The organism is Glaciimonas sp. GNP009 (genome assembly GCF_054343755.1).
Genome location: NZ_JBTGUV010000004.1, coordinates 1 through 57,671, shown reverse-complemented (window position 1 = coordinate 57,671; position 57,671 = coordinate 1). Strand labels below are relative to the sequence as shown.

At 49.6% G+C, this 57,671-nt stretch carries 36 protein-coding genes, 2 tRNA genes and 3 rRNA genes (1 of these 41 running past the window's edge); 25 read left to right on the top strand and 16 right to left on the bottom strand.

The features are described 5' to 3' along the window. The 6 genes in view from ACXX82_RS01375 to ACXX82_RS01350 are tightly spaced (at most 51 nt apart) and all read right to left on the bottom strand, a layout consistent with a single transcriptional unit that may run on beyond the window. Positions 1–513, bottom strand: the 5' portion of a protein-coding gene (locus tag ACXX82_RS01375) for a DUF3304 domain-containing protein (RefSeq protein WP_458562232.1). Its footprint begins 33 nt before the window's first position; only the first 513 of its 546 coding nucleotides appear in the window; its start codon is at positions 511–513; its stop codon lies beyond the left edge, outside the window. Beyond that, the gene (locus tag ACXX82_RS01370) at positions 514–1,065 is read right to left on the bottom strand and encodes a DUF3304 domain-containing protein (protein ID WP_458562231.1); all 552 of its coding nucleotides are present in this window, start codon (positions 1,063–1,065) and stop codon (positions 514–516) included. Next, on the bottom strand, positions 1,066–1,608 hold the full coding sequence (locus tag ACXX82_RS01365) for a DUF3304 domain-containing protein (RefSeq protein ID WP_458562230.1): 543 nt from the start codon (positions 1,606–1,608) through the stop codon (positions 1,066–1,068). It abuts the gene before it with no gap. Then, positions 1,609–2,151, bottom strand: a complete 543-nt coding sequence (locus ACXX82_RS01360) for a DUF3304 domain-containing protein (protein ID WP_458562229.1) — start codon at positions 2,149–2,151, stop codon at positions 1,609–1,611. It lies immediately after the preceding gene. A gap of 51 nt (positions 2,152–2,202) precedes the next feature. Next, positions 2,203–3,099 (bottom strand): DUF4123 domain-containing protein, encoded by an 897-nt coding sequence (locus ACXX82_RS01355; protein ID WP_458562228.1) that lies wholly within the window; start codon positions 3,097–3,099, stop codon positions 2,203–2,205. Between the two features lie 19 nt (positions 3,100–3,118). Continuing rightward, positions 3,119–5,689, bottom strand: a complete 2,571-nt coding sequence (locus ACXX82_RS01350; protein WP_458562227.1) for a type VI secretion system Vgr family protein — start codon at positions 5,687–5,689, stop codon at positions 3,119–3,121. Positions 5,690–6,316: 627 nt separating this feature from the next. On the opposite strand from ACXX82_RS01350, the gene ACXX82_RS01345 reads away from it, so the two are divergent. From ACXX82_RS01345 to ACXX82_RS01330, 4 genes are all read left to right on the top strand, one after another. Continuing rightward, positions 6,317–6,571, top strand: coding sequence for an isopentenyl-diphosphate Delta-isomerase (locus ACXX82_RS01345; protein WP_458562226.1), 255 nt, complete (start codon positions 6,317–6,319; stop codon positions 6,569–6,571). Then, positions 6,572–6,856: an NUDIX hydrolase gene (locus tag ACXX82_RS01340; RefSeq protein ID WP_458562225.1), complete on the top strand. Its 285-nt coding sequence runs from the start codon at positions 6,572–6,574 to the stop codon at positions 6,854–6,856. A 294-nt stretch (positions 6,857–7,150) separates the two neighbouring features. After that, positions 7,151–9,175, top strand: a complete 2,025-nt coding sequence (locus ACXX82_RS01335) for a squalene/oxidosqualene cyclase (protein ID WP_458562224.1) — start codon at positions 7,151–7,153, stop codon at positions 9,173–9,175. 10 nt (positions 9,176–9,185) lie between these two features. Next, positions 9,186–10,517: a cytochrome P450 gene (locus tag ACXX82_RS01330; protein WP_458562223.1), complete on the top strand. Its 1,332-nt coding sequence runs from the start codon at positions 9,186–9,188 to the stop codon at positions 10,515–10,517. Positions 10,518–10,734: 217 nt separating this feature from the next. On the opposite strand, the gene ACXX82_RS01325 is transcribed toward ACXX82_RS01330, so the two are convergent. Next, complete coding sequence (locus ACXX82_RS01325; protein ID WP_322239297.1) at positions 10,735–11,646, bottom strand: LysR family transcriptional regulator; 912 nt, start codon at positions 11,644–11,646, stop codon at positions 10,735–10,737. Between the two features lie 145 nt (positions 11,647–11,791). Here ACXX82_RS01325 and ACXX82_RS01320 point away from each other — a divergent pair, with 145 nt between their 5' ends. The 7 genes from ACXX82_RS01320 (at position 11,792) to proA (ending at position 25,963) form a co-directional block, all read left to right on the top strand. Continuing rightward, positions 11,792–12,811 (top strand): zinc-binding alcohol dehydrogenase family protein, encoded by a 1,020-nt coding sequence (locus ACXX82_RS01320; RefSeq protein ID WP_458562222.1) that lies wholly within the window; start codon positions 11,792–11,794, stop codon positions 12,809–12,811. Positions 12,812–13,192: 381 nt separating this feature from the next. Further along, entirely contained in the window at positions 13,193–17,209 is a 4,017-nt protein-coding gene (purL, locus tag ACXX82_RS01315) for a phosphoribosylformylglycinamidine synthase (RefSeq protein ID WP_458562221.1), read from the top strand. Between the two features lie 200 nt (positions 17,210–17,409). Then, a complete protein-coding gene (locus tag ACXX82_RS01310) occupies positions 17,410–17,661 on the top strand; it encodes a hypothetical protein (RefSeq protein WP_416186835.1) in 252 nt (83 codons plus the stop codon). Between the two features lie 245 nt (positions 17,662–17,906). Beyond that, on the top strand, positions 17,907–18,641 hold the full coding sequence (locus ACXX82_RS01305) for an rRNA pseudouridine synthase (RefSeq protein WP_458562220.1): 735 nt from the start codon (positions 17,907–17,909) through the stop codon (positions 18,639–18,641). Positions 18,642–18,907: 266 nt separating this feature from the next. Beyond that, on the top strand, positions 18,908–19,990 hold the full coding sequence (locus ACXX82_RS01300; protein WP_458563943.1) for a methyltransferase: 1,083 nt from the start codon (positions 18,908–18,910) through the stop codon (positions 19,988–19,990). Between the two features lie 153 nt (positions 19,991–20,143). Beyond that, positions 20,144–20,359: a hypothetical protein gene (locus tag ACXX82_RS01295; RefSeq protein WP_322239287.1), complete on the top strand. Its 216-nt coding sequence runs from the start codon at positions 20,144–20,146 to the stop codon at positions 20,357–20,359. Positions 20,360–20,578: 219 nt separating this feature from the next. Then, the gene (proA, locus tag ACXX82_RS01290) at positions 20,579–25,963 is read left to right on the top strand and encodes an anti-phage protein ProA (RefSeq protein ID WP_458562219.1); all 5,385 of its coding nucleotides are present in this window, start codon (positions 20,579–20,581) and stop codon (positions 25,961–25,963) included. Positions 25,964–26,042: 79 nt separating this feature from the next. Here proA and cls read toward each other — a convergent pair whose 3' ends face one another. Beyond that, positions 26,043–27,464 (bottom strand): cardiolipin synthase, encoded by a 1,422-nt coding sequence (gene cls / locus ACXX82_RS01285; RefSeq protein WP_458562218.1) that lies wholly within the window; start codon positions 27,462–27,464, stop codon positions 26,043–26,045. A gap of 423 nt (positions 27,465–27,887) precedes the next feature. On the opposite strand from cls, the gene ACXX82_RS01280 reads away from it, so the two are divergent. The 4 genes from ACXX82_RS01280 to ACXX82_RS01265 all read left to right on the top strand — a co-directional run bounded on the left by ACXX82_RS01280 (position 27,888) and on the right by ACXX82_RS01265 (position 33,062). Next, positions 27,888–29,702 carry a methyl-accepting chemotaxis protein gene (locus ACXX82_RS01280; RefSeq protein ID WP_322239282.1) on the top strand — a complete coding sequence of 605 codons (1,815 nt, stop codon included), beginning with the start codon at positions 27,888–27,890 and terminating at the stop codon, positions 29,700–29,702. Between the two features lie 314 nt (positions 29,703–30,016). Beyond that, positions 30,017–30,958 (top strand): DnaJ C-terminal domain-containing protein, encoded by a 942-nt coding sequence (locus tag ACXX82_RS01275; RefSeq protein WP_322239281.1) that lies wholly within the window; start codon positions 30,017–30,019, stop codon positions 30,956–30,958. A 2-nt stretch (positions 30,959–30,960) separates the two neighbouring features. After that, positions 30,961–31,278, top strand: a complete 318-nt coding sequence (locus ACXX82_RS01270; RefSeq protein ID WP_322239279.1) for a chaperone modulator CbpM — start codon at positions 30,961–30,963, stop codon at positions 31,276–31,278. A 227-nt stretch (positions 31,279–31,505) separates the two neighbouring features. Further along, the gene (locus tag ACXX82_RS01265; RefSeq protein WP_458562217.1) at positions 31,506–33,062 is read left to right on the top strand and encodes a CYTH and CHAD domain-containing protein; all 1,557 of its coding nucleotides are present in this window, start codon (positions 31,506–31,508) and stop codon (positions 33,060–33,062) included. 213 nt (positions 33,063–33,275) lie between these two features. Here the strand turns inward: ACXX82_RS01265 and fnr are convergent, their stop codons facing one another. Next, a complete protein-coding gene (gene fnr / locus ACXX82_RS01260) occupies positions 33,276–33,977 on the bottom strand; it encodes a fumarate/nitrate reduction transcriptional regulator Fnr (protein ID WP_458563942.1) in 702 nt (233 codons plus the stop codon). Positions 33,978–34,650: 673 nt separating this feature from the next. On the opposite strand from fnr, the gene ACXX82_RS01255 reads away from it, so the two are divergent. Continuing rightward, entirely contained in the window at positions 34,651–35,058 is a 408-nt protein-coding gene (locus ACXX82_RS01255) for a sll1863 family stress response protein (protein ID WP_458562216.1), read from the top strand. A gap of 308 nt (positions 35,059–35,366) precedes the next feature. Then, positions 35,367–36,509: an SLC13 family permease gene (locus ACXX82_RS01250; protein ID WP_322239273.1), complete on the top strand. Its 1,143-nt coding sequence runs from the start codon at positions 35,367–35,369 to the stop codon at positions 36,507–36,509. Between the two features lie 98 nt (positions 36,510–36,607). On the opposite strand, the gene ACXX82_RS01245 is transcribed toward ACXX82_RS01250, so the two are convergent. Continuing rightward, a complete protein-coding gene (locus ACXX82_RS01245; protein ID WP_458562215.1) occupies positions 36,608–37,207 on the bottom strand; it encodes a YceI family protein in 600 nt (199 codons plus the stop codon). Between the two features lie 89 nt (positions 37,208–37,296). Here ACXX82_RS01245 and arfB point away from each other — a divergent pair, with 89 nt between their 5' ends. Beyond that, positions 37,297–37,734 (top strand): alternative ribosome rescue aminoacyl-tRNA hydrolase ArfB, encoded by a 438-nt coding sequence (gene arfB, locus ACXX82_RS01240; RefSeq protein WP_322239269.1) that lies wholly within the window; start codon positions 37,297–37,299, stop codon positions 37,732–37,734. Between the two features lie 45 nt (positions 37,735–37,779). On the opposite strand, the gene ACXX82_RS01235 is transcribed toward arfB, so the two are convergent. The 4 genes from ACXX82_RS01235 to ACXX82_RS01220 all read right to left on the bottom strand — a co-directional run bounded on the left by ACXX82_RS01235 (position 37,780) and on the right by ACXX82_RS01220 (position 45,792). After that, entirely contained in the window at positions 37,780–38,424 is a 645-nt protein-coding gene (locus ACXX82_RS01235; protein WP_322239267.1) for a 4'-phosphopantetheinyl transferase family protein, read from the bottom strand. A gap of 23 nt (positions 38,425–38,447) precedes the next feature. Further along, entirely contained in the window at positions 38,448–42,494 is a 4,047-nt protein-coding gene (locus tag ACXX82_RS01230; RefSeq protein WP_458562214.1) for a Pls/PosA family non-ribosomal peptide synthetase, read from the bottom strand. A 275-nt stretch (positions 42,495–42,769) separates the two neighbouring features. Continuing rightward, positions 42,770–44,404, bottom strand: a complete 1,635-nt coding sequence (locus tag ACXX82_RS01225) for an HAL/PAL/TAL family ammonia-lyase (RefSeq protein WP_458562213.1) — start codon at positions 44,402–44,404, stop codon at positions 42,770–42,772. Positions 44,405–44,523: 119 nt separating this feature from the next. Next, entirely contained in the window at positions 44,524–45,792 is a 1,269-nt protein-coding gene (locus tag ACXX82_RS01220) for an allantoate amidohydrolase (protein ID WP_458562212.1), read from the bottom strand. A gap of 172 nt (positions 45,793–45,964) precedes the next feature. On the opposite strand from ACXX82_RS01220, the gene ACXX82_RS01215 reads away from it, so the two are divergent. Both ACXX82_RS01215 and ACXX82_RS01210 read left to right on the top strand, forming a co-directional pair. Continuing rightward, entirely contained in the window at positions 45,965–47,320 is a 1,356-nt protein-coding gene (locus ACXX82_RS01215; RefSeq protein WP_458562211.1) for a C4-dicarboxylate transporter DctA, read from the top strand. Positions 47,321–47,569: 249 nt separating this feature from the next. Next, a complete protein-coding gene (locus ACXX82_RS01210) occupies positions 47,570–48,259 on the top strand; it encodes a GntR family transcriptional regulator (RefSeq protein WP_322240702.1) in 690 nt (229 codons plus the stop codon). Between the two features lie 46 nt (positions 48,260–48,305). Here the strand turns inward: ACXX82_RS01210 and ACXX82_RS01205 are convergent, their stop codons facing one another. Together ACXX82_RS01205 and pgm are read right to left on the bottom strand one after the other, a co-directional pair. Next, on the bottom strand, positions 48,306–49,481 hold the full coding sequence (locus ACXX82_RS01205) for an extracellular catalytic domain type 1 short-chain-length polyhydroxyalkanoate depolymerase (protein WP_458562210.1): 1,176 nt from the start codon (positions 49,479–49,481) through the stop codon (positions 48,306–48,308). 86 nt (positions 49,482–49,567) lie between these two features. Continuing rightward, entirely contained in the window at positions 49,568–51,235 is a 1,668-nt protein-coding gene (pgm, locus tag ACXX82_RS01200; protein ID WP_458562209.1) for a phosphoglucomutase (alpha-D-glucose-1,6-bisphosphate-dependent), read from the bottom strand. A 914-nt stretch (positions 51,236–52,149) separates the two neighbouring features. On the opposite strand from pgm, the gene ACXX82_RS01195 reads away from it, so the two are divergent. The 5 genes from ACXX82_RS01195 to rrf all read left to right on the top strand — a co-directional run bounded on the left by ACXX82_RS01195 (position 52,150) and on the right by rrf (position 57,477). Then, positions 52,150–53,682 (top strand): 16S ribosomal RNA (locus ACXX82_RS01195). An 89-nt stretch (positions 53,683–53,771) separates the two neighbouring features. After that, a tRNA-Ile gene (locus tag ACXX82_RS01190) sits at positions 53,772–53,848 on the top strand. A 21-nt stretch (positions 53,849–53,869) separates the two neighbouring features. Continuing rightward, positions 53,870–53,945 (top strand) — tRNA-Ala (locus ACXX82_RS01185). A 358-nt stretch (positions 53,946–54,303) separates the two neighbouring features. After that, positions 54,304–57,186, top strand: a 23S ribosomal RNA gene (locus ACXX82_RS01180). Between the two features lie 178 nt (positions 57,187–57,364). Beyond that, positions 57,365–57,477, top strand: a 5S ribosomal RNA gene (rrf, locus tag ACXX82_RS01175). Together the 16S, 23S and 5S rRNA genes with 2 tRNA genes alongside form the textbook arrangement of a ribosomal RNA operon. The last annotated feature ends 194 nt before the right edge of the window (positions 57,478–57,671 follow it).

The window sequence follows — 57,671 nt, the reverse complement described above, 5'->3', positions numbered from 1 at the left end:
TCTGAGAATCGGGTATTTCGGACTTCCTGGATAGTAATGAGCAGAAGAAACCAAGCGTACTTCATCATTTTCAAAAAAATGGACGTCAAGGGAACCAACTTCGTCATACTTTCTAATCGTGGTCGTTTTTTCTATCCAGTCGCGTGCATTAGGTTTCCAGCGAACTTTAACTTTCATTCCCGGCTGCCATTGATCCGGTAGTAAGAAGCCAGCCGCAACGATTGAGGTACCCATTTCATTCGGAAAGCAATTGAAGGAGTAGACCATGTCTCTTGCCATTGTGAGCGGCTCCTGAACTGCATATGAGTGTATGTAGCCACTCGTATGATTTGCACAGGACATTGAAACCGGCGTTGAGGGAATCGGCACGAATATGGGCCGTTTGGGCTTTGCTGCTTGCGAGGTCGTGTGCGACGTCGTGCCGCAAGCAGTGAGACCGAGGGTGGTAGTGAGTAATATCGCCCATTTAATGGAGGCGAATGTCCATGGCGCAGATTGGATCATTGCGTGCATTTACTCTACCTCGGGCGGGGCTGTTGTGACATTGCTGAGAATGGGATGAAGGGTACTTCTTGGAAAATAGAACGCTGACACGACACGCACTTCATCGTTTTCAAAAAAATGGACAAAAAGTGTTCCGACTCTGTTGTACCGTGGAATGGTGGTGATTTTTTCTATCCAGTTAGCTTCGCCTTTGATTGGCCGATTCCAGCGAACTTTAACTTTCATTCCCGGCTGCCATTGATCAGGTAGCGTGAAACCAAGTGCTGCGATAGAGGTGCCCATTTCATGAGGCCAGCAATTAAAGGAGTACATCATGTCCCTTGCCATCGTGCGAGGTTCCTGAACTGCATAGGAATCGATATATGTATCAGTATGATTTGCACAGGACATTGACACAGCTGTCGATGGAATCGGTACGAATACGGGCCGTTTGGGCTTTGCTGCTTGCGAGGTCGTGTGCGACGTCGTGCCGCAAGCAGTGAGACCGACTGCGGCCGTGATTAACAGCGACCATTTAATGCAAGCGATGTTCGTTAGTGCAGATTGGACAAATGTGTGCATTTATTCTACCTCGGGCGGGGCTGTTGTGACATTGCTGAGAATGGGATGAAGGGTACTTCTTGGAAAATAGAACGCTGACACCACGCGCACTTCATCGTTGTCAAAAAAGTGGACAAAAAGTGTTCCAACTCTGTCGTATCGTGGAATCGTGGTGGTTTTCTCGATCCAGTCGCGCGCATTAGGTTTCCAGCGAACTTTAACTTTCATTCCTGGCTGCCATTGATCAGGTAGCAAGAAACCAGCCGCAACGATTGAGTTACCCATTTCATTCGGAAAGCAATTGAAGGAGTACTTCATGTCTCTTGCCATCGTGCGGGGCTCCTGGACTGCATACGAGTGAATGTACCCATTCGTGTGATTTGCGCATGACATTGGAGCCGGGGTTGAGGGAATCGGCACGAATACGGGCCGTTTGGGCTTTGCTGCTTGCGAGGTCGTGTGCGACGTCGTGCCGCAAGCAGTGAGACCGAGCGTGGTAGTGAGTAATATCGCCCATTTAATGGAGGCGAATGTCCATGGCGCAGATTGAATGATTGGATGCATTTATTCTTCCTCGGGTGGTGCGATGGTGACATTGCGGAGAATGGGGTGGTGTGTGCTTCTTGGAAATGGGAATGATGACAACACTCGAACTTCATCGTTGTCGAAGAAATGGACGAACAATGTCTCTGGTGTGTCGTACCGCTTAATTGTGGTAATTTTTTCTATCCAGTCGCGTGCATTTGGCTTCCAGCGAACTTTAACTTTCATTCCCGGCTGCCATTGATCCGGCAGCAAGAAACCAGCCGCGACGATCGAGTTACCCATTTCATATGGAAAGCACTTGAAGGAGTACTTCATGTCTCTTGCCATCGTGCGCGGCTCCTGGACTGCATACGAGTGTATGTAACCACTCGTATGATTTGCACAGGACATTGTCACAGCTGTCGATGGAATAGTAACGAATACCGCACGTTTGAGTTTTGCTGCTTGCAAGGTCGTGTGAGACGTCGTGCCGCAAGCAGTGAGAACAAGGGCGGAGGTGATTAATACCGACCACTTAATGAAAGCGACGTTCGTTAGATGAGATTGGATAATTGCGCGCATTTACTCTTCTTCAGGGACAATGTTAAGGTTGATTGGAATAGTCAATCGGGTTTATCCGAGCGTGCGCAGAGAAGCGCGCTTTACCGCAGCTTCGACACCAAGCTTTTGCGCTTCATCCAACATATCCAGAGCGCAAAAATAATCAGGAAGCTGCAGAGATTGTGCAACCAGCACATGTCGCTCGTGATCAACGGTGATATCGCGTTTGTCCATTGCCAGCAATAGCGTGCGGATGCGTGGAAAGAGCATGGAGGGGGGTTGGTCCGGCGGCAGTGCGAACGGTTGCTTAGCAAGTTCGCGCAAAATGTAATCTGCTTCGCCACTATCGATTAACCACGCGTATTGCTTGTCGGTGATATCGATGGCATTAGATTCGCCCACCGCAGAAGGTAGGTACGATGCTGCATCAAAGCATGTTCCGTCGATGGTCGTCAGCGTGCCTTTGCGGTTGATTAAGTGCCATTTGGCAAAGCCGGAACAGAATGCTGTGCGTTGTGCGGTATCGAAGCTGTACAGAATATCTTCACTGCAAATTGTGTCCGAAAACGGGAGCGAAAAACACATCCCGTCAGATGTTGTGCGGATCTGTAAGAATGGCGCGAAGTGGCGTTTTAGCGCATGGATGGTGAGTGGGCTTTGTAGAATACTGAGCATCGGCTTACCTGCACAGCTTTTAAGTACACCGGGTAAATTCATTGCGGTCATGGCGATGAGGAAGGGGGCACATTCTTCCAGTTCGCTCAATACCGTCTTGTCGTATAGAGACATAACTTCACTGTTTTCGCTTCGACTTTTTTTCCACATTTCCATACCGAAGTCGTCATCAAAGGTACCGTCGATCAACACGAAGGTTGATAGCTGAGCGTGTTTGGTGCTGACTTCGGTTAAGGTCGCTTCGATCTTGCTGAGCAATTCTGGATGGTATGGGTCAAGGCCGTAATAGATCATATTTTTCTTTTCAATTTAATTAGATTGGAGGAGAGCCTGCACGTGTAGCCGCGGTGCGCGCCGATTGTTGACATTCTTTGCACGCTGCTTGAGGAAATTGGTGTGATACGATCGGCACGCTGTTGGGGCCAACCGTCGAATGGCTGGCGGCATGCACTTTCCACATTCCTTTTGTACCGCTTTCAATTCCGTTGGCATTCCATTTGGCATAACTGCCGCCGCCATTGATCATGACTTCTTCGGTGGCGTTGATGACGATACGGTTGGCGGTGAGCGTAATGTTGAGTTTGGCAAGTAGATTGATGCTGTCTTTTAGCGCGGTAAGACTAATGTCGCCACTGGCAGCGACAAGTTTCATCCCTGCTTGATAGCTAAATAGTCGGATACCGTTTTTGACACTGGCGATGAGCCGTTGTCCGACCGACAAACTTATATCCAGTCCGCTGGTGAGCGCTACATGCTCCCCGCTGGCAATGTGGGTCGATTGCGGCGTCGTGGTAGCGATCCCCGCTGGACTGGCGAGTATCAGATGCGGTGCAGTTAATTCGGGAAAGCTGCCGTCTTTGGCCTCGCCGCCGGTCCCTTGAATCGCATCGTTCTGATCGGTGAGTGAAGTGGTGACCGCTTTGTGCTCATCGGCTTCAAGCGCACCATGTTGCTGCGCCAGTTCACCAAAGCTTTGCTGTTGACCGTGCGCATCGATCAGGCGCTGTGCCGTCTCGCCCAGATCGGTGATGTGGTGACTGGCATGAGTACGGCTTTCGGTGCTGATCAGCAGACCGTTTTTAGCACGGATTGCGCCATGCCCGTCGGTGCGCAGTTCAAATCCTTGACCGCGGGATTCCTTGCGACCGGCGTGGTCTTCGATGCGTGTAATGTGGCCTAAACTTAATTGGCTATGCTGATGATCGCTTTTGAGCTGGCTCTGGATTTTGCCTGCCGTGTCATCCATGACCAGATGGTTGCTGCGTCCGCTGGCCGCATTGCCACCGTCGGGCGTCAGTTCGCGTGAGCGAAAGCCCGATAACGCGCTTTGACTCGGCAATGCCCACGGTGGCGTATTGAGTTGGTTGTACACCCGTCCGGTACATAGCGGCAAGTCGGGATCGCCACTCAGAAAGTCGACGATGACTTCTTGCCCGATGCGGGGAATATGCATGCCGCCGAGTTGATTGCCAGCCCACGGTGCGACGACGCGGACCCAGCAACTGCTCTGATGATTGTGTTGGCCGAGGCGGTCCCATGGAAACTGGATCTTGATGCGCCCGAGGGTATCGGTCCAGATGTTTTGTCCCTGCGGACCGACCACTGTGGCGGTGGCGGGACCGTGGGTGAACGGTTTGGGTGTAGACCGTTGCGGTCGCACGTTCTGGCTCGTCGGTTGGACGGTAAAGTCGACGTGGACGCGATAACGTTGCCGGTGTGCATTGTCGGACGCCTGCGTTTCTTGCGCGGCTTCGTCGATCCTCAGTGTGGTCGATAGGATCACATACTCGGCATTGGCGGCGGTCTGCGGATGACGCGCCAGCGTAAAGATGCAACCGGGCACCATGCCGCGCAAATGACCTTGGCCTTGCGCTCGTTGGCCGACGCTGTGTAGGGCTTGCATGCGCAAACGGGCGATGAAATCGCCTTCGGCAAACGGATCATTCTGGCTTTCCGGGTTGGTGCTTGCTGAACCGGAACCCGCCTTCGGCTGGCTATAATGCGCGTCGGCATGCCATTCGTAGACCGCTTGCTCACTGTGCGCAGTGGGGCGGGGATCGTAGCGGTTGGCGGTGAGATTGGCCTTGGGCCTTGTGTAGTCATAATCCCGCGTGGTGTACTGGCCGGAGGTAAGTTGATGTACGGGTGAAAAGGCATGAATACACTCTTCATCGATATGTTTGCCTTCCGTATGAAACTGCACCACGTGATAAGCGCTGCTGGGCGAATTCTTATGCGCACCGATGCTGTCGATTAAGACCAGTCGATGGACGCCATTATCATGCTCGAAGAAATAGTTGATTCCCCATTCTTCGCACAATCGACTAAAGAACGTAAAGTCGCTTTCGTTGTATTGGGTCTGATAGTCGCGTTTGGGATAAGTCTCAATGAGACGCTTGTCGACTGGAAAGGCGTAGTCGGCAAACAGCAGATCGATGATCTCGATCACGCTTTGATCCTGAAATATCTTGCAGTCGGTGGTCAGTGTCGCCAGATGCAACCATGGGCGCAAGGTGACTTCGTACAGCGCATGGCGTCCTTCCTGACGCAGCACACGGGCAGCGGTAATCAAGCCGGAGATTTCACGCGTCCCAGCACCGATGTTGCCAAGCAGATTGTCAGCAAATGCGCTGTCGAAAAATCCACCGCTGCCATCCAATGCAATCATGATGGTTAACTCGCGACCAATGAAATCGTCAAGATTGACATTGCCGATATCTTCACTCAGATGGATCAAGGATTCGGGTGTCATCAGCACGACGGTGTAATCGAATAATGCGTTCATGCCTTCCGTGCCAGAGAGACTAATCGGCACCAGCGCAGGTTGATTCAGGCGTGTTGGAATAGCGCTGCTAGATGCGCTGAGAGTGCGACTGCTGGACATGGGGGAAGACCTTCCGCTACGAACGTGAGGACGATTTAATGCAATCTTTATCGCATTTTGCAATCGTGGAGGTGAAAAACTCTGTGGCAATATTAAACGGGAATGATCATCAATAGTGCTAAGAACTTTCTGAAAATGTATGCCATTTTCAAATTTAAGAATAGTCCATAGTTATCTTAAGTACGAGCAAATTCTTTTACTTGGAATGCTGGTTCGTTTTTATTTTTCTACAATATGCGACAGTAACGACCTTGAAAATTCATACAGGCTAAAGCAGTGCTATACCAAAAACCTTTGGATAAATACTTTGTATAAAAAAATGTCTGCGTAATTCAATAAGAGCGTTAATATGGAGAAATTATATTTCCTGAGGGGAATTAAAAGATCGCTGGCAAGTTACTAATTTGCTGCTGCTGCTGCTGCTGCTGCTGCTGCTGCTGCTGCTGCTGCGAAATTTCTTCGTACAAATGGGAGGGTCGTTCGATAAAGTAAGCCATCTGAAGTAAAACAGACAAGATGAGCTGTGTGATTACACGTCATTGAATGACGCTTAAAAAAAATCCTAACAGAGCAATCTATTTGCAGCATGCGTGTTGGTGTTACCTTTTTTATTAAAGATTCCACATCATGGACGAAGTACTCATTCTGGTTGATCAATATGATCACGCCATTGGCGTTGGTAATAAATTACAAGTACATCAAGATGGTGTATTGCATCGTGCATTCTCAATTTTTATCTTTGATAGTGATGGTCGCTTGTTGTTGCAGCAGCGCGCTAAGGATAAATATCACTCTGGTGGTTTATGGACAAATACCTGCTGTGGTCACCCACGACATGGAGAGAACAACGATGATGCGGCACATCGTCGGCTCATGGAGTAAATGGGATTCGATTGCCCCTTGCAAGAAGTCGCCGCCATTACTTATAGGGCATCGGTTTCCAATCATCTTATTGAGCACGAATTCGATCACATTTACGTTGGTAGATTTAACAGCGAACCTGTGCCAAATCCTGATGAAGCCTCGAATTGGTTTTGGATAGCCACGCCTGCTTTGCTGGAATGGATTGCAGTTCAACCCCAGGTCTTTACTGTTTGGTTTATAAAAATTCTGAATGAAGCTGGCGACGGCTGCCTGGAAGTCTGGAAGTCCTATGTGCAAAAATAAGCATATTATTTTGCCCGGTAGATTGTCAGCATGCAGAGAATTGCAATCCTAATATTGTCTTCATTTAATATATAAATAGATGCGAGTGTCTTCGCATAAAACGTCGCTAGTACGTTTGTGCTCACCAGACTGTCTCGCAAATACGACCAAGGTTTGCGCTGGTTGTTTGCAATGGCGGTACACGAACTATCGTTGACTCTATTAGCTAAAAACTCCCTGGCTGACTGAATCGCATCACGCAGTAGTTCACCAAAATCGTTTGATATTAACAAGAAAATATCTAAAAACCAGCATATGAAATCCGGATCAACAATAATCTGCTCGTCTAAAGATGAGTGCAATCAGTCTCAAATTGCCTCAGCACTCAAACGAGCCTGTTCTTACTTTATCCAAAGTCAAAATAAAACGGGGGACTGGGAAGGTGAGATGTGGTGGTGTCCGTTACCCACCGCGCAGGTAGTGTTGACGCATAAAATAATTGGGCATCCGATTGCTGATGAAAAGAAGTCTTCCATATTGCATTATTTTGCGAAAACCCAACGACCTGATGGTGGATGGGGATTCCATGATGAGTCTCATTCCTACCGCTATGTGACTACCCTAGTGTATGTCGCTGCCCGTTTATTAGGTATGTCTGCAGATGACCCTATGTTACGCAGTGCACATAGGTGGCTGGACTCTCAACCGGGTGGAGTAGATAGTGTTCCGACTCATGGCAAATTCTGGTTGGCAATCTTGGGGCTATATGACTGGCATTTTGTAAATATAGGCGGACCAGAAGTTTTTCTTACACCGCGTTGGTTTTTTTTATCACCCACTCGCTTTTATTGCCATACCCGCTCAGTTTACCGAGGCATGGTTTACCTAAAGGGCGTGCGGTTCCAATATGATTTAGGCTTTGTAGCACAGACAATACGCAATGAATTATATGGTTCCGACTCTAAAGCTGCAGATAGTAGTCAGCGCCACGCAAGTCGTCACACAATTGCATTGACCGATGTATTTCACATGCCTGCTCGTGTATTGCGTATTTTGTATGACATCCAACGTTGGAGCGAAGGTGTTCTGCCCTATATATTTGGCACAAAACGAGTGCGCCAGCGTGCCTTGGCGCATTGTCTGGGGCGTATCCTTGCTGAGCAGCGTACAAGCAATTTTCAAGGTCTTTCTAGTCTAAGCAGTAGTCTCAATATATTGGCACTGTGGCACGAAAATCCTAATCATAGTGCTGTATATCGCAGTGTAGAGATGTTGGATAGTTGGTGCTGGACTAGCGCAGCCGAAGGGACTCGTTATGCCGGCGCTCGCTCGCTGACATGGGATACGGCATTCACACTGCAAGCACTGACAGCTTCACATCAAGTAACAGAGCAAGTCATACTAGCTGTGCGTGCTGCCTATCATCGTCTCCACAATATGCAAATTACAAATGAATTACCAATTGAAGAGCGTGACGAACGAGACTCAAATTCGGGAGGTTGGTGCTTTAACGATTCAACACATCAATGGGCAATCTCTGACTGCACTGCTGAAGTAATCAGTGCTTTACTAAGTTGCCATCATCTACCAGAGGTAATCTCACTAGAAAATCGTATTTCCGTCGCTCACTTACAAGCCGCGATTGTTTTTTTGTTGACCCGGCAAAATGCAGACGGTGGCTTTGGTTCTTATGAACGTAGTCGCGGTATGCATTGGATGAATAACGCTAATCCAACCGAAATATATGGCAATTGTATGGCTGAACTGTCCTACATTGAATGTACAGCTTCTGTTTTGCGCGCCTTGTATATTGCCGTTCAGGATTATCCAGAGCTGGGATCTGAAACTGTACGTCATGCCATCAACAGATCAATAAAGTTTTTATGTGCACAGCAACGATCTGATGGCACATGGTTAGCCGCTTGGGGTGTCAACCTGATCTATTCGACTTGGTTTGCGGTAGAAGCACTATGCGCTGCACAGCTTTCTCCTTTTAATTCAACGTTGCAAAAAGCAGCTGCGTGGTTGAAAACCATACAGCACGCCGATGGTGGTTGGGGAGAGCATTTTTCTGGATGTCATACCGGCTCTTATGTAGATCATCCTGCGAGTACTGTCGTCAGTACTAGCTGGGCGAGCCTCGCCCTGTTGGCGATTGAAGGACCCCAATCAGTAGCTGGCAATCGCGGCATCATGTGGCTGGTTCAGCGTCAACAGGCAGATGGCACCTGGTCGGGCGATGCGGTGAATGGTGTTTTTTTTCGTACAGCGCTTTTGAATTATCGACTGTATAGCTGTTATTTTCCTACGTTAGCTCTGGCAAAAGCAAATCCTCATTAGGAGAGTTACTTTGATAGTTCAATCTGCCCCGTGGGTATCCGGCAAAATACCTGTTCTGGGACATCTGCTAGCGTTCCGTGGCAACCCAACGCCATTTATTCAACGTGGCCTAGAGGAGCATGGTAAATTATTTCGCTTTAAATTCCTGAGAAAAACGGTGTATGTTTTGCTGGGATCGCAGAATCATGCGGCGTATTTTCATGCGACGGATGCACAATTGGGCGTACAAGAATTTCATCGTATCCTCACTCCGGTGGTGGGAAAAGGCATTGTCTACGATACTGAACCAGCGCGGATGGATCAACAAATGCGCCTGTTACATGCTGCCATACATGAACAAGCAGCCTCAGGTTATATAGATACCATCGTTAAGGTAGTGGAAGAATTCACCTCTCGCTGTGGCAAAGAGGGAACATTGAATATCTCCATCATTATGGAGACATTACTCGTTAAAATCATGAGTCGTTTTATTCTGGGACAAGACTGTTCTTCATCGGATTCACTGCATATTTCACAGTTGTATCGTGAAATGAAAAATACTATTAGTTTAGTATCGGTTGTATGGACTAATGCCCCTTTACTGTCTCATTGGCGACGTGATCATGCGCGGCGTGAGGTGGAAAATCATTTTTTGCAGATTATTAGACAAAGACGCTTGCAAAAGATAAAAAATCAAGATCTTTTAGGATCCCTTATGTCTTCGCGCTATCCCGACGGATCTGCTTTGTCCGATGATGAAGTAATTGGATTAGCCATCATGACATTTTTTGCAGCGCAAACTAACACACCGATATTGGCCACTTGGACCGGTTTATTATTGGCGCATTATCCCGATTGGTCAGCCAAAATTCGCGAGGAAACTGAGCATCCATTGAAACAGTATCCGATATTACCAACAGCTATTCAGTCTCAATATCAGATGAGAAACTTCATCAAAGAAGTCGAACGCTTATACCCCACGGTCAATCTGATACCGCGCCAGGTATTGTATGATTTCGAAGTAGGTAATATGGTCGTGCCAGCTGGCAGTTTCGTTGCAGTTTGTCCGCCAGTGAGCCATCGATTGGCTGAGGTATTTTCTAATCCACTTAACTTTGATCCAGATCGTTTCTCTCCCGGACGTGAAGAAGATAAACGACAAGCCTTTTCATTGATTGGATTTGGGGGCGGCAGACATTTCTGCTTGGGTCAAACAATGGCGCAACAATTTATAAAACTGGTTTGGGGTCTTTTGTTGCAAAAATTTGCATTTACAGTTGATGATGCAGACTTACAAATTAATCTAAAGAAACCGCTAACTGAACCATTACGACCCTTAATGCGATATCGCCGTTATCGGTGACTATTTGACGCAGTATTACGTATGAATCATTCTGTTCTTTTTTTATCTGGAGCTATACCTGGAATAGGAGATTAACTGAATTTCGTTACCATCCCTCAATAGTGGGGACGAAAAATGTTAAGGTAATAAGCGGGAATGGTCGTCAATAGTCCTAAGAACTTTCTGAAAAACGACCACCGATTTTAAAGTTAAGAATAATCCGCAGTCTTCATATGGATTAATAAGCTCTCTCACTAGGAATACCCAAAGCATGAAATTTCTCACGCAAAAATAAGAGTAATGTGCGTAGCACGGGTGAAGCGCTGCTGCGATCCGGATAGACCATGTTGAGCGGGGTTTCTTCTCCGACGTATTGATCCAGCAATGTTACTAATCTTCCTTCCGCTAAATCCAGTCTCACATCCAGCCATGATTTGTAAGCAATCCCCAATCCGGCAATTGCCCATTCCCGCGCAATCGCGGCATCGTCCGTCATGCGGTCACCGCGCACCTTGATAACGATTGCATGTTTTCCAGAGTGAAAGCGCCAGTTGTTAAACAAACCGCGCTCGAGATAAAACAGTAGGCAGTTATGTTCGGCCAACTCTTTTGGCGTGGTCGGTGTGCCATGTTGCGCTAAATAAGCGGGTGATGCGACCGCTACGCGCCGACTCGCGGCCAGCGGTTGTGAAATCAATGTGGAGTCATCTAGTTTGCCATACCGAAAGGCAACATCAATCGGTGCACTGAAGAGATCGATAATGCGGTCGGAGAATTGCAAGGCCAGAGTTACTTTTGGATAGGATTGCTGAAAATCATTCAGCCAGGGAAGTAAGACGTTTCTACCTACGTCTGCGGGCATGGATAAGCGCAAATGCCCTTTGATTTCGCCGTCGCTACGTAAATGGGCTTCACCTTGATTGAGAAGCGTCAAAGCTTGACGCCCATATTCTAAAAATAAGGTGCCTTCCGGCGTTAAGCGCAGGCTTCGCGTGGAGCGAACAAATAATCGTGTGTTTAGGTGAAGTTCCAGGCGTTTTAGACTCGCGCTCGCGGTTGCTGGCACCAGATCAAGTTGGCGCGCAGCTTTGGATAAGTTGCCTAAATCTGCGGTGAGAACAAAAAGCTGGATGTCTGTGATTGAGTACATTGGCAAATTATTTTTGAAAGTGAATCAAATAATAGACTCTTTATAAAATAATTCAAACAGGGATAATAGTTTTCATTCGCTGAGCAGCGCCTCAATCAAAATTGATTGGTATTTGTCACTACTTTTACACCTATCAGGAGCACACATGAAAGCCATTGCATTAACGCGCTATTTGCCAATCGATCATCCAGAGTCCTTAATGGATGTGACGCTGAGTAAGCCGACGCCGCAAGGTCGTGATTTGCTTGTTGAAATAAAAGCAATCGCCGTTAATCCGGTCGACACGAAAGTGCGCGCACCAAAAGCCAAAGTTGAAGAAGCGCTGCGCGTCTTGGGATGGGATGCCGCTGGAATAGTGCAGGCGGTCGGTCCTGACGTTAGCCTTTTTAAGGTCGGTGATAAAGTTTTTTATGCCGGTGACATCACGCGGCCTGGTACCAACAGCGAATTTCAATTGATCGACGAACGCATCGCCGGCCATATGCCGAAATCGCACGATTTTGAGCAATCTGCAGCCTTGCCGCTCACCGCCATTACTGCTTGGGAAGCGTTATTTGAGCGTTTGCAAGTCACAACGCCACCACACGCCATCCCGCGCAAATCCATTCTGATCATCGGTGGCGCTGGTGGAGTCGGTTCAATTGCGATTCAATTAGCGGCAAAAGTTGCTGGATTGACGGTGATTGCTACTGCCTCGCGTCCGGAGTCGGAGAAATGGGTTCGTGAGCTGGGCGCGCAGCACGTCATTAACCATTTTGGTGATTTACAGGCGCAACTGAAGGAGAAGGGCTTTCTAACGGTGGATCATGTCTTGATTTTGAATGACACTGATCAACATTTTCCAGCGGCGGCGGCAGTGATCGCGCCTCAAGGGATGATTTGCAGCATTGTAGAAAATGCCGCGCCTTTGGATCTTAGCTTGCTCAAGTCAAAAAGTGCCGGTTTTGTCTGGGAATTCATGTTTACGCGTTCAATGTATCAGACCCCCGATATGCAAGAGCAGGGCAATTTGTTGAATGAAATTGCACGTTTGATTGATAGCAAAATCCTGGTAACGACAGTAGGGCAAGTCCTTTCGCCAATCAATGCGGCTAATTTACGGCTAGCGCATGCAACGTTGGAAGCGGGCCATGTGATTGGTAAAATCGTATTGAAGGATTTTTAACTTTTATTTTTGCCAACTTCCTGCGTGGAAAATAGTGGCAAATAATGATGGTAAAAAATCTATACTCATTCGATTCTTAGGATTCGGGCGGGCGCAAAATCCGCCAAGGTAGTATTGCTGCAACCATGGACGTTACCGCGCTTTTATGGCTAACAAAGCGCTATGGCGGTGAGAGAGATTACGTACCAATCTACCTTTAGCATGGATGTGACAACCAGTTGCGGAATCCCTCATTCATCCAAGGATTCCGCATTGTGGAAAAATTAGCACCGAAACAAGGATTTTACGGGAACGAATAGAGCGCCTTCCGAGGCATGGTTGTATAATGGCGGCTTCTGATTTAACCCGCGGCTTATAGCTGCACAACCCCTCCATATCGCCATGTTGATTTTGCCGGGTTCTAATGCCCTTCCTGCTTTTCGCTCCCAACGTCTTTTATCTCAATTACAGCTGATTGACGCCAATATAATCGGCGTTACCGGTCGTTATGATCATTTTGTCGATGCTTTAACAGTAGTGGGGCAAGATGATCTCGGTCGTTTGCAAGCGCTCCTGACTTACGGTGATCTTTTCGAGGGAACCAGCGGCGGCGAAGAATTTATCGTTATCCCACGGTTTGGAACGATTTCGCCATGGGCAAGTAAGGCGACCGATATTGCGCGCAATTGCGGGATGTCGAACATTAAGCGTATTGAACGCGGTATTTCGTATCAGGTGCACCTTAAATCTGGCCTGCTCGGCGGGGTTAAAAAACTCAGCGAAGCTAGTATTTTAGCGATTGCGGATGTATTGCATGACCGGATGACGGAAACGGTGTTACGCAGTCCCGAAGCGGCCAGCGACTTGTTCCGTGAACTAGAAGCTACTCCACTGGCTTCTATTGATATTTTGGCTGGCGGTAAAGCGGCGCTTGAGACAGCCAATAGCACACTCGGCCTTGCCTTATCCGACGACGAAATCGATTACCTTATGGCAGCGTTCACCCGTGCTGAACGCAATCCGACTGATGTCGAATTAATGATGTTTGCGCAGGCTAATAGTGAGCATTGCCGACATAAGATTTTCAATGCGGACTGGACGATCGATGGCCAGACGCAGGACAAGTCATTGTTTGCGATGATCAAAAATACCCATGAATTGCATCCGCAAGGCACAGTCGTCGCCTATAGCGACAACTCGTCGATCATTGAAGGCGCGACCGTGTCACGCTTTTATCCACGCGGCGCGGCCAACGGCAACGTCTATGAGGCGACAGATGAGTTGACGCACATCCTGATGAAAGTCGAAACGCATAATCATCCGACTGCGATTTCACCTTTTCCCGGTGCATCCACCGGTGCGGGTGGTGAAATTCGTGACGAAGGTGCAACTGGTCGCGGTGCCAAGCCCAAGGCCGGTTTGACGGGTTTTACCGTATCCAATTTGATGCTCCCGGACGCTAATCAGGCATGGGAAAACGCGGGCGATGTGACGGTTTCTGCTGATTCTGTGAGTGCCTCCGGCACCGCGATCTACGGCAAACCGGATCGTATCGCCTCGCCATTGCAAATTATGATTGACGGTCCTTTGGGCGGCGCGGCTTTCAATAATGAATTCGGTCGTCCTATATTAGGCGGTTACTTCCGTACCTACGAACAAAACGTTGCTGGCAACGTGCACGGGTATCACAAGCCGATCATGATCGCTGGTGGTATCGGCAGCATCTCAGATAAACACACGTTTAAAAATGAACTGCCGGTCGGTAGCTTGCTGATTCAACTGGGCGGTCCCGGCATGCGTATCGGCATGGGCGGCAGCGCGGCATCATCGATGGCGACCGGTACCAATACGGCAGATCTCGATTTTGACTCCGTGCAACGTGGCAATCCCGAGATGGAACGGCGCGCGCAAGAAGTGATCAACGCTTGCTGGTCGATGGGCGATACCAATCCAATTCTGTCAATTCATGACGTCGGCGCTGGTGGTTTGTCGAATGCATTCCCTGAGATTACCAACGATGCCAAGCGCGGTGCGATCTTTGATTTGCGTAAAGTGCCACTGGAAGAAAGCGGCATGGCACCGAAGGAAATCTGGAGCAACGAATCGCAAGAGCGTTACGTGATGGCGATTGCACCAGAAAGCTTGCCGCTATTTGAATACTTTTGCCAGCGTGAACGCTGTTTGTTTGCGGTAGTCGGCACCGCCACAGAAGAACGTCAATTGAAGGTCATTGATCCGCAGCACAATAACAATCCGGTCGATATGCCGATGGATGTGTTGCTCGGCAAACCACCTAAAATGCACCGGGATGTCCAGCGTCTGGCTCACAATTTGCCAGCCGCGGATCTGACCGGCATGGATTTGCTGGAAGTGTCGCAGCGCATATTAAAATTGCCGACGGTAGCGGATAAGTCGTTTTTGATCACGATTGGCGATCGTACTGTGGGCGCGACTTCAGTGCGCGATCAGATGGTTGGCCCATGGCAAATTCCGGTAGCGGATTGCGCCGTGACCAGCATGAGTTTTGAGGGTTATTTGGGCGAAGCGATGTCGATGGGTGAACGTACCCCGTTGGCGGTGATCAATGCTGCTGCGTCGGGCCGTATGGCGGTCGGCGAGGCGTTGACCAACATTGCTGCTGCGCCAATTGCTCATATTTCAGATATCAAATTGTCGGCCAACTGGATGGCCGCGTGTGGTCAGCCCGGTCAAGATGCCGCATTATTTGATACAGTCAAAGCAGTGGGTATGGAATTGTGTCCGGCGCTTGGCATCAGTATTCCGGTTGGCAAGGATTCTTTGTCCATGCGCACGACCTGGAGGGATAACGCCGAGGATAAGGCAGTGACGTCGCCGGTGTCATTGATCGTCTCTGCATTTGCGCCGGTCACCGATGTGCGTCGCGTCCTCACGCCGCAGTTGCGAACCGATGCAGGCAATACTGTTCTTATCTTCATTGACCTTGGACGTGGTAAAAACCGTATGGGCGCATCGGCGCTGACGCAGGTAATGCAGCAGATCGGTAATGAAACGCCAGATGTCGACAGCGCAGAAGATCTGAAAGCTTTCTTCAGCGCTATCCAGCAACTCAATAGCGAAGATAAATTGCTGGCCTATCATGATCGTTCGGATGGCGGCTTATTTACCACGTTGTGCGAAATGGCATTTGCCGGTCATGCCGGTTTTTCAGTCAATCTCGATATTTTGGCTATGGAAAGTGAACACGCTGCTGATTGGGGCGATTCGAAAAACTGGGCTGGTCAAGTGTCTGAACGTCGCAATGAAATGACATTACGCGCTTTGTTCAGCGAAGAACTAGGTGCTGTGATTCAAGTCCGCGCCGAGCAAAAGTCGGATGTCATGAACGTGTTGCGTACTTATAATCTTGGCGCATGCAGTCACATTATCGGCAAACCCGATGCCCGCGATGTGATCGAATTTACCCGTGATGCAAAAGTTATTTACAGCCAGACGCGGATTGCATTACAACGCTTGTGGAGTGAAACCAGCTGGCGTATCGCCCGTCTGCGCGATAATCCAGCCAGTGCCGATGCCGAATATGATCGTATTCTGGACGTGAACGATCCCGGTATCACACCAAAAATCACTTTTGATTTACAGCAAGATGTAGCAGCACCGTTTATCAATGTCGGCGCTAAACCACGTGTGGCAATTTTGCGTGAGCAGGGTGTCAACTCACACATCGAAACCGCCTATGTGATGCACAAGTCGGGCTTCACTGCGGTCGATGTGCACATGAGCGACCTGATTGCCGGACGCGCCAAACTCGACGATTTCAAAGCCTTTATCGCCGTCGGTGGCTTCTCTTACGGCGACGTGCTCGGTGCTGGTGAGGGTTGGGCCAAGACCATTTTGTTCAATAATGCGCTGGCTGATCAGTTCTCTACGTTCTTTAACCGCACCGATACGTTTGCACTGGGTATTTGCAACGGTTGCCAGATGATTGCTAATTTAAAAGGCATCATTCCCGGCGCGCAAGCGTGGCCAAAATTCACGCGCAATAAGTCGGAAAAATTCGAAGGCCGGTTTTCGATGGTACAAATCGAAGAATCGCCATCGATTTTCCTGCAAGGCATGGCCGGTACGCAAACTGCGATTGCGGTTGCGCATGGTGAAGGCTTTGCAGATTTCTCGCAAACTGGCGATATTAATCAGGCGTTGGTGGGTATGCGCTTCGTTGATAATAAAGGGCAAGTGAGTGAAGCTTATCCATACAATCCTAACGGTTCGCCGCAGGGCATTACCGCGGTCACCACTGCAGATGGTCGCTTTAATGCCATCATGCCGCACGCTGAACGTGTGTTCCGTAGCGTGCAGCAATCGTGGCATCCTGATAGTTGGGGTGAGGATTCTCCATGGATGCGCATGTTCCGCAATGCGCGGACCTGGGTCGGATAAAAAAAATGGATCTTTGATCGTTTTAAAGATGATCTAAAGTTCATATTAAAATAAGAATACAGTAGGGCGGAAGGCAGATTGCTTATCCGCCCTATTTGGTCCAGAAGTCTGTCGAATTTGGCTCGTCGCCCCACGGTTAGCGGGCTGCAAAATGATTGATCGACAGCCTCTTGGCGTTAAGAATAAATTGGAGTAACACCATGACAATGACCTACGAAGAATATCTGGATGAAGTCACCACGGTATTGACTGAAAAGTATGACCTGATTGATGCTGCGGCGATCAAGCACGTGATGCGCGCGCAAGCTGCTGATTTTTTTACTTTGCACGATGATCATGCTGAACTGCGCACCAAAGAGAATGCGGCGCTGGATGCGGTAAAGATTTTTGAGCAGAGAAACAAGTCGCGCCCTGAGGCATTTCATGGACGGTCTAAAACACCCGTTAAATGAAGACGTTAAATCAGGATGTATGAGGACGTACAAACACGCACAATTACGTATAAATACGGCAAGGGAAATGCGAAATCACGCCGTAAATTACGCCGTAAAAATGATGCTGACAATCATTGCTTTTTAGATACCTCGTTACGTTTGTCATTGCTGGCTAAGGCCAGCATCGATGTCGGACCCCGTTCAGCATTCTCCCTAACACCTGCGCTGATTACAGAAGCGCCTATTCAATTTCGACCTTTGCCATGACAGAATCCGTCCGCCTCGCCAAACACCTCTCCGAGCTAGTCTCTTGCTCTCGTACCGAGGCTGAACAATATATTCAGGGCGGATGGGTCACCGTGGACGGCGAAATCGTCGAGGAGGCCGGTTTTAGGGTGCTACCGCAACATAGTGTTGCATTGCTGCCCGATGCTGTTTTGCAACCGGTTGATCCGGTCACTATTCTGCTGCATCTGCCGCCTGGTATTGATCTGGCATTCGATCCTTCCGACTTATCGCCGATTATTCAATTCTTAAGTGCAGCAAACCTTACGGCAGATGATCGATCGGGATTGCGGTTTTTAAAACATCATTTGGTCGGTCTGTCCGTGGTCAATCCTATTGAAGCCAAGGCAAGCGGTTTGGTCGTATTAACGCAAGACTGGAAAATTACCCGGAAGTTAGTCGATGACACGGCCAAGATAGAGCAGGAATACATCGTAGAGGTACGCGGCGATATTATTCCGGATGGATTGCAATTGCTTAGTTACGGGTTGAAATTCAGTGGCAAGCCTTTGGCACCGATCAAGGTCAGCTGGCAAAATGAAACGCGCTTGCGTTTTCCGCTGAAAGCCCCGCCACGCGGTTTGATCGCGCATATGTGTGAAAAGGTCGGGCTGGAAGTGGTGTCGATGAAGCGCATTCGCCTTGGTCGCGTGCCGATGGCTGGTTTGCCAGCAGGACAATGGCGCTATTTGTTGGGATATGAACGGTTCTGATTGACGTGATTTAACCCATTGCCATGACGGTTTTGCCTCAGTTGTCTTTGAATACTGGTCGAGCCAAAGCGTCAAATCTTCGGTACTTTCAGGTTTTGTGATTTCAGGCTTGCGGAGAGGATGCCCGTTTAAGCCGACTTTAATTAAGGTAGCACCATGTTTGCTCATTTCGTAGTATTCCCGATGCAATCATTCCAGATTCCGTTCGGTCTATCGGAGGCGTCGTTGTGAGTCAACCATCGCTGATTAGCTGGACCGAAAATGATATGTTGCAGTCGATGCGCTGGCATTCCGAAAGTGGCGCGCCCACACCTAAACGCGTGGTGATAGCGGATGACCGCATGACCGCAGATGCTGCTTTTCGTCTGGCATCTGAAGGCACGGCGATGTTGTGGCGCGGTGACTTTCAAAATGCGCGCCAATTGTTGCAGGCTTTAGCGCGGCGTACTGACCGAAAACCGCCAAAGCTAGCAACAACGCCTGGCGATGTGTTCAATTTTCATCGTCAGGCGCAATCGCAGCGTGGTCGTACTTTAGCCATGATATTGCTGCCGTTTGATGAAGATTATAGTATTCCGCTGAGGCGTGCGCCAGATGTCCAACAGGCTTGCCTGGAAGCTTACGGCGTCGCAAACGGTCCTTTTGTTGCCTCGTTGCGTGAGTTGCTTGGGGTGGTCGGCGCGCATGAGTGGCGCAAGAAAGGCGTGGAGATTCCTGCGCTTGGCGAGCGTATTCATCCGCATTACGGGGTGTTTTCTCCGGTGCGTGGCGAGTATATCGGCTTAGTAGCGGAAGCGCCGCTGCCAATGACAAACCTGGCATTCGATATCGGCACAGGAACCGGCGTGCTGGCGGCAGTGTTGGCGCGTCGCGGTATTGCCCACATAGTGGCGACCGATCAGGACCCGCGTGCCTTGGCATGTGCTAAAGAAAACCTGACCCGACTTGCGCTCACCCAACAAGTTGAGCTGATGCAGGCTGATCTTTTTCCGCCCGGACGGGCAGCGCTCATTGTGTGTAATCCACCGTGGCTTCCGGCGCGCCCAAGTTCACCTATTGAACACGCGGTATATGATCCCGATAATCGTATGCTGCGCGGTTTTCTTAACGGTTTAGTTGAACACCTTGCGCCGGGTGGCGAAGGCTGGTTAATACTGTCCGACCTGGCTGAGCATTTAGCCTTACGTTCACGGGCAGCATTGTTGGCGTTCATTGATGAGGCTGGCTTAATCGTCGTAGGCCGAATGGATGTTAAGCCACATCATCCGAAAGTCGCTGATGCGTCCGATCCGTTGCACGCGGCACGGGCATCAGAAGTCACGTCGCTGTGGCGTCTGGCGGCGCGTTAATCCCCCATTCTGGGCACTTTCAAAGTTAAAGAAAGTGTAAAAAAGTAAAGTATGCAAAAGTAAAGTGTAAAACGTTTAAGAAATTTGAAAAACGGTATAGTTAATAACGTCACAATTATCGCCGCCAATAACGGCAGAAAGCAGCTTCAAAATATGTCTATTAAACCTTCGCGGACGCTGACATTTAAATGTGAAAAGTGCACTAAGCCTGTGCAGGTTTTTTTGCAAAAAGTGTCGGCATGTTCCCATATTCAGCCTTATCAGGGACTCTGCAAGTGCGGCGAATTGAAGCGCCATGCCACCGGACAAAAGGCGGCGGTAGATTCTTATCTGGCATCCCCAACCGGCGACTGGTCGCATCACCATTAAGTGTGCACATTAGCGCTAGTATTGAACTTTATTGTTTAAGACTAATTCTTGCAGGGAATATCAGAGAGTCTGATTTCCTTTTCACCTTCCGATAACTTCAAATCCGTCATTAACGAGCAGTTTTAACATCGATAGAGCCTGCAATTTTGCATACGGGTTGGTATGATGTTGACCTTGGCGACTGAACGTCGCGCTGGATGATAAAAAGAAGAGGACGCAGTGTCGGAGAAGTTAGAGCAACCACAACAGTCACCACAGTCACCACAGTCACGTCAGTTACATGTAGACGTGCCGCCGCTAGCGCTAGCAGAGATCACCATCGCAGCGCTGGTAGATGCCACGGTGAACTATGCGTCCTATCAAAATAATGTTCCGTTGATTCGTAGTCTTTCGGTCCAGAATCATAGCGATGCGCCGCTCCTTGATGTCGAGATTGTCATTCGTTGCGAGCCTGCTTTTGCTGATCCGGTTCGATTGCGATTTGCACAACTTGATGCGCACCAGACACGCCGCATCGACCCTATCGATTTGAAAATTTCCCATCGTTACCTGGCTGAGTTGAACGAGGCTGAGCGTGGTCGCATTATCTTTCAGGTCATGGCGAATAATCATGAGGTTGCCTTCGCAGAGCATGCAGTGGATGTGCTGGCCTATGATCAATGGGCCGGAACGCGGGCCTTGCCAGAATTATTGGCGGCATTCTCGTTGCCCAATCATCCGGCTATTGATCGCCTGATGGCGCAGTCCGGTGAGCTATTGCATAAAGCCGGTGCAGGACAAAGCATGAACGGTTATCAATCTAAAAACCGTGACGATGCATGGGCCCAGATTTCGGCTATTTATAGCGTTATCGGTGCGCTCAAGTTAAATTACATTAATCCAGCGGCGTCATTTGGAAACGATGGTCAAAAAATTCGTACGCCCGACCGGATTCTCAGTAGCGGTCTGGTCACCTGTCTCGACTCTTCGATGTTGTTGGTGTCGTGCATGGAGCAAGCTGGATTAAATCCCCTTGTCATCATTAAAAAAGGTCATGCGTTGGTCGGTTGCTGGTTGATCAACACGACGCTACCGAATGCCGTATTTGATGATGGACAAGCGGTTCGCAAACGCGTCGCCAGTGGTGAGTTGTTGCTATTTGAAACCACCATGCTGACGCACCGACCCGCAGCCTCGCTTCGGCTGGCCTGTGAAAATGGTCAGGAGCAACTACACGATGAGGATGCATTTCTTTTCGCTATCGATATAAAACGCGCTCGCATGGAGCAAATCCGTCCGCTGCCATTCCGTGTGCCAGCGAACGAGAGCGACGACATTCCGCAAGTGACTGAGGAACCACGCATCGAGCCGCCGCCGCTGTTGCCACCGCTCGATGGGATCAGCCTGATCGATGACGATGCACCCGTTGAAACTGCGGATGGACGTCTGGCACGCTGGAAATCAAAGTTGCTGGATTTAACACTGCGCAACCGACTGATTAATTTTAAGCCGACCAAGGTGATGTTGCCGCTGTGCGTGCCAAATCCCAGCCATCTCGAAGATGAGCTATCAGATGGGAAGGAGTGGAAGTTTCGGCATCAGTCATTATTAATGGACGCTACCAATCCAGACGATCCGCGTGTCACGGCGATTGCCGTGCGTCGCAATGGTGAAGATCCGTTGATCGCTGCTGCATTGCAAGCGTTGGCAATGCACGAGTTGTTGGCAACTGTTGACGCTAAAAAGTTGGATGCGCATTTGTACGAAATCTACAGCGTTGCGCGTTTGGGTTTGGAGGAGGGAGGCGCAAATACGCTCTATCTTGCGTTAGGATTTCTACGCTGGACTGAGGACGATCGCGCTGAGAAAACTTTGCTTGCGCCGATATTATTGGTGCCGGTGACGCTGACGCGACAATCGGTCCGGGCCGGTTACTCGATCAAACGCCACGATGATGAAACCATCATCAATCCAACGTTGATTCAGTTGCTGCGAGAAAGATTTCAACTGACGATCAAAGGATTTGATCCACTTCCGGTGGATGGCAATGGCGTTGATGTGGCAAAGATCTGGCAAATTTTGCGTCTGGCGATCAATCACGTACCTCGGTGGGAAGTCTTGGAGGATGTCTATCTGGGGATATTTTCTTTCACAAAATATTTGATGTGGAAAGATTTGCAGGATCGCAGTGATCAGTTGAGACAGAATCGGGTAGTCAATCATTTGATCGAAAGGCCAACCGAATCGATGAGCCGCGGCGAAGATATCGGCATGCGCGCAGACATGGATCAGCGCCATACGCCGGAAAGTTTGTTGACGCCGTTATTAGCCGATTCTTCCCAGTTAAATGCTGTGAGTCGCGCGGGCGCTGGACATGATTTTGCGCTTGAAGGTCCGCCGGGAACAGGGAAGTCTCAGACCATTACCAATCTGATTGCGCATTTTTTGGGGCAAGGTAAAACCGTCCTTTTTGTCTCAGAAAAAATGGCCGCACTGGACGTTGTCCAACGCCGCTTGAATGCGATTGGACTTGGCCCATTTTGCTTACAGTTGCATTCTGCCAAAGCCAAGAAGTCCGAAGTTCTGGAGCAATTGCGCACTGCGATGAATATTTCTCAGCAATTTGCGGCGGGCGACTGGCAGCGCGAAGCTGATCGCCTGGCAACATTGCGCGAGGATCTGAATGCGTTGGTGCAAGCGCTGCATCGCACTTATCCGCATGGCCAGACCGTGCGCGGGGCGACTGACAGCGCAATATTGCATCAACAGCGTTGGACTGCTGCGCCCATGCCGTGGACCAATCCAGATACGCATGACCGCGCTGGTCTTGATAGCTTGCGTGAACTGGTGCGCACGATCCAGGTAGTAGTTGAGGAACTGGGCCCGATTCAACAACATCCTTTACGCCTCATCCGTCATAGCGCGTGGTCGAATGCCTGGGAAGATCAGTTACTCAACGCAATGGCCGAGTTGGACAGTGCCTCTGAGCAAGTACAAATTGCCGCATTGGCACTCGAACCGATGATGGCGATCAGTGCTGAGGCGCCATCGCTTGCATTGCTGGAGTTTTTTGATGCGCTAGCGGACGTTTTGCTGCAAGCGCCTCAAATACCGACCGGGATCGCCGCTCTCGGCGATGATCCAACTAAGCTTAATGCATTACAAAAGTTAAGACAGCATGGCGAGCGGCGTCACCTGTTTGCGCAGCAATTGGCGTCTTTAGGTTTTAAGCCGGAAATCGCGCAAGCCAACGGTGCCGAGTTGGCGGCGCTGTGGACAGCCGCTTCGCAAACCTGGTGGCCTAAGAGTTGGTTTGCGTCACGTGATCTGATGGCGCGTTTGATGCCGCACACGCAACAACAACAGCAACCATCGGCTTCCGATATCGTGGCGATGCTGGACGCCTTGCGTGGATTGAATCAAGAAGATCAGGCCTTGAATCTGGCGCAGGCGCAAGCCACGCAGTGGTTGGGGGCCGAGTATCAGGGGCCGCAAACTGATTGGGCAGCCGTCGCGCGTTACGAGCAATGGGGCCAGCAATTTGAGTTGGTCCTTGCACGTTTTGCGACCATCACTGACGGCGTTATGGCTGCAACTTTGGCGGAACGATTGCGCCAACTTGTTCATGATCATCGTGCCGATCTGGGGCCACAAGATAGGTTATCGCTACACTTGGTTGCGTTCAAAAATGCATTCCGCGAATTCACGCTCAAACTGGCATTGGTGACCGAATATTCCGATGCCGGAGTTGATCTGGCTGGCGCTAGCCACGCGGCGGGTTTGCCGACTCGGGTGCGCGGTGTATTGGCAGGATGGCGCGCACAGCAACGCGGATTGCGTAGTTGGTGTAAGTGGCGCGGATTGCGCAAGCAGGCGGTGGATGCTGGTATTTCCAGCGTAGTGCAGGCGATCGAACAGGACCGTATTGCGTTGCCGGAGTTGATTGATTACGTTGAATATTCCTATCAGGTATGGTGGCTGAAAATCATTACTGATCAGGAGTTGGTTCTGCGTAATTTTTCCAGCGCGGACCATGATCGGAAGATTCGAGAGTTCCGTGCAACCGATGCGCGATTTCAGCAACTGACTGAGCAATACCTTCACGCGGTGCTGGCGGGTAAAGTACCGCGGATTGACGCAGGTCAAAAGCCGGATGCCGAAATGGGCTTGGTACTGCGCGAGTTAGCTAAGCAAAAAGCGCATTTGCCGGTACGGAAATTGGTTCGCGGAATTCCTACTTTATTACCGAAGTTAAAGCCTTGTTTGCTGATGTCTCCGCTCTCCGTCGCGCAATACCTTGACGCGGCGCATTCCAGTTTTGATTTGGTGGTGTTTGATGAAGCCTCGCAAATTTTGGTGTGGGATGCGGTCGGTGCTATTGCCCGCGGCAAACAATTGGTGGTGGTCGGCGATCCGAAACAACTGCCGCCTACTAGTTTCTTTGCACGTGCCGATGATGAAGACGATCAAACCGCTGGGGACGGTGAAGATACTGTGGTCCATGATCTTGAAAGCATATTGGATGAATGTCTGGGCGCGGGTATGCCGACGCTCAGACTGGAGTGGCATTATCGTAGCCGTCATGAAAGCCTGATTACGTTCTCCAATCATCGCTATTATGACGCACGGCTGATTACTTTTCCCTCGCCTGTGACACAAGATCAGGCGGTGCGGCTGGAGTTGGTATCAGGCGTCTATGATCGCGGCGGCAGCCGTACCAATCGCGCTGAAGCCAACGCCATTGTTGCTGCTATCGTGGTTCACTTTTCAGATGAAAAACGACGCCAGTTAACGATGGGTGTGGTGACATTTAATCAGACTCAGCGACGCCTGATTGAAACATTGCTGGATGAAGAGCTACGCAAAGCGCCAGAGTTGGAACGGCATATTGCTGAACACGGTCCAGAAAAATTATTCATCAAAAATCTTGAGAATGTGCAGGGCGATGAGCGCGATCTGATTTTGTTTTCGATTGCTTATGGTAAAGATGCTGCCGGTCGCATGCCAATGAACTTCGGACCGCTGAACAAAGAGGGCGGTCATCGCCGCCTTAACGTCGCGATCACACGGGCGCGCGTCGGCGTGACGATTTATAGTTCGATACGGCCCGAAGATATCGACGTTTCACGGACACGTGCGACCGGTGTCATTGATCTGAAAAATTATCTGGAATTTGCGCAGAAGGGACCGCGAGCGCTGGTTGAGCAATCCATTCCGACCGGACGCGAACCCGACAGCCCATTTGAAGTCGAGGTAATTCGCGCATTGCGCAATCGTGGCTGGATTGTCCATCCGCAAGTTGGATGTTCAGGATATCGACTCGATATCGGCGTCGTTCATCCCGACCATCCAGGCACGTTTTTGCTTGGTGTTGAGTGTGACGGTGCTACTTATCACTCACTACCAACCGCGAGAGATCGCGATCGATTGCGGCAGTTTGTGCTGGAAGGATTGGGATGGACCTTGCACCGTATCTGGTCGACTGACTGGTGGACCGACTCTGAACGGGAAATGGCAAAACTGGAGAAGGTGCTGAACAAAAAACTCACCGAATCGAGAGTAGATATGGCGGCCGTGACGGAGGCGACGCCATCCCTTGTCGTAAATAGCGAGATGGCGCGATAGTTATCATTCAGTCTCTATGATTGATTCGCTACGGATAAGTTGAAGGCCCGAATTAATGCTCACTAACGGATAAACAGGTTTACAGCACGGGACCAAACAAGCGGGCAACATGCATCGCCACACGGTGTAAATAAGAGGAGCGGGCATATTCCTCTGTGCCGATTTCTATTGCTTGTTTAAAATCCTCTTGCAGCATTGTTTCAACTTCACTGGCGAAAGCGACGTCGATATTCAGGGCGGCGATTTCGAAGTTAAGCCGAAGTGACCGGTTATCCATGTTCATGCTGCCGATGGCGGCAGTATTGTCGTCGATCAACATCACTTTTTGGTGGGTGAAACCGGGCTGATAGCGAAACACGCGGATTCCGGCGCGGACCACTTCATGCGCATAAAGTGTTGACGCCAGGAATACGGTACGGTGATCTGGGCGCGAAGGCAGCATAATGCGAACGTCGACGCCACGGAAGACCGCTAGTTGCAACGCGGCGATCAGCGCTGAATCCGGCACTAAATAGGGCGTGGTCAGCCAGATGCGCTTTTGTGCAGCATGAATCAACTGGACAAAGAACAGCGAACAAGTCTCTTGCGCATCCGCGGGACCGGTAGCGGCGATGAGGCTGGTGGCTGAGCCATCGGTTGGGCGGGGCGGTAACAACGTGAGTTGCTGGCCGGTGATCCAATGCCAATTCTCGTCAAACGCCAGTTGCAGGTCGCCGACTGCGGGGCCTTGCAATTCCATATGCGTATCGCGCCACGGTGCCAACGGCGGTTTACGTCCAAGATACTCCTCGCCGACATTGAGTCCACCGACAAAGCCCCTAGACCCATCGACCACGACTATTTTGCGATGATTGCGGAAATTTAGCTGGAAGCGGTTGCGCCATCGTCGCGTGGCGAATGGATGTACCTTTACGCCTCCATCGCGCAGGACGCTTCCATAGCTACTCGGCAAATCATGGCTGCCCACACCATCGTAAAGCAAATAGACGCTGACGCCAGCGGCAGCGCGTTCTAGTAGTGCCGCCTGAAGTCGGCGACCAAGTGCGTCGTCCTTGATGATAAAAAATTGCACCAAAACATAGTATTCGGCAGCAGCGATGGCAGAAAAAATGGCTGCAAATGTCGCTTCTCCGTCTATCAGTAAGCGCAAACGATGTCCGCTGAGAAAGGGTACGCCAAGCATGGCGCTGATTGCAGTGTAACGTTGTGCGGCGGGGTCGGGAGGGTATTGTCTGACCAAATCCAGTTGATCAGAGTCATCCAGTTTGCGCTTGCGGGCCACGCGTGAGTGATGCAGTTCTACGTATCCGGTGAAGTGTTTACTTCCTAAAAATAGATACGGTAATAGTGAAAAATAGGGCAGAAGTACGAGTCCAAATACCCATGCTACCGCGCCTTGTGAAGTACGGGTATGCATTAAGGCGTGTGCGGCGGCGATGACGCCAGCGACGTGTAAAAGAAAGACAGCGGCAGAAATCAGCCCAAGTGGCACAGCGTGCATTCAATTAGCTCCGATTTTGTAAATCTTACATTTTAAATAACAAAATAATACGATTTCTTAAATGCCGCGCTTGATGGGGCGAAAGACTTGTTCCCTGCGACTTTACCTCATTTAAATTCTTACTTCATTATCACTATTGGCAAGTGGGTTGGTTTGATGAAGCTGACCTTGTTTTTGGCGTTCCTGCAAATCCTGCGAAGACTTTGCAGGAATATATTCGGAGCATCGGTCAGTGCGACGAATCAGCGCAACAAGACCACGGATAGAGAATAAATCACCGATGGAAGCCGCAAAGCTTCATTTTTATCGGGTAACTGCCGTTAATGCAAAGGCAGCAAGAATGTTACCCGGGAATCATGCACAGCCCTCCCGCAGACATATTTCCTTGTTGGCAAACAACGAAATATTATAGGAGACCTCGCTGTGAATAAGCTTACTTTTACCCAAAAACTCTGGTTGCCGCTAGTTATTAGCCTGATTGCGCTGCTGGCTGTATCCGTTTTCGGTGCATATCAATCCCGTGAAATTCGTATCGAAGAGAGAAAAAATGATCTTAGACATATTTCGGAAGCAGCAATCGGCGTGATCGCGCAGTACGGTGCGCTTGTCGATAGCGGCGCGCTGAGCAAAACCGACGCACAAAAACAAGCGCTAGAGCGCGTCAGAGCAATGCGGTACGGCAAAGATGGCTATTTTACGATCTCATCCTTTTCACAAGTAGTGATTATGCATTCCATCAAGCCAGAAACGAACGGGCGCGATTTGACCGATTTTAAGGACCCGGAAGGTAATTACGTCTATCGCTTGATATCTAAAGCAGCGGCGCAATCTGGAGGCGGTTTTGTACACTATGTCTGGCCAAAGGTAGGAACAACAGAGTCGTTTTCCAAGATTTCCTTTTCAATAGCTTATCAGCCGTGGGACTGGATAGCCACTACGGGCGTGTATGTGGATGATATTGACAGCGCTTTCATGGTGTCGTTGTACCAGGCTGGTTTATTACTGATGGGGATCGCGATCTTAGTCATCATATTTGCCACTTTTACTAATCGTAGTATTTTGCGCGCCATCGGTGGCGAGCCGGAATACGCGGCTGATATCGCAAACCGGATCGCAGCAGGTGATTTGACCTTGCGTATAAATACGCGTCCTGGTGATGATCGCAGTCTGATGTATGCCATGAAATGCATGCGGGAGTCTTTGGAAAAAACAATTAATACAATCAAGAGGTCGGCCGATACAATTGCCACTGCGTCCGGGCAGATCGCCGCTGGCAATATGGACTTGTCGAGTCGGACTGAACAGCAAGCCAGTTCGCTGGAGGAAACAGCGGCCGCGATGGAGCAACTGACATCGACTGTCAGGCAAAATGCAGACAATGCTAATCAGGCAAATCAACTGGCGGTCAGTGCCTCCGACGTGGCGACCCACAGTAGCGTGGTGGTGGCGCAAGTGGTTGACACCATGGGCGCTATCCGGACTTCATCAAAGAAGATTGCTGACATCATTAGTGTTATTGACGGGATTGCTTTTCAGACCAACATTCTAGCTCTGAATGCGGCGGTCGAGGCGGCCCGAGCGGGTGAGCAAGGGCGCGGTTTCGCGGTAGTGGCGGCAGAAGTGCGGAATCTTGCGCAACGGTCTGCAGGCGCAGCCAAGGAAATCAAAGCCCTGATTGACGACTCTGTCGCCCAGGTCGGCAGCGGGAGCAAATTGGTCGAACAGGCAGGAGTGACCATGAGCGAGGTCGTCAGTAGCGTCAAACGCGTGACCAATATCATTGGTGAAATCGCCACCGCAAGTAAAGAGCAAAGCGATGGTATTGAACAAGTCAATCACGCCATTAGTCAAATGGATCAAGTCACGCAACAAAATGCGGCACTAGTGGAGGAGGCAGCGGCAGCGGCGGGTTCTTTGCAGGATCAAGCGACGCATTTGACGGAGAGTGTGAGTATTTTTAGATTGGACAATAGCCAGGAGGTGCGCGCCGCACAAGCGTTTGCGGCTACTTTATCGGGCCATTCAAAGGGGTTAACTGCATCGGAATCAGAATCGTCGAGGCGAATAGTCCAGCCGCATGTCAATGCAGCGATGAAGAAGGGCGCGACCAAAGCGACCGCTCAGGCTGTCGTTCGACCGGCTACACGATTGCCGCAGATGAACAAAACTCTGGCGCGCGAATCAACGTGGAAGGCGCCTGTAAAAAATATTAATAGTGACGATTGGACGCAGTTTTGAATGTTTCACTACGAAAATAATAAGCGTTATGCCAATGTTCTGAGTAATCAAAAAAAGCGGATGTATCCCAAAATTGTGTGGCAGTAATAGGTAAATTGGATTTTTCGGGATGGAAGTCTGTAAGCGATGCTTAATACGCGATAACCCGTGATTGGTCGGCGATTACGCAGTTATCTTGTTTTAGGCATTTTTCCTTTGTGTCTGCATACACTCCTCTTCATATACAGTAAGATTAAAGCTTGGAAGCAAATCGATGGCCATTCTTTGCGACTAGTCGACCTGTCCATCGATCAAAATTTATTCTGGGCGCGAATATGAAATTCAAAGACTATTACAGTGCCCTTGGTGTCGAAAGAGATGCCACCACTGCGGAAATAAAACAGGCATACCGTAAGCTGGCGCATAAATATCACCCCGATGTCTCCAAAGATCCAGACGGTGAGGAAAAATTCAAAGAAGTCGCCGAAGCTTACGCCACGCTGAAAGACCAGGAAAAGCGCGATGCTTATAACGCGCTAGGTCGCCATCAGCAGGGAGAAAACGTTCAGCCGCCCAAAGATTGGCAGCAAACCTTTAACGATTCTGATGCTGGCTTCGGCGACGTCGATATGGCCGACATCCTGGCTGCCTTTGCGGCTTCCCGCCATGAGGGTGGACAACCGCGTCAACGTCGCCCTTCCCACGGGCAAGATTATGAAGTCAAGGCCCCGATCACACTTGAGCAGGTTTATGTCGGCGGCGAAATCGATGTGAATTTGAGTTTGCCGGAATATGATAAACAAGGTTTGATTCATCGCGTACCGCGGACCTTCAGAGTCAAGGTGCCAAAAGGAGCCGAAGACGGTCAGCGGTTACGCTTGCCAGGCAAAGGTGGGCAAGGGAGTAATGGTGGCAAAAACGGCGACCTTTATGTCGTCATGGTGGTTATTCCCCACCCGTTTTATCGCGTCAGCGAAAAAGATCTTTATATCGATCTGCCGCTATCTCCATGGGAAGCAGTGCTGGGTGCAACCGTCCAGGTTCCCACTTTGGGCGGTACTGTTGAGTTGACGATCCCACCCGCTACGGCGGCTAATCGACAATTTCGTCTGGCTCGGCGGGGTCTCCCTTCCGCCAACGGCGAAAATGGCAATTTGTTTGCAGTTGTTCGGATTGAGGTACCAAAGTCGGCGACGCCGGGTGAGCAAGCCTTGTTTGTAAAACTTGCCGCCGAATCAACTTTTAATCCTCGTGCACACTTCAATACAGGAGGTTAGTGATGCGTACGCATATTGTGGAAGCGGTATGGCTCAATGATGCAGGCCTTTGTTCGCTAGATCAGTTGGCAGATTATTCCGGATTGACGCTGGCCGAATTGCAGGATTTGGTCGAGATGGGCGAAATTGCACCGACCAGTGTTGATGCGGAAAATGATCTTTATCAGACACATTACATCGTGATTGCCAGAACGGCGCGACGTTTGCGGGATGATTTTGAGCTGGATGGTCACGGCCTGGCAGTAGCGCTTAATCTCTTAAGACGCATTCGTGAGCTTGAGGCACAGCTGACGCACGCGCAGGCAAAATTGCCGCAATGACTGTTTCGTGGTGGGTGTAATATGTTGGTGATGGCAGATCAATAAGTTTTCTACGGCTTGAACGCTGACTGCGCAGCATTTCATCATTAAATTATTGCGAAAACGAAGAGCCGTCGATTCTACTTTTATGCTTTTGTGCCGTTGAATTTGATTAGATTGATATTCGGTAAGCCAACACTCCGCATGGCCATTAATAAAACAAAGCGGCGCCACATCCAGAGATTGTGATGGAAATAGAATTAAAACTCCTTATTGCCCCAAGTGCGGTTAGCGCTTTTAGACGGCATCCTTTGTTAAAGCAACTGGCGATCGCCAAACCTTACCAACAACAACTTGTCAGCACCTACTTCGATGCGCCGGATTGTTATCTAATGCGCCATCGGGCAGGATTTCGGGTGAGGGAAGTTGATGGCAAATTAATCCAGACATTGAAAGCGGGCGGTCAGGTCGACAGTGGCTTGCATCAGCGCAACGAATGGGAGTCCGAAGTCACGGATCTCAGGCCTGACCTGCCGGCAATTCAGGCACTGTTGAAACCCCGATCCAGATGGTTCAAGCTGTTGGGTCGACCACAGTTGATGCAGCAACTCGCCCCTGTATTCACTACGCGGTTTCAGCGGCGTATCTGGATGTTGCGTTTGCCCGAAGGTGACGAAGTAGAGTTGGCTCTCGATCAGGGCCAGATTGTCTCTAGTCATGGCGACGGCGTTATTAGTATCCCGATTAGTGAAATTGAACTGGAACTTAAATCGGGGAAGGCAGGAAATTTATTTGCCTTAGCATTAGCGCTGCAAGAGACGATAGCACTAAGCGTCGGTAATATTAGTAAGGCTGAGCGTGGTTACGGATTGTATGCACCGCAACCACCGGCGATAACAACGGCAAGCGCTCTTGCATTATCAGCTAAAAAGACGATAGGAGAGGGTTTTCAGATAATTCTTGCCCATTGTCTGGAGCAAATTCAAGGTAACGAAGCTGGCATTAAATACGGGACCGATGCCGAGAGCGTACATCAAATGCGGGTTGGCGTGCGCCGCCTGCGCTCAGCGCTCGTGATTTTTAGAGACCAGTTAGCAGAACCGGAGTTTTTACTGGAGGAGTGCAAGTGGTTGGGTAGACACTTAGGAAGTGCACGTGACTGGGAAGTGTTTGCTGGTCCTACACTGGCCGCCGCGACATTCGGTTTCAACGGACCGCGGACCGTTATGCCGTTACAGAAAAAAGCCGCTGACTTTGCGAAGAAGAGCAGAAGTAATGCTGTCAAAGTTCTCAACTCTAGCCGGTATGCACGTCTTATATTGATCTTGGGCGCATGTATCCATGATGCAAATCAGCAGTTAGGGAAAAAGTCGGACACTGCCACCTCGCTACTGGAACGTGCTAATGCACCGTTGCGCCCTTTCGCCACTGCGCAGTTGCGTAGATATCAAAAGAAACTACGTCAGCGCGGAAAGGGGCTAAGTGCCATCGATGCGACAGAGCGTCACAAATTACGGATTGCGGCAAAAAAAATGCGCTATGGATTAGCGTTCTTTTCTTCGTTATATTCTGCAAAAAAAATCAAAACGTATCTTGCCGCCCTTAGCGTGCTGCAAGATACGTTAGGCGAATTAAACGATGCGCGTGTAGCTGATGGTTTATTACAGCAATGTACAGCGGGTAAGCCAAGACTGGCCGATGTTTCTGGATACGTGCGCGATTATGTCTCAGCGCATAACGAAATCAATCTTAAAAAACTCAATAAGCAATGGAAAAAAATTAAGCAGGTAAAGTCGCCTTTTTAAACGTAACAAATTGGTAGGCCCGATTTGATGTTGTGATCCATTAATGTTGCAGGAATAGCGAAAAGGTTAAGAGACAGCGACAGTAACGGCAGATGTTTCACAGCTTGGTTGACGTAAGGCATTACTACCGCCTGATATTTTTATCTGCTGAGTAGATTGGCGCTACTCTTTTTTGGACTTTCGCTCTTGGGTGGTGACTTTTTCACAGCTTGGTTACTTTCCCTCTACTAACATCAGCAAAGCGGGAACGTCTAATAATGTAATTTCGCGGTTGTTGACCTTCAACCATCCCATTTTTTTAAAATGAGAAAGCAACCGACTAATAGTTTCGTTAGTCAGTCCTAAGTAGTTGGCAATTTCTTCTCGAGACATCCGTAATTGAAAATTCGTAGCTGAATAGCCGCGATTTTTATATCGGGTCGAAAGATTGAGCAAAAAAGCCCCAAACCGTTGCTCTGCGCGAAGATTCCCTAATTGCAGCATGGCGTTATGATCTTGTGCAATCTCATGGCTCATCATGCGATGAAAATAATGCAGCATGATCGGGACATCTTTCAAGAGATTTTCCAAGTCCGAAAACGGCACTTCACAGACTTCACTATCCTCCAGCGCCACTGCGTTACATTGATGCCGATATGAGCTGATGGCCTCCATCCCTAGTAATTCACCGGTCATTTGAAATCCGGAAATATGGTGAGCTCCGTTGGCATTAACTTGATATGTCTTGAAATGCCCGACACGAATAGCATACAGATTGACGAATGGTTCGTTCATCCGATAGAGCGCACTATCGCGCGTAATGCGCCGTCTATGTTTAACAATTTGATCCAATCGATCAAGTTCGGCCTCGGTGAGTCCGATTGGAAGGCATAGGTCGCGCAAATTGCAGTTCCCGCAATGCGTCTTTACGTTCATGACGTGTGTCGGATGTGGGGAGAGAAATGGGACTGTATTAACCATCGTGACTGATCCCTTTAAAAATAAAAAGACGCGGACGGGATGCGATATTTCTAAACCAGAATCGCCACTAAGGCGTTGATTTTCTGATTTGTTGACGATAAATTTTGATGTGGATCAGTTATTAATGTTGTCTTTATGATTACAATTGTAATCGCAATTAACTGTTCTGCAAGTCAATTTTGGAGCTTATTGCAGTCATGGGGATCACAGATTTTTAGGTGTGTTAATTTTTTGTTGATCGTATCGCTTTTTAGCCAGTATTGATCTTCCAAGGATATTTCAACAATTCGTCCAATTATGTAAGCCGTTCTCGATATTGTGGGCCAGTCAGCAGATATGCCACTTGTTGAGGTTTGAGCTCAATAGACACAGGTACAACCCGTGGCTTCGATACTGAATAGAATTTTCTTGAAAGTACGAAAATAGAGGATAGGCTGAATGGAGAGCTTTCGTTAACAAGTGAAATTGCAGGACTTATCTGGCGTCAACTATTCCTGCTATTTATTGACGTGTCATACCGGTTTTATTTATTAACCTGTTATCACGGCTCCCTTATAGGATCACTGATAAGACGTTCCAATAAGACGCTCAAATCACGCCCATGTGATGGGCCTACCGGGGAATGTACATGAAACGCACCATCAAAGTAGCTAAATCGAATATTGGTGTTTTATTGCTCTGGGCTTTATTACCTTTGTGTTTTTACGAAAACACGTTCGCAGAGTCGCCCGATACGCGACAAAAAATATATGGTGTAGAAGTACAACGGGATACCTATTTAAAAGCGGTGCGCCAGCAAATTGCCGACTTAAAAATCAAAATTGATAGTCTTAATGCTAAGGCCAAGAAGTCAGGTCGAGTTGCGAGACTGCGTATGGAGCCGACTATTCAAGGCTTTCAAAGAGATCTGAATGATCTTGATAAAAAAAGCATGGATTTGAAAAATAGTGGACTGAATGCCTGGGAAGAATTAAAAACCGACCTGGATGCTTCCATAAATAAATTGCGCTCAGCAGTTGATGGAATGTCGCGTTAATACAAATCTATCTTCCCGCCGTCAAGCGATCCAATCTGCAATTACGCACTTACAGCGTGGAAATGATTGTTTCCACTAGTACTGCTGCGCTTTTCAAATACACTAAAGCAAAGATCTACGTGCGGTGCTCCTGCTTTTTCACGCTCACTGAGCGTGTATCGATATAATTGCGTTGAAGCAGTATTCTGTGTAGGCACAACGATTAGAGGGCGTTGATGAAAACGCCTTAAACGGTTCGTTCACCGTCGGCTAGTCGCCCGGAATTCGCAAACTTTACACCGATTTACAAAGTGTTTACTCGACCAACAATGACAAATATTATTAAACTATCGACAACTTCATCCTTATTTGCAACTTTATTTGAAACACTACGTAAAGATTATTTTTTTCTAATTTTATTCGTCATTTTGCTGATTTTGTCGGCTATTGCTCCCGAAAAAATTCAGCAGTATCCGCATTTGGTCGATTGGCCCACGATTGCGACATTGACCGGTTTGCTGGCGTTAACCAAGGGTGTTGAATTAAGCGGCTATCTGTCGCGCTTGGGCAGGCATTTAACGGTATTGATGCCAACTGAGCGCGCCCTTGCTGTTTTTCTGGTGCTCGCCACCGCATTTTTGTCGATGCTGTTGACCAACGACGTAGGACTGTTCGTCATGGTCCCGTTGACACTCAGTTTGCGCACCACGATCAAATTGCCGATAACCCGCCTGATTATTTTTGAAGCGCTGGCGGCCAATGCGGGTTCTGCGCTGACACCCATTGGAAATCCACAAAATCTTTTCCTCTGGCAGCTTTCACATCTCTCTTTTCAGGATTATGTGATCGCGATGTTACCGATGGTATGCATTTTTATGATTCCGCTGGTTTTATTGACCGTAGTTGCATTTCCCGGTTTAAAACTGATGGTTGAGGAGGATGCTGCGATGACCCCGATCAATAAAAAATTGCTTCTCATATCGCTGGCTATGTATGTGCCGTTTTTAATCATGACGGACAGGCATTATGCCGCCCCCGCTTTGTTAATGGTATTGGCGATCTTTTTATTTGCGCAGCGCAACGTGGTGGCGCGGATCGACTGGGCATTGCTGTTGGTATTCATTTTAATGTTTGTCGATTTACGACTGGTAGCGCAGTTGCCGATAGTTCATGCGTTGGTGGAGAGTGTCGGTCTTGCCGAATCGCAACGACTCTATCTTGCCGGTATCGTGGCGTCGCAATTCATCAGTAATGTCCCCGCTGCGATTTTGCTTGCGGAATATAGTGGCGACTGGCGATTGATCGCTTTCGGCGTTAACGTCGGCGGATTTGGTTTTATGTTGGGTTCACTCGCTAATATTATTGCGCTGCGTATGACACCGGACAAAAAGGCGTGGATCACCTTTCATGTTTACTCGATTCCGTTTCTTTTAGTTGTTGCTGCGTTGGTGTATGTCTGGTTATTTCTTTAGAAGAGAGTATTTTTTTTTACCCAAATAGCTGTAACGCGGATTTACTTGGATGACTTCTTGTTTGATTACTCGATCATGAGAATGAAGCGTGGCAAGCATCAATAATCCTTGATCGCTTCCACTACGATATGCAGCGTGACCGCATCGCTGACAAAAGGTACAAAACGTCCCAAGTGGTAATTACTTCGGAGAATTTTGACGAAGCCATTCGCACCGCAAGCCCGCTTTCCGTACAGCAACATAAAGCGACAATTGAAATTGGTTATTTCCAGCGTCACGTTATGGGTGACATCTTTAATAGTTAGATCGCCCTGGACCTGCTTGAGATTGTCTCCGTCAAATAGTAACTGCGAAGAGGTAAATAGTATTTTTGGATATTTTTCGGCATCAAAAAATTCGCTGGCACGTAGTGCTTTATTAAATAACTCGGTACCGGTATTAACAGATGCTGCTTCAATCTCGATCATGATTTCACCGGTTCCTGCAGCCTGATCAAACGCAATGTAGCCGCTGGTACGATCAAACCGATTGCGCTGCATCGATAAGCCCCAATGGCTATATTCGAATGACGAAAACGTATGGTCGGAATCAATTGTGAAGCGCTCCGTCGCACCCGAGCTTGAACCAGCACTTGCGCTAAAAGCGAGGGCGATCAGAATGATTAACCCATTTTTTACTTTGATAACTTTGGCGCGCATCAGGACTTCCCTCTAGGTTAACGGCCTTCAACCTTGGTGTTTTCTGGTGGTATTAGGTTCTTCGAAATTGCCGCTTTATAATAGGCCAAATGTTCCCTCCTAACGATCAAAATTTGCTGGTTATCGCCGAAGGCCTTAGCATTCCTCTTGCAGAAGTTGAGATGACCGGCGTGCGCGCACAAGGGCCGGGAGGTCAAAACGTGAATAAGGTGTCGTCCGCTATCCATTTGCGTTTTGATATAAACGCATCGTCACTTCCTGTTATTTATAAAGAAAAACTGCTGGCGCTGCAAGATCAGCGCATTACCAAGGATGGCGTGGTGATTCTGAAGGCGCAACAATCACGCAGTCAGGAACAGAATAAGGTGGATGCGCTAGAGCGACTACGTGCGCTGGTATTAGGTGTGACCGTGGTACAGAAGCGTCGTCGCCCTACGAAACCGAGTTATTCTTCGCAGCTTAAACGTGTTGAAGGAAAAACCCGGCGGGGCAAAGACAAGGCGATGCGCGGCAAAGTGATTTTGTAGGGTTTGAGCCGAACGTCAAGCCAAGCTAAAATGAGACAACAAAAATTAAGGTTTGGCGGGCAATGTGGCGATAGTGCCGACCATGCCATTTGGCAACATCAGCGAATTTACGGCGCATTGGCGTAATGCTTTATCTAACCTTAAATCCCACTCTGTAATACCTAAACAGAGACATTTAAGACTCGCTTCATATCGCGTCCACTGTTCCGCAAATGCAATCGCACGCTGGTTTTCGGGCTTGCTCAAAATACGGTTATAAATAGTGCTTCCGAGATAGTCTTGGGCTACCTGTTGCCAATCAGAAATGCTGTCGGTTCGCATCGTATCGATACCGATTTTGCCATACAAGTTGATGGCTGCGAGTGAAAAACCAGCTTCATGGGTTATCGACAGTCCAATCTGCTGATGAGGTAAAGCTAATCGGATGGGGTGACCGGGTTCAGAAATCAAGGGCACCGATTGCGGTGACATATCAAGCAAAATACCGAGTGTTTCACGCAGCGCCGCACGGACTAGCTTCCGGGCGCTATCACGGTTTGTTGTTTGCGGTGTAATGATACTGATGGCGAGAATCAACGGTTTTAGCTCGCCACCACCGACAGCCCTCATAGCGCGCACTTGCTGGATATGAGGAGCCGCTAGCGGCCAGGGAGTGACGGAGATTGGTTGCCCTGATTGATACGCTAGCATGATTCAGAGCGCGCAAATGACGTTCATTTCGATCCCTTTAACTCCGGTGCGGCAGGACAACCACGCCAACTGGTGCCAGCAGGTATTTGCTCGCCCTTCATAACAAGTGTCAGCGCGCCCAGCTTGGCGTTATCACCGACCACCGCGCTGTACAGAACTGCGCTCCGAGGCCCCATATAGACGCGGTTTCCGATGGTGACGTGATCGATCTTCATGACGCGGTCTTCGAACAAATGGGTTTGTGGACAAGCCAAAGCGTTGAGTTCGCTGTAGTCACCAATGGTGACGCAGTCAAATTCGGTAATGTCAGTGGTGTTGAGATACACGCCGCGTCCAATTTTACATCCCAGCAGGTTGAACGCCAGCGGTAGCCAAGGGGTTCCGCGCAGGTAATTGAGTAAGTTCGGGACAGCGATTCCCTCATACAGATTGGTTACGCCTTCAGATAGCCATACAAAAGGGGTCCACATTGGGACGCTGCATTTATGATAACGCTTTAATAATAACCATTTGATACAGACGATCCAAATAAACGTCCCGACGCCGTACATCAGCCCTGATAACGTCAGTAACCAGATTACTTCGCCCCAAAGTCCTGCACCGGCTAGCGGCATCAGGTTTAATACCAATGTATAACCGACGGCAATCACGATTGCGTGTGGTGAGACGATACGGAAGGCTTCTACTAAACCGCGACCAAGGCGGCGGCGCTTGGATGGTCGGAATGTTAAATGCTCAGGAAATCCGCTGACTTGCTCACGCGCTGGAAGGTTAATCGGCGGCGATCCTAACCAGACGTCGCCGTTGTGCATTTTGTCGTTGGCGGGTGCGCGCGAGTGAACGCCAATCAGGACGTTTTCTGGCAAAGTGGTGCCGTCGGGAATATAGGCACCATTACCGACAAAACTACGGCGTGAAATGACAGTTGGCTGCATCCGCATCCAGCCGCCGTCGATTTGCTCATCTCCAAGCAGAACGGCGTCGGCAATAAACGTTTCTTCGCCCAAAGTCAGCATATCCGGCACAACGCCCAGCGCAGTCGAAATTTCAGCGCCACGACCGACCTTGGCACCGAGCAGACGATACCAGAACGGTGCGTAAATGGTCGCGTATACGCCGTGCAGAACACTCAGGCTGGACTCCTGAATCTGGTTCACCAGCCATTTGCTGCAATATTTATTGCTCCGCACCGGCCAGCTACCGGCTTTGAGTCGCGGCAAAATACTCCAGCGAATGCCAGCCGAAAGTAACGCCGTACAGATAATCAACACCGCTGTCGCAGGGAAGGCCATCACAAAATATTTTGTTAGCTGGAAGGTTAACTGATTACTTTGTAACCATGGGAAGCGGTCATAGTTATCAAGCCAGTCGATCAGAATAAAACTAGGAAAAACCGGCATGAAGAACAGCGTGGTGATCAGTAATGCGCCTAATAAAAAGAATATCGATTCGCCAACTTGACGCTTACGGGTTACGGGTGGTCGTGGTGAGTTAGAGCGTTTGTCGAAAGCGCCCATATCTCGCGCCGGTGAACCACCCCAAATCCGGTTCGCCGGGACGGACTGACCATCGCTTAGCGCGGACTGTCCTTCCAGATGGCCGAATTCTCCAATAGTCGTGTTTCCCTCCATGACGACGTAAGAACCAACGTTGGCTTCTCGACCAATCGCAATCTGCCCTATGCGCAATTCACCGTGCTCTACACGTGCATTTTCAAAATTGACAGCATTGCCTATCGTTGCGCCGTCTTCAATGATGAGCAAATCATGTACGCGTAACATAATTGAACCAATTAACACCTCCGAGCCAATCCGCGCGCCGAGTGCGCGCAACCACCATGTGTAAATCGATGAGCCGCTAAGCAAATAGGTCGGCGCTGCCTCAATCAGACGATCAGTCAGCCACCAGCGATAATAGGTTAATCCCCACAGCGGGTAGCGCCCGGGTTTAAGGCGTCCTAGAATTAACCACTTGGCAGCAATAGCTATGCCGAATTCAAAAAACGTTGCCAGTAAAAATACGCCGACCGACATGACAATTGCACGTGGAATTGAATCTCCAGGATCACCGGTAAAGAAGTGATACGTAAAAAATGGTGCGAGCCATTGCATCATCCGCATTGCCACTAACCATGGCACAGCTGCGGCTTGGGCGGCTCCACAGAACCAACGTTTCAACGACGATGGAGCGATCCAGGTGGTATCGACTGCAACTGGGATTTCGGGCACTTCTGATAAAGCTGCGGCGATGCGACCAATCACGCGATTCATGTAGATGTCGCGTACGGTGACGTGGGCAAAGCGAGGATCGGTTCGCAATGCGGAAGCAAGTCGCGCGGCAAAGAGTGAATGACCACCAAGATCGCTAAAGAAGTCGGCATCACGACGAATAGGTTGACCGGGGAATAATTTGATCAATGCGGCGAATAACGCTTCTTCGGCTACTGTTTCTGCTGTGTCCGAGCCAACGCTTGCTGTCCCGACGGGGCTGACCGTAAGTGGACGTATTTTGAGGGCTTTTCGGTCAATTTTGCCCGATGTCAGTCGTGGCATCTCGCTCATCAACTCAAAAAATCCCGGCACCATGTACGGCGGCAGAAGTTTCCCGAGCGCTGCGCGCAGTGTGCCAGTAGCAATCGTTGCACCATTTTCTGGAACAATGAAAGCGATCAGTTGATCGATACCGTCATCATTGCGCAATATGACCGCGACTGTCCCGACGCCGGGTTGTCGCGCCAATACTTCTTCGATTTCGCCTAATTCGACGCGAAAGCCGCGAATCTTCACTTGATCGTCGGTGCGGCCCAAACATTGAACGCGTCCGTCAGTGTCGATCCGTGCCAGATCGCCGGTACGATACAGGCGGCCATCATGTGCGCCGGATGACCACGGATTGACTAAGAATTTTTCTGCGGTCAGGTCAGGGCGGCCGAGATAACCAGCGGCGACGCCAGGGCCGGTGATACACAGTTCGCCGGTATCGCCACGCGGCATCAACGTCAGACCATTTTCAGTCGCGGGATGAATGATTAGCATGCCGTAGTTTGGCAAAGGTGAACCAATTGTCACCGGTTCGTTGGCACGTAATGCCGCTAAACTGGCAGAGACGGTTGCCTCGGTCGGTCCATAGGTATTAAATATTTGTAGTCCTGGTTTAGCCCATCGATTGACCAAAGCCTCCGGACACATTTCTCCACCCAGATTGATCAGGCGCAGGCTTGGGATATCTTGATTAAACAATGCCAGCAAAGTGGGCACAGCGTGCAATACGGTCACGCCGTTTGCGGCCAATGCCAGCGGTAATGCCTCTGGATCGGAGGCGAGTTCTTTTGGCGCGATCCATAGCGTCGCACCAACCAGATAGCTGATCCAGATTTCTTCAAAAGACATGTCGAAAGCGACAGAAAATCCTTGGTAAACGCGATCTGACCCGCGCACGCCCAGTACCGCATTTTCGCTACGCAGAAAGTGGCAGATGCCGCCTTGGGTGATTTCGATACCCTTGGGCTTGCCGGTTGATCCGGATGTATAAATGACATAAGCCGGATGGGTGCTTAACAAGCCAGTACGACTTTGAAGCGGCGTTTCCAGCGGCGTAAGCAGATTTTCTATCGTCCAGAGGTGGCGACCAAGGTTCTCAAGCCGTGATGAAAACAAAGCGCAGGTAACTATACCCGGTGCGCTGGCATCTTCGAGGCAGACTGCAATACGTTCAACTGGGGTGTCAGCATCTAATGGTAGCCATGCTGCACCGGCTTTGGCTATGGCGGCTTGCATGATGAGCAAATCAATTCCACGTGGAAGCCATAAGCCTACGATTTGGCCCGGTTTTACACCTGCGTCAATGAGTGCGGAAGCGGCGCGGTCGGCGGCCTGATTGAGTTCTTTATAAGTGACGCATCGGTCTGCAAAAATTAACGCGATCTGGTCAGGCGACCGCCGTGCGGTGTCCTCCAGAAGATCTGCGAGAACTTCGTTGCGTATGAGTTCTGGCTGAATGGGGCCAAGTAGAATGTCAGGATGAACAACGGCTACTATTTCAACGATGCGAGCGAGCGAGGATGAGGTCATGAAGGGTGGTGCGGATCAAAGCAAAGATGTTAACACGGGCGCAATCTCGTAACATCGTCGCTTAAGAAATATCGCAGCCTTTTCATCAATTCAGCAACAACAATTGATAAACAACGGTTAAATCAGACTGAGTGCGACCTATCAGAAGTTGACGCCTGTATGGGGTGGTGGCGATAACTCCGGTCGGTTGGCGTAATTTGTCGCAAAATAATACCCACGTGGCCATTGCTGGCCGAGTGGGTATGCATGTTGAATAGATCCATTTTTAAAAATATTTACACAAACGCCCCAATTTTCTCCACCACGGCATTACGTACCGATCCGGTGACCACAAACGACTGCGCCATCAGAATATCGTCATGGAACCAGCGGTCACCGTCCAGGCAGGCCGGAATCTGGCGGCGGATTTCCTCGTAGGCGGCTTGCGTGCCTTGGCCCAATACAAAGTCTGGAAGCAACGTTTCGGTCATCGTCAGGGCTTGTGCGGCTAACAACATTTCAACGCCGATAATATATTGCGTGTTTGCCACGACTGTCGCGGCCTTGCGGGCGCACCAGGTCGAGTTGGAAACGTGGTCTTCGCTGTTGCCTTTGGCCGGAATACTATCAACGCTGCCGGGCATACACAAGGTGCGGTTTTCCATCACCAACGAACTCAACGAGCATTGCACCACCGGATAGCCGGTATTAACGCCACGCACGCCGCTCATCAGATTGCGCGGCAAGCCCCATGACAAGGTCGGATCGATCAGGCGGGCGACGCGACGTTCGCAAATACTACCCAAATCCGTCATCACCATCGCCATCAAATCCATCGCCTGCGCCAGATATTGGCCATGGAAATTGCCGCCGGAAATGATTTCAAAGCCGCCACCTTCTTTGCCGAATATCAAGGGATTATCGGTGGCCGAATTGATTTCCTTGTCGACGATGTTATCGATGTAATCGAGCGCATCGAACACCGGTCCGTACACTTGCGGTGCACAACGCAGTGAGTAGACATCCTGAATCCGCGCCGTGTACGGAATGTCAGTGCGGCGGGATTCTTCGGGAAACTGTACGGCGCGGGCTTCATGCGTGGTGCGGGTTGAACCTTTGAGTAATTTGCGCACGACCGCTGCCGTTTTGATTTGACCGGCATGGGGACGTGCCTGCTGAATGCGTGGATCAAAGGCGGCCATTTCGGCCCGCATTGCTTCCAATGTCAGGCCTAATGACAGGCAGGCATCGGTTAAGAGATGACGGGCATCGTGGGCCACCAATACGGCAACAGCCAGCGAAGCGGTGCAACCATTAATGAGCGCCGACGCATCCTTGGCTTGCAAATCAAATTTGACCGGCGCGATACCCGCTGCGGTAATGGCTTGCGGTGCGCGCATGCGCAGGCCCTGATACATGACTTCGGCTTCATCGAAACCGGCAATGGCCGCCGCCAGATACGATAGCGGTGCCAGATCGCCGGACGCGCCGACCGATCCTTTTTGCGGCATGATCGGGTGAATACCGGCGTTCAGAAAAGCCAGCAGACGATCCACCACTTCAACCCGCGGGGCCGAATAATTACTCGCAAAAGCGTTGGCGCGCAGCAACATCGTGGCGCGGCTGACTTCTTCCGAGAACGGTTCGCCGATCCCGGCGCAATGGGCCTTGATCAACTGGGTCTGAAACAAGGCGATATGTTCCACCTTGATACGGGTGTCTTTGAGCAAACCGACGCCGGTGTTGAAGCTATACATCATGGGCGCATCATCGTGCATCCAGGTCGCCTCAATAAAGTCGCGACTTTCTTTTAATGCCGTGCGGGAAGACTGCGCCAGCGTCACAGGCAGATGCGGCGCACGCGCCACGCTGACGACTTGCGCCGCGGTGAGGGTGAAACCGTCGATGGTGAGAGTGGTGGTGTTCGTCATTTTTCTTTCCAATTCCTGGGTTAAATTTTTTGTCTTGGAGATGTCTTAACTTTTGCCGTGCTTTAATAAGCCGGAAGCTTGACTGATCACAGATCCGTGTTGCGGCGTCAGATTCATCGTTATTTTTTAAATTGTTCGACAAAATGTGTGAATACTTGCGCTGCCAGTGCAGCATCTTCAGCAGTCATGATTTCATCAGGGTGATGGCTAATGCCACCGTTACCACAGCGGACAAACAACATCGCGACATCAGTAATTGCAGCCATCGCCATGGCGTCATGACCGGCACCAGAGGGAAGGTGGCGCACTGGCAAATTGCTGGACGCAATAGCCTTTGCCAATTGTTGTTGTAACCACGGCGCGCAGGGAACACTGACGGCGTCATGGGTTTGGCGGGTCTTGATGGTAACGTTGCGACGATGCCCGATCCGTTCAATCTCAGCGCGTACATCTGCAACGGCAGCTTGCCGGATCGTATCGTCACCGGCACGAATATCAATGGAAAAGAGTGCCTTGCCGGGAACGACGTTAGCAGCGCCGTTTGGTACATTAAACATACCAACCGTGCCAACCAATCCCGGCGTGCCCTGACACCTTCGTTCTATCAATAACCCTATTTCGGCCGCAGCCATCGCTGCATCGCGGCGCATTTCCATCGGCACGGTCCCGGCATGCCCAGCTAGTCCGTCGATTTCCACCATGAAACGAGAAGCACCGGAAATGGCGGTGACGACGCCAACCGGCAATTGCTCGTTAAGCAATATCGGTCCTTGCTCAATGTGGACTTCGACAAAGGCCAGCACTGATTCCGGGGCATAAGCCGCTTTGGCCAAACCGACCGCATGAAAACCGGAGGCCGCCATGACTTCGCGCATGCTTAGTCCAGCATCATCGAGATTATCGAGTACCGCCATATCGAAGGTGCCAGCTGCTGCACGACTGCCGAGCAAGGTGGCCTTAAAGCGGACGCCTTCCTCTTCAGCGAATCCGATGACTTCAAGCGCGAACGGGAAGCGTTTTCCTGCTTTATGCCATTGCTGAATGCAGGCAATGGGTAACAAAATCCCGAGATTACCGTCATATTTGCCGCCGTTTCTGACCGAGTCAAAATGTGATCCTGTGACGAGAGCGGGTGCATCCGCGGTGATGGCTTCATAGCGGCCAATGACATTACCCGCCATATCGCGCCGGACCTGCATTCCTGCCGCGCACATCCATTCGGCTAATTGCGCAGCTGCGGAGTGATGCGCTGACGTCAGGTAGGTGCGGGTCAACATGCCTTCTACTTCGGTGTGCCGCGCTAAGTCCTCAGACCATTGCATTATTTGATTGCCGCAATTTTCATCCATCGAATGGGCCACTTGATTTGGTGTTGGATTTAATTCCATGCCTGTCTCCTTTTGGTATTTTTGGATATTACTCTTGAATTCATTTATTGCATACAAAAAAAGTATGCACTATATTGCGTGTAGGGCAGTCACCATCTCAGCACTTTTAGTTTTGCGATTGTGGCAAGATCTTGATGTCAAAATTAATATTTCTAGTTACTAGGAGACAAACATGCAGCGCTTGTATAAATCACTTTTTGGACAGGTCGTTATCGGCTTGATTTTGGGCATTATCGTGGGAGTGTTGTATCCCAAGTTTGGCGAAAGTATGAAACCGCTTGGGGATGGTTTCATCAAGCTGGTCAAGATGATCATTCCTATGATTGTGTTCTGTGTCGTGGTGCAAGGCATTTATGGCGCAGGCGAGCTGAAAAAAGTTGGTCGGGTTGGTTTAAAGGCACTGATTTATTTTGAGGTGGTGACAGCCATTGCCTTGGCTTTGGGATTGTTGCTAGCGTTCGTGTTTCACCCAGGCGCTGGAATGAATATCGATGTTGGCGCTCTGGATGCCAGTTCGCTGTCGAATTATGTGGCAACGGCCAACAAGGTGAGGGGAACCGGCTTCGGTAATTTTGCGATGAAAATTATCCCTGATACGGTTGTCAGCGCTTTTACATCAGGTGATGTGTTGCAAGTTTTGCTTTTCTCTATCATTTTTGGTTGCGCGTTATCGTTGATCGGCGAGAAAGCCGCACCGATCGTGACGATCGTCCACAGTATGTCGGCGGCATTTTTTAAATGCATGTCATTCATCATCAAGCTCGCGCCTTTGGGAGTATTTGGTGCGATTGCTTTTACTGTCGGCAAATACGGCGTCAGCTCTCTTCAGCAATTAGGTTATTTGGTGGCGCTATTTTATGCGTCGGTCGTTTTATTCGTATTTGCCATTTTAGGGTCGATCCTGCGACTTACCGGATTCAGTATTTTTAAACTTATTAAATATTTGCGCGAAGAGTTGATGGTAGTGTTGGCAACGGCATCGTCGGATGCCGTGTTGCCACAGATCATGAAAAAGCTTGAATATATGGGCATTAAAGATTCGACCGTGGGCTTGGTGATTCCGACTGGCTATTCATTTAATTTAGATGCGTTCTCGATTTATCTGACGCTTGCTGCTGTTTTTATTGCTCAGGCGACCAACACTCCCTTAGCGACTACCGACTTATTAGCGATTCTGGCGGTTGCGTTGATCACCTCGAAAGGTGCGCATGGCGTTCCCGGCTCGGCGATTGTGATTCTGGCGGCGACATTGTCTGCGATTCCTGCTATTCCGGTGGTTGGTTTGGTGCTGGTACTGTCGGTTGACTGGTTCATGGGTATCGCTCGCGCGCTTGGCAATTTACTTGGCAACTGTGTGGCAACCGTGGTCGTGGCGGTATGGGAGAAAGATATTGATAGAACACGTGCGCATGCTGTGTTGAATGGTGACGTTGCCGCGATTAAGGCATATGACGAGCAAAAAAATCGCGAAAATTTGCGTCAGGATGTGCGGCCGGCCACTGATTTGAATTTGCAGGCCGGGCATTAAACAATCCGCTGCTCATTTTTGTAGGGCTTAAGTAGAGCTGCAAAAAAGGGCGTTAATCATTGATGCCGGCATCAATGTAAATGGTGTTTTGCTCTTGTGATTAAATATGCGTGTCCGTCGAATGGTTGTGGTGCGATCTCGACGGACAGTATTTCTCATTTAGAATAGAAGTTTTAAAAATAGGTTTTCCAAGTACAATTTCTGCCTTTAGATAACTTTAGCGCTTTTAAGGTCAGTAATAATATGAACATGCCCTTGAGCCCAGTCATTTCCGATAGTTCGGACGACATCGCGGCCGACATTGCAATGGCGATCGCGGAGCAGCGACTGCCGCCAGGAACTAAATTGCGTGAAGAAGCACTTGCGCGTCTGTATTCAGTCAGCCGCACCAAGATTCGTGCGGCCTTGGTGATGCTGGCAAAAGATAAATTAATTGATTTGATACCGGACAAGGGGGCATTTGTCAGCCAACCCACCGAAGAAGAGGCGCGCCAACTATTTTTTGTGCGGCGAATTCTGGAGGAAGCGCTGGTACGAGAATTTGTGGCGAAGGCGGGAATCGATGATTATTTAGAAATCGATCGCCATCTGGAGTTGGAACGCGATGCATTATCAAAAGAGAATCCGCAAACGCGTTCCAAGCTATTGAGTGACTTTCACATATTGTTGGCGAAGACGGTAGGCAATCAGGTATTGACCGATATTCTGGTGAAGTTGGCAGGCCGGAGTTCGTTGATAACGATGCTATACCAATCAACACGGGACGCCGTCTGTTCATCGGATGAGCATCTGGCTTTTATAGCTGCCGCAAAAGCGGGAGACACGGAAAAAGCGGTCCTATTGATGCGGCATCATCTCCACCATGTTGAGTCTGCGCTCCAGTTTGAAAGGCAACCGGCAAGCGATAAAAAGGATTTTGTGAAGGCGCTCCTGGCTTAAGGTATTCGTAAAGAGCAATGTTGATATCAATTGTTTGTCTAAATGGTTAGACCTCAACAGGTTTTTGGACGGCAATTCGACGTTGTTTTTTAAAAAAATCCCATAACAGTTGGGTAGCGTCCGGGCCTTCGCATGCGTTGTATCGTAGTGAGCAGTCTCCACCGCTCCACGCATGGCCGAGAGTAGAAATCTCATAGACTTGGATCAGACATTTGCCTGCTTGGTAGTATTCTTGGATGGTGTAGGGTTTGTGTGGATTTCGGCTGTTGGCAGCGCTTCCCGTCTTGGCAGTGACGACGACTTTACTGTCTTCTGCTATCTTATTCAACGCTTTAAATTGTTGGGTTAATTGCAATGCGTTAATGGGGCGGACAACATTGTCTTGCAGGCCGTGAATTAACATGACCGGCATCGTCGGGAATAAAAGGTATTTTTGACTAATAGTGTCGATAATGTCAGTCGCGCTTTTGAGTGCCCCCCGTTGCATCACGCCATAGGCACCGATAATAGAGTGCCCTACGCCAAAAACGGTTCCCGAGTGTATGCCCACGGCGGTAATCAAATGTGGATAATTAAGCGCCACAATAGAAGCCATCGTAGCGCCGGCTGATAAACCCGCTATATAGATGCGCGTTGTGTCAATTGGGTGTTTGTCTGCGACAATATTAATGATCGCAGCAATACGTTTGGCATCGCCGCCTCCTGCCTGCGTCTCTCTGTTATACCAATTCCAGCAGCGTTTCATGTGTGAACTATAGGATTGCTGTGGATATAAGACAGCAAATCCTTGCTTCTCGGCCAATTCGTTCATTCTTGTGCCGCGTACGAAGTCGTCTACATTTTGATTGCAGCCGTGGAGCATGACAACTAGAGGAAGTTCGGCCCCAATAGCGCTGGCGCTGGCCGGTAAATAAAGCCAATATTGCATGCGGCGGCGCGTTATCGCAGCACTGTCTTTCGTTGATAAATAATAAAAAGGCAGCCAGCGCCCGGGCAGTGCCGGGCTTGTGGGCGCTTTAGAGGTGGATTTACCAGCGGACGTCGATCTTATGGATCGCTTGGCAAGTGGGGTGGCCTTCTTAGCCGTTGATTTAGTCGATTTACGTTTTGCCGGCGCGGGAGGCGCGAGGAACGTTTTAACCAATTTTTTATGTTGGCTTTGTTGCGATTTGCTAATTTTTTTAATGCTTCGCAACCACAATCGACTAAGGGCTTTTAGCATATGAGCTTGACCAAATAAAAGAGCTTTTAGTGTAATGGGATTTACTAAGCCTCTGCAATTCCTATGTAATTATGGTCTGCTGATAGTTAGCTAGCCGTTGTTTTTCCTGATTCGGTACGCAGGGCCGTATCGACAATAGTCTGTGCTTCTTCGACGATTTGCTGCAAATGTGCATCGCCTCGAAAACTTTCCGCGTAAATTTTGTAAATCTCCTCAGTGCCCGAAGGGCGTGCTGCAAACCAGCCATTTTCTGTACAAACTTTTAGGCCGCCTATGGAGGCATTATTTCCTGGCGCTTGGGTAAGAATGCTGGTGATTTTCTCACCAGCCAATTCTGTCGAGTGTATTTGTTGTGGAGAAAGTGCCGCAAGCGTGGCTTTCTGAGGGGTTGTTGCAGGCGCTTCGACCCTGTCGGAAACGGGCGTTCCTAATTCTTCGGTAAGCTTTTGATAAACTTGTGCCGGGTTTTTGCCGTTGCGTGCTGTCATTTCGGCTGCTAATAATGCAGGTGTGAGACCATCCTTATCCGTTGTCCAAACAGTACCGTCGCGGCGCAAGAAGGAAGCGCCAGCGCTTTCCTCGCCTCCAAAACCGAGAGAGCCATCGAAAAGGCCATCGACAAACCATTTAAACCCGACCGGTACCTCGTACAGATTTCTCCCTAATCTATTGCATACACGATCAATCATTTGGCTACTAACAACCGTTTTCCCCACACCGGTGTCTTGCCGCCATTGAGGGCGATGGCGGAACAGGTAGTCTATTGAGACAGTAAGATAGTGATTTGGCGGCATCAAACCATGCGTGCGTGTAACAATTCCATGGCGATCATGGTCAGTGTCGCAGGCAAATGCGACGTCAAACTGATCCTTGATATCTATTAGACGCTGCATTGCATAGGGAGACGATGGGTCCATACGGATTTTGCCATCCCAATCGCGGGTCATAAAACTGAAGGTAGGATCAACCGTTGCACTAATCACCGTCAAATTGATGTGGTAATGTTCAGCAATTCTGGCCCAATAATGGACGCCAGCGCCCCCGAGGGGGTCGACACCCAGCCGAATGTCAGCACCACGTATTACTTCCATATCGATGACATTGCCCAAGTCGGCAATATAGTTACCCAGGTAATCGTGGCGATGGGTAGTGGGCGCGAGCAACGCTTTTTCAAAAGACAACCGCCTTACGCTCAGCAGACCATCTTTCATAAAGTCATTCGCGAGCGCCTGTATCCCCTTAGTAATGTTGGTATCCGCCGGTCCACCATTCGGTGGATTGTATTTGAAGCCACCGTTATCAGGAGGATTGTGGGACGGAGTGACGACTATGCCATCAGCCAGGCCTGCTGTGCGACCTCGGTTATAAGTCAGGATCGCGTGAGAAATTGCCGGCGTTGGCGTGTACTCGTCGTTTTCGGCAAGCATGACATTCACGCCGTTTGCCGCCAATACCTCGAGTGCGCTAGCCGCAGCGGGAGCAGAAAGCGCATGGGTATCTACTCCAAGAAATAGCGGGCCGGTAATATTGTGTTGTTTGCGATACTGACAAATGGCTTGCGTGATGGCGAGTACATGCCACTCATTAAATGTATTTTGAAGCGATGAACCCCGGTGTCCGGAAGTGCCGAATGTGACCTGTTGTGTAACATCATGCGGATCGGGGCGATTGCTGTAGTACGCAGTGATGAGTCTTGGAATATTAACGAGCGTGTCGGGCGAGGCTAGTTTGCCAGCCATTGGGCTTATATTCATGGCGCTCTCCTGTAGAAGTTGGGTACTTTTACGATTTTCGTTGCTGTTGCTGGTTGCCAATTAGCTACTATAAGACGGTGTGCTTTCCCAGCCGACTCTGCATACGGAATCTTAGTCAGCTGTTGATGGTGTTTTGATAATGCGCTCGTTTTCGCCGTTAAATATGAATTTGCGGGCTTTATCCGATCTGTTCGGACAAATAGGGCTTAGGAAGTAGACCACTTCATATCAGGTACAGTTCAAGAGGGAAGCTGGAGGCTAGTTCTAGCGATTGCCGCCACGCCACGATTTTCTTGATCTAAGTGGTCGAAAAGAGTCAAGCCTGCTGAGTGCCTTATTTTGATTAATTAACAATTTATTTGATGACTTAAAAAATGTTTAAAATTGTTTATAAAATTGCTTGCCAGTGTTGAGATGTGTTGCTATAGTTCGGCCTCTGTTGAAAACGACGCGAAATACTGAGTACGGCGCAAGCGGTGCGAAGGGCGAAATTGGAGGCGGAAACGAGGTTGTAAAGTGGGGTGTTTTGAGCGGTAGTTGTGAGTTGATTTGGTTTTAAATTGTTTCTAAAATGATTTAAAAAGAAGTTGACGAAAAGTTCGAAGTGCCACATAATCTCATCTCTCTGCTGCTGACAAACAAAACGCTTTGTCAGCGCTGCGAACACCGAGCGTAAGGTTGGGTGTGACGCCAAACAGAGACAGTTCTTTAACAATTAACAGCCGATAAGTGTGGGCGTTTAATGAAAGTGCAGCGTGAACTACTTCGGTGGTTTGCGTATAACTTAAAACATTAAATGTTCACAAAAGAAGAAAATAGGATATTTGCCTGAGTCAAATTGGGGAGATAGCCTGTCAGTATTTTGAGTGAGCGATAGCAGCGATGCTAGGCAGCAATGCCACAAAACAGAGATTAAACTGAAGAGTTTGATCCTGGCTCAGATTGAACGCTGGCGGCATGCCTTACACATGCAAGTCGAACGGTAACAGGGAGCTTGCTCCGCTGACGAGTGGCGAACGGGTGAGTAATATATCGGAACGTGCCTGGTAATGGGGGACAACTAGTCGAAAGATTAGCTAATACCGCATACGCCCTACGGGGGAAAGAGGGGGCTTCGCAAGAACCTCTCGTTATCAGAGCGGCCGATATCTGATTAGCTAGTTGGTGAGGTAAAGGCTCACCAAGGCTTCGATCAGTAGCTGGTCTGAGAGGACGACCAGCCACACTGGGACTGAGACACGGCCCAGACTCCTACGGGAGGCAGCAGTGGGGAATTTTGGACAATGGGCGCAAGCCTGATCCAGCAATGCCGCGTGAGTGAAGAAGGCCTTCGGGTTGTAAAGCTCTTTTGTCAGGGAAGAAACGGTCTTGGTTAATACCTGGGGCTAATGACGGTACCTGAAGAATAAGCACCGGCTAACTACGTGCCAGCAGCCGCGGTAATACGTAGGGTGCAAGCGTTAATCGGAATTACTGGGCGTAAAGCGTGCGCAGGCGGTTTTTTAAGACAGGTGTGAAATCCCCGGGCTTAACCTGGGAATGGCATTTGTGACTGGAAGGCTAGAGTGTGTCAGAGGGGGGTAGAATTCCACGTGTAGCAGTGAAATGCGTAGAGATGTGGAGGAATACCGATGGCGAAGGCAGCCCCCTGGGATAACACTGACGCTCATGCACGAAAGCGTGGGGAGCAAACAGGATTAGATACCCTGGTAGTCCACGCCCTAAACGATGTCTACTAGTTGTCGGGTCTTAATTGACTTGGTAACGCAGCTAACGCGTGAAGTAGACCGCCTGGGGAGTACGGTCGCAAGATTAAAACTCAAAGGAATTGACGGGGACCCGCACAAGCGGTGGATGATGTGGATTAATTCGATGCAACGCGAAAAACCTTACCTACCCTTGACATGGCTGGAATCCTTGAGAGATCAGGGAGTGCTTGAAAGAGAACCAGTACACAGGTGCTGCATGGCTGTCGTCAGCTCGTGTCGTGAGATGTTGGGTTAAGTCCCGCAACGAGCGCAACCCTTGTCATTAGTTGCTACGAAAGGGCACTCTAATGAGACTGCCGGTGACAAACCGGAGGAAGGTGGGGATGACGTCAAGTCCTCATGGCCCTTATGGGTAGGGCTTCACACGTCATACAATGGTACATACAGAGGGCCGCCAACCCGCGAGGGGGAGCTAATCCCAGAAAGTGTATCGTAGTCCGGATTGTAGTCTGCAACTCGACTACATGAAGTTGGAATCGCTAGTAATCGCGGATCAGCATGTCGCGGTGAATACGTTCCCGGGTCTTGTACACACCGCCCGTCACACCATGGGAGCGGGTTTCACCAGAAGTAGGTAGCCTAACCGCAAGGAGGGCGCTTACCACGGTGGGATTCGTGACTGGGGTGAAGTCGTAACAAGGTAGCCGTATCGGAAGGTGCGGCTGGATCACCTCCTTTCTAGAGTTTGCCCGGACATTAAGCGTCCACACTTATCGGTGTGTTAGTTAGAAGAAGAACAGTCATATTAGGAACGTGCTAATCAGGACGGGTCTGTAGCTCAGTTGGTTAGAGCACCGTGTTGATAACGCGGGGGTCGTTGGTTCGAGCCCAACCAGACCCACCAGTTATAGAGGTACGATTTAAGGGGGGCTTAGCTCAGCTGGGAGAGCACCTGCTTTGCAAGCAGGGGGTCATCGGTTCGATCCCGTTAGCCTCCACCATTTACTTTGCTGGGCACACCGCCTGGTGCATAAAGTAAGCGTAAAAAATCAAACCTAAGTCAGTATTTGCGCGGGGTAGTAGCGTGAAATAAAGCGATTTAGGTTTGATCTTTTTAAGATCATTGGCTGTTTGTTCTTTAACAATTTAGAAGAAGTAAAGATTCGTCTGCGCTACGACAGTAGTGTGGATGGGTATGATTGTATCAAATCAAAAAGTATTAAAGAGTTCTCAAAAGAGCATACGTAAGTATGCAAATGCGATAACACTTTGGATACGGCAAACGCTAAAGTAATACTCATAAGTAATATCCTATAACCGGTTTTTGGTCGTGAACGCGATCAGAGGCTAACGTTATAGGGACAAGTGAATAAGTGCACATGGTGGATGCCTTGGCGATTACAGGCGATGAAGGACGTAGTAGCTTGCGATAAGCTGCGGGGAGCCAGCAAACAGGCTTTGATCCGCAGATTTCCGAATGGGGAAACCCACCCTTTATGGGTATTGCATACTGAATACATAGGTATGCAAGGCGAACGTGGCGAACTGAAACATCTAAGTAGCTACAGGAAAAGAAATCAACCGAGATTCCCAGAGTAGTGGCGAGCGAAATGGGAACAGCCTGCACGATTTAGCATCAGCGATAATGGAACACTCTGGAAATAGTGGCCATAGAGGGTGATAGCCCCTTACATGAAATCGGTGGTGTGGAACTAAGTGTGCGACAAGTAGGGCGGGACACGTGTAATCCTGTCTGAACATGGGGGGACCATCCTCCAAGGCTAAATACTCGTAATCGACCGATAGTGAACCAGTACCGTGAGGGAAAGGCGAAAAGAACCCCGGAAGGGGAGTGAAATAGATCCTGAAACCGTGTGCATACAAACAGTAGGAGCGGACTTGTTCCGTGACTGCGTACCTTTTGTATAATGGGTCAGCGACTTACATTCAGTGGCAAGCTTAACCGTATAGGGAAGGCGTAGAGAAATCGAGTCCGAATAGGGCGTTCAGTCGCTGGGTGTAGACCCGAAACCAAGTGATCTACTCATGGCCAGGATGAAGGTGCGGTAACACGCACTGGAGGTCCGAACCCACTAATGTTGAAAAATTAGGGGATGAGCTGTGGGTAGGGGTGAAAGGCTAAACAAACTTGGAAATAGCTGGTTCTCTCCGAAAACTATTTAGGTAGTGCCTCAAGTATCACCATCGGGGGTAGAGCACTGTTATGGCTAGGGGTTCATTGCGAATTACCAACCCATTGCAAACTCCGAATACCGATGAGTGCGAGCTTGGGAGACAGACGCCGGGTGCTAACGTCCGACGTCAAGAGGGAAACAACCCAGACCGCCAGCTAAGGTCCCAAAGATTGGCTAAGTGGCAAACGAAGTGGGAAGGCTAAAACAGTCAGGAGGTTGGCTTAGAAGCAGCCATCCTTTAAAGAAAGCGTAATAGCTCACTGATCGAGTCGTCCTGCGCGGAAGATGTAACGGGGCTAAGCCAGTCACCGAAGCTGCGGATATGTACCTATTTATAGGTCATATGGTAGGAGAGCGTTCTGTAAGCCTGCGAAGGTGTCTTGTAAAGGATGCTGGAGGTATCAGAAGTGCGAATGCTGACATGAGTAGCGATAATGGGGGTGAAAAGCCTCCACGCCGTAAGCCCAAGGTTTCCTGTTCAACGTTCATCGGAGCAGGGTGAGTCGGCCCCTAAGGCGAGGCAGAGATGCGTAGCTGATGGGAAGCAGGTTAATATTCCTGCACCGTCGTGTGATGCGATGGGGGGACGGATCGCGGAAGGTTGTCCGACTGTTGGAATAGTCGGTTTTTGGCTCAGAGAAGGCTGTTAGGCAAATCCGGCAGCGTAATTCAAGGGGTTGAGACGAGTGAATTTATTCATGAAGCAATCGGAAGTGGTTCCAAGAAAAGCCTCTAAGCTTCAGTCACACGAGACCGTACCGCAAACCGACACAGGTGGGCGAGATGAGTATTCTAAGGCGCTTGAGAGAACTCGGGAGAAGGAACTCGGCAAATTTGTACCGTAACTTCGGGATAAGGTACGCCCCGGTAGCTTGACTGGCTCGCGCCAGAAGGGTGAAAGGGCTGCAATAAAAAGGTGGCTGCGACTGTTTAATAAAAACACAGCACTATGCAAACACGAAAGTGGACGTATATGGTGTGACTCCTGCCCGGTGCTGGAAGATTAAATGATGGGGTGCAAGCTCTTGATTGAAGTCCCAGTAAACGGCGGCCGTAACTATAACGGTCCTAAGGTAGCGAAATTCCTTGTCGGGTAAGTTCCGACCTGCACGAATGGAGTAACGATGGCCACACTGTCTCCTCCCGAGACTCAGCGAAGTTGAAATGTTTGTGATGATGCAATCTACCCGCGGCTAGACGGAAAGACCCCATGAACCTTTACTGTAGCTTTGCATTGAATTTTGAACCAATCTGTGTAGGATAGGTGGGAGGCTTTGAAGCGTGAACGCTAGTTTGCGTGGAGCCAACCTTGAAATACCACCCTGGTTTGTTTGAGATTCTAACCTTGGTCCGTTATCCGGATCGGGGACAGTGCATGGTAGGCAGTTTGACTGGGGCGGTCTCCTCCCAAAGTGTAACGGAGGAGTTCGAAGGTACGCTAGGTACGGTCGGACATCGTGCTGTTAGTGCAATGGCATAAGCGTGCTTAACTGCGAGACTGACAAGTCGAGCAGGTACGAAAGTAGGACATAGTGATCCGGTGGTTCTGTATGGAAGGGCCATCGCTCAACGGATAAAAGGTACTCTGGGGATAACAGGCTGATTCCTCCCAAGAGTTCATATCGACGGGGGAGTTTGGCACCTCGATGTCGGCTCATCACATCCTGGGGCTGTAGCCGGTCCCAAGGGTATGGCTGTTCGCCATTTAAAGTGGTACGTGAGCTGGGTTTAAAACGTCGTGAGACAGTTTGGTCCCTATCTGCCGTGGGCGTTGGAAATTTGAAGGGGGCTGCTCCTAGTACGAGAGGACCGGAGTGGACGAACCTCTGGTGTACCGGTTGTCACGCCAGTGGCATTGCCGGGTAGCTAAGTTCGGAAGAGATAACCGCTGAAAGCATCTAAGCGGGAAACTTGCCTTGAGATGATATTTCCCGGGAACTAGATTCCCCTAAAGGGTCGTTCGAGACCAGGACGTTGATAGGCTGGGTGTGGAAGCGTAGTAATACGTTAAGCTAACCAGTACTAATTGCCCGTGAGGCTTGTCCCTATAACCTTAGCAGGTTATAGATTAAGCTAATGAGATATGTGTTTGCCTGAAAAGTGCAATCATACCCAGCAGTGCGGTGACACACCCTTGTCACTGCACTGCAGTAATACAAAACTTTACTTCTTCTAGATTGCGTTGTTTGTTGCCCCATTGGGAACACACGACACTACAGTTTATGCCTGATGACCATAGCGAGTTGGTACCACCCCTTCCCATCCCGAACAGGACCGTGAAACGACTTTGCGCCGATGATAGTGCTGCAACCAGTGTGAAAGTAGGTCATCGTCAGGCTCTTATTAGAAAACCCTCTCCGAGTAATCGGGGAGGGTTTTTGCTTTGCAGAAACGATTTATGCAATGACAACACCCAACACCCAACACCCAACACCCAACACCCAACACCCAACACCCAACACCCAACACCCAACACCCAACACCCAACACCCAACACCCAACACCCAACACCCAACACCCAACACCCAACAC

What these genes read in the sequence shown, in the direction of transcription:
- ACXX82_RS01370 (WP_458562231.1), bottom strand. Translation starts at nt 1,065, where the DNA reads ATGCACACATTTGTCCAATCTGCACTAACGAACATCGCTTGCATTAAA.
- ACXX82_RS01365 (WP_458562230.1), bottom strand. Translation starts at nt 1,608, where the DNA reads ATGCATCCAATCATTCAATCTGCGCCATGGACATTCGCCTCCATTAAA.
- ACXX82_RS01360 (WP_458562229.1), bottom strand. Translation starts at nt 2,151, where the DNA reads ATGCGCGCAATTATCCAATCTCATCTAACGAACGTCGCTTTCATTAAG.
- ACXX82_RS01355 (WP_458562228.1), bottom strand. Translation starts at nt 3,099, where the DNA reads ATGATCTATTACGGCCTTGACCCATACCATCCAGAATTGCTCAGCAAG.
- ACXX82_RS01350 (WP_458562227.1), bottom strand. Translation starts at nt 5,689, where the DNA reads ATGTCCAGCAGTCGCACTCTCAGCGCATCTAGCAGCGCTATTCCAACA.
- ACXX82_RS01345 (WP_458562226.1), top strand. Translation starts at nt 6,317, where the DNA reads ATGGACGAAGTACTCATTCTGGTTGATCAATATGATCACGCCATTGGC.
- ACXX82_RS01340 (WP_458562225.1), top strand. Translation starts at nt 6,572, where the DNA reads ATGGGATTCGATTGCCCCTTGCAAGAAGTCGCCGCCATTACTTATAGG.
- ACXX82_RS01335 (WP_458562224.1), top strand. Translation starts at nt 7,151, where the DNA reads ATGAAATCCGGATCAACAATAATCTGCTCGTCTAAAGATGAGTGCAAT.
- ACXX82_RS01325 (WP_322239297.1), bottom strand. Translation starts at nt 11,646, where the DNA reads ATGTACTCAATCACAGACATCCAGCTTTTTGTTCTCACCGCAGATTTA.
- ACXX82_RS01320 (WP_458562222.1), top strand. Translation starts at nt 11,792, where the DNA reads ATGAAAGCCATTGCATTAACGCGCTATTTGCCAATCGATCATCCAGAG.
- purL (WP_458562221.1), top strand. Translation starts at nt 13,193, where the DNA reads ATGTTGATTTTGCCGGGTTCTAATGCCCTTCCTGCTTTTCGCTCCCAA.
- ACXX82_RS01310 (WP_416186835.1), top strand. Translation starts at nt 17,410, where the DNA reads ATGACAATGACCTACGAAGAATATCTGGATGAAGTCACCACGGTATTG.
- ACXX82_RS01305 (WP_458562220.1), top strand. Translation starts at nt 17,907, where the DNA reads ATGACAGAATCCGTCCGCCTCGCCAAACACCTCTCCGAGCTAGTCTCT.
- ACXX82_RS01300 (WP_458563943.1), top strand. Translation starts at nt 18,908, where the DNA reads ATGTTGCAGTCGATGCGCTGGCATTCCGAAAGTGGCGCGCCCACACCT.
- ACXX82_RS01295 (WP_322239287.1), top strand. Translation starts at nt 20,144, where the DNA reads ATGTCTATTAAACCTTCGCGGACGCTGACATTTAAATGTGAAAAGTGC.
- cls (WP_458562218.1), bottom strand. Translation starts at nt 27,464, where the DNA reads ATGCACGCTGTGCCACTTGGGCTGATTTCTGCCGCTGTCTTTCTTTTA.
- ACXX82_RS01275 (WP_322239281.1), top strand. Translation starts at nt 30,017, where the DNA reads ATGAAATTCAAAGACTATTACAGTGCCCTTGGTGTCGAAAGAGATGCC.
- ACXX82_RS01270 (WP_322239279.1), top strand. Translation starts at nt 30,961, where the DNA reads ATGCGTACGCATATTGTGGAAGCGGTATGGCTCAATGATGCAGGCCTT.
- ACXX82_RS01265 (WP_458562217.1), top strand. Translation starts at nt 31,506, where the DNA reads ATGGAAATAGAATTAAAACTCCTTATTGCCCCAAGTGCGGTTAGCGCT.
- fnr (WP_458563942.1), bottom strand. Translation starts at nt 33,977, where the DNA reads ATGAACGTAAAGACGCATTGCGGGAACTGCAATTTGCGCGACCTATGC.
- ACXX82_RS01255 (WP_458562216.1), top strand. Translation starts at nt 34,651, where the DNA reads ATGAAACGCACCATCAAAGTAGCTAAATCGAATATTGGTGTTTTATTG.
- ACXX82_RS01250 (WP_322239273.1), top strand. Translation starts at nt 35,367, where the DNA reads ATGACAAATATTATTAAACTATCGACAACTTCATCCTTATTTGCAACT.
- ACXX82_RS01245 (WP_458562215.1), bottom strand. Translation starts at nt 37,207, where the DNA reads ATGCGCGCCAAAGTTATCAAAGTAAAAAATGGGTTAATCATTCTGATC.
- arfB (WP_322239269.1), top strand. Translation starts at nt 37,297, where the DNA reads ATGTTCCCTCCTAACGATCAAAATTTGCTGGTTATCGCCGAAGGCCTT.
- ACXX82_RS01235 (WP_322239267.1), bottom strand. Translation starts at nt 38,424, where the DNA reads ATGCTAGCGTATCAATCAGGGCAACCAATCTCCGTCACTCCCTGGCCG.
- ACXX82_RS01230 (WP_458562214.1), bottom strand. Translation starts at nt 42,494, where the DNA reads ATGACCTCATCCTCGCTCGCTCGCATCGTTGAAATAGTAGCCGTTGTT.
- ACXX82_RS01225 (WP_458562213.1), bottom strand. Translation starts at nt 44,404, where the DNA reads ATGACGAACACCACCACTCTCACCATCGACGGTTTCACCCTCACCGCG.
- ACXX82_RS01220 (WP_458562212.1), bottom strand. Translation starts at nt 45,792, where the DNA reads ATGGAATTAAATCCAACACCAAATCAAGTGGCCCATTCGATGGATGAA.
- ACXX82_RS01215 (WP_458562211.1), top strand. Translation starts at nt 45,965, where the DNA reads ATGCAGCGCTTGTATAAATCACTTTTTGGACAGGTCGTTATCGGCTTG.
- ACXX82_RS01210 (WP_322240702.1), top strand. Translation starts at nt 47,570, where the DNA reads ATGCCCTTGAGCCCAGTCATTTCCGATAGTTCGGACGACATCGCGGCC.
- ACXX82_RS01205 (WP_458562210.1), bottom strand. Translation starts at nt 49,481, where the DNA reads ATGCTAAAAGCCCTTAGTCGATTGTGGTTGCGAAGCATTAAAAAAATT.
- pgm (WP_458562209.1), bottom strand. Translation starts at nt 51,235, where the DNA reads ATGAATATAAGCCCAATGGCTGGCAAACTAGCCTCGCCCGACACGCTC.